Genomic DNA, 57,671 nt, shown 5'->3' on the forward strand with positions numbered 1-57,671 from the left:
GGTGACGCCGATGCGGGCGTGATGTCGGTGCGAGGGGCGAAGATTCGCGGGTGTCCGACGTGGTGACTCGCGGCGGTGGACGTTGGGTCCTGCACCTGGACCTCGACGCCTTCTTCGCCTCGGCCGAGCAACTGACCCGGCCGACCCTTCGGGGGCGACCGGTGCTCGTCGGCGGTCTCGGCGCGCGCGGCGTGGTCGCCGGGGCCAGCTACGAGGCTCGGGTCTTCGGGGCGCGGTCGGCGATGCCGATGAGCCGCGCGCGCCGGCTGGTGGGGCCCGCGGCGGTGGTGCTGCCGCCGCGGGGCGTGCTCTACCAGACCCTCAGTCACACCGTGTTCGAGGTGCTGCGCGAACAGATCCCCGTGCTCGAGACGCTGTCGCTCGACGAGGCGTTCGCCGAGCCCGCCGAACTCGCCGGCGCCGCGCACCGGGAGGTGGAAGGGTTCTGTGCGCGGCTGCGTGAACAGGTGCGGGACCGCACCGGTCTCGTCGCGTCCGTCGGCGCCGGCTCCGGCAAACAGATCGCCAAGATCGCCTCGGGCCTCGCCAAGCCCGACGGAGCGCTGGTCGTGCGGCCCGAGGAGGAGCTGACACTGCTGCACGGTCTGCCCGTGCGCAAGCTGTGGGGGATCGGTCCGGTGTCGGAGGAGCGGCTGCGCCGGCTGGGGATCGACACGATCGGGGACCTGGCGGCGCTGCCGGTCGCGGAGGCGGCGTCGATCCTGGGTGCGACGGTCGGTCCTGCGCTGCACCGGCTCGCCGGTGGGCACGACGATCGGCCGGTCCTCGAACGCGCCGACGCCAAGCAGGTCAGCGCCGAGACGACGTACCAGACCGACATCGTCACGCTCGCCGAGCTGCGACGCGCCGTCACCACCGCCGCCGACGCCGCGCACCGCCGGCTGCGGCGCGACGGTCGCGCCGCCCGGACCGTCGTGCTCAAGTTGCGCAAGGCCGACATGAGCATCCTCACCCGGTCGTCGACGTTGCCGTACGCCACCGAGGACGTGGCGACGCTCACGGCGGCGGCGCAGCGGCTCGTGCTCGATCCGCTCGAGATCGGCGCGATCCGCCTCGTCGGTGTCGGCCTCGCCGGGTTGTCCAGCATCCGGCAGGACTCGCTCTTTCCCGAGCTCGAGCAGGCCCCGGAGGGCACGGTGGAATCGTCGCCGCAGGTCCGGCCCGAGCGGGCCGCGCCGCCGGCGGGACCGCGGTGGCGTCCCGGCACGGACGTGCGGCATCCGGAATTCGGGCACGGCTGGGTGCAGGGCGCCGGACACGGCGTGGTGACGGTCCGCTTCGAGACCCGCTCGTCCGGACCGGGCCCAGCCCGCACCCTCGACGAGAACGATCCCGCCCTGTCCGAGGCCGATCCGCTCGCCGCACTCGGGTGAATGCGCGTGCCCCGCCGCTCTCAAAGTCTTCTTACTACCGCCGGGTACGCTTACGGGCGATCCGCTGTCCCGGTGGAGCATCCGCTGCTGGATGAACCGAGCACGGTATCCGTGCACGATCGAGAACGAGAAGGACGAGAACTTGAAGCTTCGCAAGATCACTGTCGCCACGGTGGCTGTGGCCGCCGCCCTCACGATGTCCGCCTGCAGCTCGGACGACGGAGGTAGCTCGACCTCGACCTCGGCGAAGACCACCACCAGCACCACGACGGCCGTCGCGCAGTACCCGCCGGTGCCGACCGTCGAGGATCTCAACGCCATGCTGGCCAAGGCGTTCGACGAGACCGTCCCGGCCGAGGAGAAGGTGAACCTCGTGCAGGGCGCCGAGCAGGATCCGGCACTGATCGACCAGGTCGCCGCCGCCGCTGAGCAGGCCGGCGCGCAGATCACCGTCCTGGACGTCAACGACAACCAGAACGGCACGGTCACCGCCGGAATCGAGACCCTGCTGGCCGGTGCGCAGCAGCCCGCCGTCGGCACCGTCGACTTCGTCGCCGAGGACGGCGTGTGGAAGCTGTCGAAGAACAACGCCTGCGCCATCGTCGCGACCGCTCAGCTGCAGTCGCCCGCCTGCGCCTGACGAAGACCGACGCGGCGGCCGGGGCGGAGATTCCGCCCCGGCCGCCGTCACGTCCGGCGGGCGCTCAGGACTGCCAGCGCACCCGGTCCACCAGGGTCTGTGCCAGGCGCGTGGTGCCCGCGGGATCGCTGTAGGCCTGTTCACCGCCGACAGTCAGATCCCCGGCGATCGGGAGCGGCCGGCCCAGGTCGATCGTCATCGTGCCCTCGCCTGTCATCTCGTACCGGTCGATGTTCAACTGGCCGGACCCGTTCGGCAGAGCCCAGGTGGACTCCCGTGGGGTCTGCGTGATGCGCAACTGCACGGTCAGCCGGTCGCCGTCCCGTTCGAGCAGGCTCGCGGTGGCGACCTGATCGAGCGCCATCCCGCTCATCACCTGCTGGTGGATCTCCCACACGGCACCCACGCCGATCTCGTCCTCGGGGAACGACACCATCCGGTACACGGCCTGGTAGAAGGCCTGTTCGACGGCCGAGCGGGCGATGTCCGCGGAGTCCGGGGTGGGGTCGAGCCGCAGCGCGCTCACCGCCCCGGACGGCGACATCGTCAGCCCCGCCTCGGATCCCTCGGCGGGACCGAGCGCCGCGGCGAGGGCCGCGTCCGGGGATGTCGCATCCGCGATCCGCAGGTCCACGAGGCTGCTCGGCGCGGTGTCCGACACGGCTTCGCCCACGGTTGCGGTGAGCGGCAACGTCAGTTCGGGGGTGGAGAAATCCTGCTCCGGCTGATCACCGATCGACTGGAAGACCTGCGAGGACGTCGTGAGCGCCACCTGCTGGGTTGTGCCGGCGGGCGGGGTGAGACGGATCCGGCTGCGCGGCTCGGCCCCCGGGTCCAGGACCACCGCGGTGACCGCGGCGACGGGCACCGTGACCTCCGTCGAGGTCGCCGTCGAGGCAGGGGCCGCGCCGTCGGCGGAGTTGCCACACCCGGCGAGAAGGGTGGTCAGGGACAGGGCCACACCGAGGGAGCGGGCCCTCGGGCGGGCGAATCTGGGCAGCACAGGCACGCACCCCAGGGTAGCCACGGCGGGCGGGGTGGCCGTCGTGCTCCTCCGATGGGGGATGATGACAAGGTGACCGACGACCCCACCGAGCACGATGCCCACCCCGACACCGTCGCGGAACCGAGTGCGTCGGCGCCGGCCGACTCCCCGGGGAAGGATGCGCCCGCGCCGGTCCGGCGACTGCGTGCGCTGCTCGCCCTCGCCGCGGTGGTCTTCGGCCTCGATCTGCTCACGAAGATCCTCGCGGTCCACTACATCGACCCGGCCGACCCGATCTCCGTCGTCGGGGACACGGTGACGTTGACGCTGGTGCGCAACCCGGGTGCCGCCTTCTCCATGGCGACCGGCATGACGTGGCTGCTGACCCTCGTCGCGGTCGCCGTCGTGGTGGGTGTGGTCCGGATCGGCCGCACGTTGCGGTCGGGGTGGTGGGCCCTGGGACTCGGACTCGTCCTCGGCGGAGCGCTGGGTAATCTGGTCGACCGGATCTTCCGGTCCCCGGGCCCGCTGCAGGGGCACGTCGTCGACTTCGTGTCCGTCGGCTGGTGGCCGGTGTTCAACGTCGCCGATTCCGCCATCGTCTGCGGCGCGATCCTGCTCGTCGCGCTGACCGTCTTCGGCATCGAACCGGACGGCTCACGCAAGACCGACTCCGCCCGCAGCAGCAGAAAGGAAGCACACCAGTGAGAGAAACCCGGGCGATGCCCGTCCCCGACGGGCTCGACGGGATGCGGGTCGACACGGGCCTGGCACGGCTGCTCGGCCTGTCGCGCACGGCGATCGCCGCCCTGACCGAGGAGGGTGCCGTCCTCGTCGACGGCGCCGCCGCGGGAAAGTCGGACCGGCTGTCCGCCGGTTCGTGGCTCGAGGTGGAACTGCCCGAGCCGCCGCGGCCGCTGACCATCGAGGCGACCCCGGTCGAGGGCATGGAGATCCTCTACGCGGACGACGACATCGTCGCGGTGGACAAGCCCGTGGGCGTCGCGGCGCACGCGAGCGTCGGCTGGACCGGACCGACCGTGATCGGCGGCCTGGCCGCAGCCGGGTTCCGGATCTCCACCTCCGGCGCCCACGAACGGCAGGGCATCGTCCACCGGCTCGACGTGGGAACCTCCGGAGTGATGGTCGTCGCGACGTCCGAGCGTGCCTACACGGTGCTCAAGCGGGCCTTCAAGCAGCGCACCATCGACAAGCGCTACCACGCCCTCGTGCAGGGACACCCCGATCCGAGCAGCGGCACGATCGACGCGCCGATCGGCCGGCACCGCAGCAGCGACTGGAAGTTCGCCGTCACCGCCGACGGCAAGCCCAGCATCACGCACTACGACACCGTGGAGGCGTTCCAGGCCGCGAGCCTGCTCGACATCCACCTCGAGACCGGCCGCACCCACCAGATCCGCGTGCACTTCTCGGCGCTGCGTCACCCCTGCTGCGGGGATCTGACCTACGGCGCCGACCCGCGCCTGGCGGAGCGGCTCGGTCTCGAACGCCAGTGGCTGCACGCCCGCTCTCTCGGGTTCGCGCACCCGGCCGACGGACGCTGGGTCGAGATCACCAGCAAGTACCCGGCCGACCTCGAGCACGCGCTCGCCGTGCTGCGCAGCGCCTGACCGTGCGGCGCGTGTCCCTGCCCTGGGCGGCGACGGCGGCACTGCTGCTGGCGGTGCTCGCGGCCGGACTGCTCACCCCGCCCCGGCCGGCGACGGTGCGCACCGACACGCTCGGTCCGGACCACGGCGAGGCGGTCGCCGGCTACCTCGCGCGCGCCCAGGCGAGCGTCGAGTCCGCCACCGGCGAACCGCGGTGGGCACTGGTCTCCTTCACTGCGCCGGTGCCGGTCGAGCAGGCGGCGGCGCTGCCGGGAGACCCCCGCATCGCGCAGGTGCTGTTCCGCGTCCCGATCGAGCGGGTGCAGACCCCGCTGGTCGCGGTCGACGTGCCCGAGCACCCGGAGGCGCTGCGGCGTGCGCCTGCCGTCGCGGCGGGCCGACTGCGCCAGGCGGCCGGCGCCGACCGGGCCGCGCGTGTCGCCGCGGTCTCGGCCGATCGCCTCGCGGACGGGTGCGCCTGCGTCGTCGGCGTCGTGGTGCGCGTCGCGCCGGCGGCGGCGACCGAGCTCGCCGCCGCCCCCGGCGTCCGCGCCGTCGAACTGCTGCCGCCGGACGCCGTCGCGGGGGCGTTCTCGGTGAACCCGCTGCTGCCCGAGCACGTCGACGTCGTCGCTCCGGGACCGGACGACGGCGAGCCCTGAGCCCGGTCGGCGGGACAGGCGCGTCGCCACTGGGTACGGTGACGCCGTGGCACGGGTTCTGGGGTACCTCGTGGTGGCGCTGCTCGCCGCGGCCGGTCTGCTGTGGCCGCTGCTCGCCGGGCTCGACACCGGCGAGGCCTCCGAGGCGGCGGATCCGGCGCGGATCACGAACTACAGCGTCGACTACGCCGTCGACGCCGACGGCGGCCTCACCGCCACCGAAACCGTCACGGTCGACTTTCCGGCCGACCGGCACGGCATCTTCCGGTACTGGGACGTCACCACGGGCGCCGACCCGCACGTGCGCCACATCCCCGAGATCGTCTTCGTCGAACGTGACGGCGAGCCCGAACCGTACGAGACGAGCTGGGAGCAGGGCCGCCGACTCGTCGTCGCGAAGATCGGCGACCCCGACGTGTACCTGGAGCCGGGCACCCACACCTATCGCCTCGCGTACACCACGGAGGGGGTCCTCGACCCGCCGGGCGCGGCCGCCGGCACGTTCGACACGGCCGCCGGGACGGCGGCCCCGGTCGGATCGGTCTTCCACTGGAGCGTGGTACCCGGCGGGTGGGAGATGGCCGTCGACCGTGCCGACATCACGGTGCGGCTGCCCGCGGCGTCGGGCGTGGTCGAATGTGCGGCGCCGGGGGCGACCTGCGTCCTCGGCGGGGCCGGCACCGACACCGTGTCCGTCGGCGTGACCGGGCTCGCACCCCGCACCGCGGTGAACGTGCGCATCGGGCTCGGGCTCGACGCCCCGGCCCGGAGCACGGTGCCCTGGTCGGTCGCCTGGGATCCGATCGTCGGCCGGTCGGCGCCGATCGTGGCCCTGGTCGCGGCGTCGAGTCTCCTCGCGTTCGCCGCCGCCGCACGATGGGCCTGGACGGCCCGCGAACCCGAGCCGGGGTTGCCGGTGCTGTACGCGCCGCCGGACGGTTTCGGACCGGTGCAGACCGTCTACGTCGCCTCCGAACGCCCCGGACCTGCACCGCTCGCGGCCACGCTGCTGTACGCCGCAGAGGAGGGGCTGGTCGAGTTGCGTCCCGCCGGGACCGGCAAGAAGTCGGACGTGTGGGAGGTCCGGGGCGTCGCCTCCGCGGACACGTGGGCGGCGACCGATCCGGTGACCCGGGCGGTCGGCGACGCGCTGCAGATCTCGTACCCGGGGGCGGTGCTGCGGGCCGACGGCTCGAAGTCGGCGGGGGAACGGCTGTCGAAGGCGACGACGGAGCTGGCGTCCCAGTGCCGGATCTGGGCCCGCAACGAGGGTCTGGTGGCCCCGTCCACGCGCGAGCGCCTCGGTAAGGCGGCGGTGGTGCTGGCGCTGGTGCTCGCGGTGGCCGGGTTCGCCGTGCCGGTGTGGCCGAGCATGTGGGGCCTGCCGGCGGCGGCGTTCGTGTTCGGGGGCTGGGAACTGCTGCGCCCGGAGGCGGGGACCCGGCGCACCGCGAAGGGCCGCGAGCTGTGGTCGCGTGCCGGCGGGTTCCGGCGCATGCTCGTGACCCCGTCGAGCGAGGACCGCTACCGGTTCTCGGCGGAACAGGACCTCTACACCCGCTACATTCCGCACGCGGTCGCCTTCGGCGTGGCCGAGAAGTGGGCGGAGAAGTACCGCACGGTCACCGGGGCGGAGCCACCGGTGCCGGCGTGGTACCCGTATCCGGTCGGAGTGCACGGATTCGCTTCCGGGGCAGGAGGATTCGACAGTTTCGAGTCGGCCCTGTCGTCGTCGATCGGCGCGTACACCGCGTCCCAGTCCTCGTCGTCGGGCGGTGGCGGCGGCGGCGGTGGTGGCGGCGGGGGCGGCGGCTCCTGGTGACCGAGTGGTGAACGAGGCACCGGCGCGCCCGCACCGGTGCCGGGCAGCGGAAGGAGGGCGGTCCCATGGTGACCGCAGTCGTGATCGTCGTCGTGCTGGTGGTGGTGCTCGTCGCCGTGTTCGTGGTCGGGTTCAACCGGCTGCGCCGCGCCGACGTGCTGGCCCAGGAGGCCCTGGGCGGCATCGACGTGCAACTGAGCCGGCGCGCCGACCTGGTGCCGAATCTCGTGTCGACGGTGCGAGGCTACGCGGCGCACGAGAAGAGCGTGTTCGAGGAGGTCACCGCCGCGCGCACCGCCACGTCGCGGGCCGCCTCCGGCGGCACGGTGGCGGAGAAGGCCCAGGCCGACGCGCGCCTCGAGAAGGCGATGTTCGACGTGCTCGCCGTCGCCGAGAACTACCCGGACCTCAAGGCCTCGGCCAACTTCCTGGACCTGCAGCGTCAGCTGGGGGAGACCGAGGACCAGCTCGCCTTCGCCCGCCAGTACTACAACGACGCCGCAGGCCGGCTCAACACGTCGCTGAAGACCATCCCGTGGATGTTCTTCGCAGGGCCGGCAGGGGTGCGCGAGCGCGAGTTCTACACCGCCCCGGCGGGCACGGAACTGCCGCCGACCGTGTCGTTCTGATCGCCCCGGCGCGCTCCGGAGCATCCGCCCGCCCTACCGTTGACTGGTGAGCAGCACCGCATCCCGCCCCGACACCGGCATCCTGTTCGGACTCGGCGCCTACCTGACGTGGGGGATGTTCCCCGCGTTCTTCGGCCTGCTCGAACCCGCCGGAGCCGTGGAGATCCTCGCCCACCGGGTGCTGTGGACGCTGCTGGCGATGCTGCTGCTGCTCGCCGTCCTCGGCCGGCTCGGCTCGCTGCGGGGACTGGGGGTGCGGGTGTGGGCGCTGGTCGCGGCGGCCTCCGCGGCCATCGCCGTCAACTGGGGCACCTACATCTACGGCGTGGTCTCGGGTCGGGTGGTCGAAACCGCACTGGGCTACTTCGTCAACCCGCTGGTCAGCGTGCTGTTCGGGGTGCTGTTCTTCCGGGAGCGGCTGCGCCGCGCGCAGATCGCGGCGCTGCTCGTGGCGACCGCCGCGGTGGCGGTGATCACCGTGGACTACGGGCGGCCGCCGATCATCGCGCTCACCCTCGCGTTCTCGTTCGCCCTGTACGGGGTGATCAAGAAGATCGTGCCGCTCGACCCGCGCACCTCGCTGACGGGGGAGGGCGTCGTCGCCGTGCCCTTCGCGGCGGGCTACCTGATCTTCCTCGCCGTCACCGGCACCGGCACGTTCCTCGGTCACGGCGCCGGGCACTCGCTGCTGCTCGTGTCGGCCGGGCTCGTCACGGCGCTGCCCCTGCTGCTGTTCGGTGCGGCCGCCCAGCGGGTTCCCCTGGTCACCCTCGGCATGCTGCAGTACCTGACGCCGAGCCTGCAGATGGCGTGGGGTGTGCTGGTCCTGCACGAGGACATGCCCGCCTCCCGCTGGATCGGGTTCGGGCTGATCTGGATCGCGCTCGCGATCTTCACCGCCGACGCCGTGGCCCGGGGTCGCCGGGCTCGCGGGACGCTCGAGCCGGTCCCCTCGAGTGCACCGCAGTAACACCGGTCACGACACGCCGTCCGGGCCGGTGTGGCGGTCCGATCCCGTCGCCGCGGGGGCCTACACTCGGGATGCTCACAGACCTTCCGGGAGAGGCACGCGTGGCTGACTCGTTCGTTCATCTGCACAACCACACCGAGTATTCGATGCTCGACGGAGCCGCGAAGGTCGGTCCCCTGTTCAAGGAGGCCGAGCGGCTGGGGATGACGGCGGTCGGGATGACCGACCACGGGAACATGTACGGCGCCAGCGAGTTCTACAACGTCGCCGAGAAGCAGGGCATCAAGCCGATCATCGGCATCGAGGCCTACATCGCGCCCGAGTCGCGGTTCAGCACCAAGCGCGTGCAGTGGGGCGACCCGAGCCAGAAATCCGACGACGTCTCCGGCTCGGGCTCGTACACGCACATGACGATGGTCGCCGAGAACGCCACCGGGCTGCGCAACCTGTTCAAGCTGTCGTCGCTCGCGTCGATCGAGGGGCAGCTCGGCAAGTGGGCCCGCATGGACGAGGATCTCATCGCCCACCACGCCGAGGGCATCATCGCCACCACCGGTTGCCCGTCCGGGGAGATCCAGACCAGGCTGCGTCTGGGCCACGAGCGCGAAGCGCTCGAGGCGGCCGCGAAGTGGCAGGAGATCTGGGGCAAGGACAACTTCTTCCTCGAACTCATGGACCACGGCCTGTCCATCGAGCGTCGGGTCCGTGAGGGCCTGCTCGACATCGGCCGCAAGCTCGACATCCCGCCGCTGGCGACCAACGACTGCCACTACGTCACCAAGGACGCCGCCGAGAACCACGAGGCGCTGCTGTGCATCCAGACCGGCAAGACGCTCTCGGATCCGACCCGCTTCAAGTTCGACGGTGACGGCTACTACCTGAAGTCCGCCGCGGAGATGCGGGCGCTGTGGGACGACGAGGTGCCGGGCGCGTGCGACAACACGCTCCTGATCGCCGAGCGGGTCCAGCCCTACAAGGAGGTGTGGACCCACCGGGACCGGATGCCGATCTTCCCCGTCCCCGAGGGGCACACGCAGGCGACGTGGCTGCGCGAGGAGGTTCTGCGCGGGCTCGACCGGCGATTCCCGGACGGCGTGCCGCAGGAGTACCTCACCCGCGCCGAGTACGAGATCGGCGTCATCAACGAGATGGGCTTCCCCGCCTACTTCCTCGTCGTCGGTGACCTGATCAGCCACGCTCGCGAGGTCGGCATCCGCGTCGGCCCCGGCCGCGGTTCGGCCGCGGGCTCCCTCGTCGCCTACGCGATGGGCATCACGAACATCGACCCGATCCCGCACGGTCTGCTGTTCGAGCGGTTCCTCAACCCCGAGCGCGTGTCCATGCCCGACATCGACATCGACTTCGACGATCGCCGCCGCGGTGAGATGGTGCGCTACGCCACCGACCGGTGGGGGGCCGACCGCGTGGCCCAGGTGATCACCTTCGGCACCATCAAGACCAAGGCCGCGATCAAGGATTCGGCCCGCGTGCAGTTCGGCCAGCCCGGATTCGCCATCGCCGATCAGATCACCAAGGCGCTGCCGCCGCCGATCATGGCCAAGGACATCCCGGTCTCGGGCATCACCGATCCGAACCACGAGCGGTACAAGGAGGCCGCCGAGGTCCGGGCGCTGATCGAATCCAACCCGGACGTGAAGAAGATCTACGACACCGCGCTCGGCCTCGAGGGCCTGATCCGCAACGCGGGCGTCCACGCGTGCGCGGTGATCATGTCCTCCGAACCGCTGATGGATGCGATCCCGCTGTGGAAGCGGGCGCAGGACGGCGCGATCATCACCGGTTGGGACTACCCGTCGTGCGAGGCCATCGGCCTGCTGAAGATGGACTTCCTCGGTCTGCGCAACCTCACCGTCATCGGCGACGCGATCGAGAACATCAAGAACAACCGCGGCATCGACCTCGACCTCGACACGCTGCCGCTCGAGGATCCGCCCACGTACGAACTACTGGCCCGCGGCGACACCCTCGGCGTGTTCCAGCTCGACGGCAGCGCGATGCGGGATCTGCTGCGCCGAATGCAGCCGACCGGGTTCGAGGACATCGTCGCCGTGCTCGCGCTGTACCGGCCCGGACCGATGGGCATGAACGCCCACAACGACTACGCCGACCGCAAGAACGGCCGGCAAGAGGTCAAGCCGATCCACCCCGAGCTCGAGGAACCGCTGAAGGACATCCTCGCCGACACCTACGGTCTGATCGTCTACCAGGAGCAGATCATGCAGATCGCTCAGAAGGTGGCCGGTTACTCGCTCGGACGAGCCGACATCCTGCGCCGCGCGATGGGCAAGAAGAAGGCCGAGGTCCTCGCCGCCGAGTTCGAGGGCTTCGAGGAGGGCATGCTCGCCAACGGTTTCTCCAAGCCGGCGATCAAGGCCCTGTGGGACACGATCCTGCCCTTCGCCGGGTACGCGTTCAACAAGTCGCATGCCGCCGGGTACGGCCTGGTCTCCTTCTGGACGGCCTACCTCAAGGCCAACTACCCGGCCGAGTACATGGCGGGCCTGCTCACGTCGGTCGGCGACGACAAGGACAAGGCCGCGGTCTACCTGTCCGACTGCCGCAAGATGGGGATCACGGTGCTGCCGCCGGACGTCAACGAGTCGCGGGTGGACTTCGCGTCGGTGGGGGAGGACATCCGATTCGGCCTCGGCGCGGTCCGCAATGTCGGCTCCAACGTCGTCGCGTCCATCATCCGCGCGCGGGAGGAGAAGGGCCGGTTCACCGACTTCTCCGACTACCTCAACAAGATCGACGCTCTCGCGTGCTCGAAGAAGGTCACCGAGTCGCTGATCAAGGCCGGCGGCTTCGACTCGCTCGGCCATCCCCGCAAGGGCCTGATGCTCGTGCACGCCGACGCGATCGACGCGGTGATGGGCACCAAGAAGGCCGAGGCGATCGGGCAGTTCGACCTGTTCGGCGGCGCGGATGCCGACGAGTCGGTGACCTCGGTGTTCAACGTGAAGATCCCCGAGGAGGAATGGGATACCAAGCACAAGCTCGCCCTCGAACGGGAGATGCTGGGACTGTACGTGTCCGGGCATCCGCTCAACGGCGTCGAGCACGTCCTCGCCCAGCAGGCCGACACCGCGATCCCGACCATCCTCGAAGGCGCGATCAAGGACGGCGCCCAGGTCACCGTGGGCGGCATCCTGGCCTCGGTGAACCGCCGCATCAACAAGAACGGCCTGACATGGGCGTCGGCTCAGCTCGAGGACCTCGCCGGCGGGATCGAGGTGCTGTTCTTCCCGCAGTCCTACTCCGTGTACGGCATGGACGTCGTCGAGGACTCCGTGGTGCTGGTCAAGGCCCGGGTGTCGGTCCGCGACGACCGGATCTCGTTGATCGCCAACGATCTTGCCGTGCCCGACCTGTCTCAGGTGGGGGTGGCCAAGCCGCTGTCGGTGTCGATGCCCACCCGGTTGTGCACCCCTGACAAGGTGGGTGCGCTCAAGAGCGTGCTCACCCGCCACCCGGGTACCTCGGATGTGCACGTGCGGTTGATCTCCGGCAGCAAGGTGACCGTGCTGAAGGTGGACGACAGCCTGCGGGTGGAGCCCTCGTCTGCGCTGATGGGGGATCTCAAAGCCCTGCTCGGGCCGGCCTGCCTGGCGACGTGACCGGCTCCCGGGACGGGGGCGGTCAGGGCTCGCGGCGGTAGTGCAGCAGGCGGGCCCACCACACGACGGTGGCGGTGCCAGCGGCGGCGAGCACGGCGGTCTGCGCGTCCGCGGTGATCGCGAACAGCGCCAGCAGCACCAGGACGGCCGCGACGAGCGCCTCGAGCTTGTACAGCGGCCATGCGGTTCCGGCCACGTCGACGGACGCGGGCCGGCGGCGGACGCGAGCGGGCGAATCCGTCGTCATCTCGACCTCCGTGCGCCTCGGGGAATCCGTTCACCAGGCTACTCGCAGACTTGTGTTCGGGCCACCGAACTTTGCCGATCGCGGGGGTGATGTCGGACCCGGGCGGACGGATCCGCCCGGTGCGCTGCGGCGGAGTGCGCGCCGGTGTTGACTGGAGCCATGCCTCTCACCGGAGAATACGAACCGAGTCCGTCCCAGTGGGCCGCCGATCAGGTGGCGCTGTACGAGGGTTCCGGCGGCACCGAGGGCACGACCCTCAACGGCCGGCCGGTGGTCGTGCTGACCAGCCGCGGAGCGAAGAGCGGCAAGCTCCGGAAGACCCCGCTGATGCGGGTCGAGCACGACGGGGCGTACGCGGTGGTCGCCTCGCTCGGTGGTGCCCCGACGCATCCGGTCTGGTACTTCAACGTCCGGGCGGATCCGCACGTCGAACTGCGTGACGGGCCGACGGTCCGGGACATGACCGCCCGCGAGGTCCACGGCAGGGAGAAGGACCTGTGGTGGCGGCGTGCGGTCGAGGCGTTCCCCGACTACGCCGAGTACCAGAAGAAGACGGATCGGGAGATCCCGGTCTTCGTCCTCGAGCCCCGGTAGCGCGCGGGGTCCGGCGGCCGCGGCAGCGGACGCAGTGGCGAAACCCGCATTGGGGGTTCCGGGTCGGTAGTGGCAGCATGGGTAGGTGACCACTACTTCGCGAACCGCTGATCCGATGCACCTGCCCGCCCTGAGCGTGGCCGACATCGAGGCCGCGGCGGAGCGAATTTCCGCGGTCGTCGCCCCCACACCGCTCGAGTACAGCGAGCGGCTCTCCGTCCTCACCGGGGCGAACGTCTATCTCAAGCGCGAGGATCTCACCCGCGTGCGCTCGTACAAGCTGCGCGGCGCCTACAACGTCATGGCGCAGCTCTCCCCGGCGGAACGCGAGGCGGGTGTGGTGACGGCCAGTGCCGGCAATCACGCACAGGGCGTGGCCTACTCGTGCCGGGCGATGGGGGTCCGGGGCCGGATCTACGTGCCCACCCGGACCCCTAAGCAGAAGCGGGACCGGATCCGCGCGCACGGCGGGGCGTTCGTCGAACTCATCCCGACGGGTGACACCTTCGACGCGGCCGCCGCGGCGGCCGCGGAGGACGTCGCGCGGACCGGCGCGACGATGGTCGCGCCGTTCGACGACGCCCGCACCGCGGCGGGTCAGGGCACCATCGCCCGGGAGATGCTCGATCAGCTGCCGGCGGCGCCGGACCTGGTGCTGGTTCCGGTCGGCGGCGGTGGCTGCCTGGCCGGCATCGCGGCGTACCTGCACGAGAAGTCGCCGCACACCTCGATCGTCGGGGTGGAACCGGCCGGGGCGGCGTCGATGACCGCTGCCCTCGTCGCGGGCGGGCCGGTGACCCTGCCGGAAGTGGATCCGTTCGTCGACGGAGCCGCCGTGAAACGGGTCGGCGACGTGCCGTACGCGGTCGTCTCCCGGCTCGGCCCCGAGATCGTCTCCCACGCGAACCTGCCGCTGGTCGCGGCGCTGCGCAACGACGGCCTGGGCACCGGGCCGTTCGGGATGACCCAGGTCGACGAGGGCGCCGTGTGCACGGCGATGCTCGACCTGTATCAGAACGAGGGCATCATCGCCGAGCCGGCGGGGGCGCTGTCCGTCGCCGCGCTCGAGGGGCTGACCGTCGCGCCGGGTGCGACGGTGGTGTGCCTGATCTCGGGGGGCAACAACGACGTCTCCCGCTACGGGGAGGTCATCGAGCGTTCTCTGGTGCACCGCGGTCTCAAGCACTACTTCCTGGTGGACTTCCCCCAGGAGCCCGGGGCGCTGCGACGGTTCCTCGACGAGGTGCTCGGTCCCGACGACGACATCACCCTGTTCGAGTACGTCAAGCGCAACAACCGGGAGTTCGGTGCGGCGCTGGTCGGCATCGAACTCGGCACGGCCGACGGTCTGGCGTCACTGCTGGCGCGGATGGACCTCTCGCCGATCGAGGCGCAGCGGCTCGAGCCGGGCTCGCCGGCCTACCGCTATCTCACCTGAGCCGGACGGGATCCCGGCGGGGGAGCGCCGTCCCCCGCCGCGGTCCGCGGCGGCCGCTCAGCGCCAGGGGGCGCAGACCAGCCAGGGGCCGAACCACCAGCACGGGGCCGGCGGACCCCACCGGTTCCGTTCCCAGCCGCGATCGTGGTCCCGGCGGTCGCGGTGGTCGCGGCGATCCCAGTCGTTGCGGTGATCGGTCTGCTCCCAAGTGATCCCGATCGGCGCCGGGGCGTCGGCGGGTGCCGCGGCCGCGACTCCGGCCGGGGCGAGAGTGAGGGTGGCGGCGAGGAGTGCGCCGACGGTGGCAGTCCGGAGTTTCATGGAAATACACCCCGAGAAGCGTGTGCGTGCAGGAAGATTCCCCGACTACTCTTGACCGTACTCGGGACGGTCGGCGACAATCAAGGGTTCTTCGTCCCCAGGAGCCGGGCGACGACGCGCCTGTGCAGTTCCGGGTCGGGCTTGGGCAGGCCGAGCATCGCGCCCAGGTAGATGCCGTCGCCGACGAGGCGCACGATCTCGGCGGTGACCGGGTCGTCGATCTCCGCGCGCAGCCCCTCGTCCCACGACCGCAGCACCTCGACGACCGCCCGGTGCACGTCGTCGTGCCGGCCGTCGGCGCTGCGCAGGGCGGCCACCGTGGACCGGAACAGGTCCATCTCCGCCGAGTCGCCGGTCTCGTCCGGGTCGGCGAGGTACCACTCCGCGACCGGGGTGCCGCCCGCGACGGCGTCGGCGAGTCGGGCGTCGCCGCGTTCGCCGAGGCGCCGCACCATGGCGGCGAGCATCGCCTCCTTGGTCGGGAAGTGGTACAGCAGACCGCCTTTCGATACCCCTGCGGCGGCCGCGACGCCCTCGAGCGTCACCTGGGCGACCCCCACGTCGACGAGGGTGCGTTCGAGGGCGTCGAGGATCCGGTCGCGTGTGTCGGAGGCCATGGCCCGATCCTACCGTCCGTTTCTGTACCGTCCGGACGGTAGGTGCTACCGTACTTTGTGTACCGGCTGGACGGTTCAGTGTGGAGGGACGAAGGATGACGAACACCGGGCAGATGCCGCCGGTCCACCCGGCGGACGCGGGAACCGGGCATGCGCAGGCCGGCGTGCGCACCTGGGCGGGCCTGGTGGTGCTCGCGGGTGCCGTGCTGCTGATCGCGGTCGATGCAACCGTTCTCGACCTCGCCCTGCCCTTCCTCAGCGCCGATCTGGCCCCGAGTGGGGTCCAGCTGCTGTGGATCATCGACGTGTATTCGTTCGCCGTGGCCGGTCTGCTGGTGACGATGGGCGTGCTCGGCGACCGCGTCGGCCGACGCCGGCTCCTGCTGATCGGTGCCGTCGGCTTCGCCGCGGCGTCGGTGCTCGCGGCGTGGGCGCCGAGTCCCGAGCTGCTGATCGTGGCGCGGGCACTACAGGGTGTCTCGGGCGCCACCCTTATGCCCGCCACCCTGGGACTCATCCGGCACATGTTCACCGATCCGCGGGAGCGGACCGTCGCCATCGGCGTGTGGGGCGCGATGGCCGGCGGCGGGGCCGCCGCCGGCCCGCTCGTCGGCGGCTGGCTGCTCGAGCACTTCTGGTGGGGGTCGGTGTTCCTGATCAACCTTCCGATCATGGCGGTCCTCGTGGTCGCCGCGCCGTTCCTCGTCCCGGAATCGCGGGATCCGCACCCGGGCCGCTTCGACCTGCCGGGGGCCGCCCTGTCCCTGCTGGCCGTGGTACCGATCGTCTACGCGGTCAAGGAGACCGCGCTGCACGGCCCCCGCGTCGCGGCGCTGGTCGCGCTGGGGGGTGGTCTGACGGCCGCCGTCGCGTTCGTTCGTCGCCAGCGGAGCGCGGCGGATCCGCTGCTCGACCTCACGCTGTTCCGGCACCGCGAGTTCTCGGCCGCCGTCGCGACGAATCTGCTGTCGATCTTCGCCCTCGCCGGGGTGTTGTTCTTCGGTTCCCAGTACCTGCAGCTGGTCCTCGGAGTCGGACCGCTGGAGGCGGGTCTGCTGATGCTCCCCGGCACCGCGACCAGCGCCCTGTCCGCACTCGGCGCGGCCTGGCTCGTGCGGCGCCTGCCGGTGGGAACCGTCCTGTCGGGTGCCCTGGCCGTCGCAGCCGTGGGCGCCGCCGTGCTGCTGGCGCTGGACACCGCGCACGGAGCCGGCGTGTTCGTCGCCGGTTTCGTCCTCATCGGCGTGGGCGTCGGCATCGCGCTGACCCTCACCACCGACCTGGTGGTCGGGGCCGCCCCGGCCGACCGGGCCGGCGCCGCGTCCGCGGTGTCGGAGACGGCCTACGAGCTCGGTGTCGCCCTCGGTGTCGCGGTCCTCGGCAGCGTCGTCACCGCCGTCTACCGGTCCCGGTTCGGCGTCCCGGGTGGGGACCACGAGTTCGATACCCTCGGCGGCGCCGTCGCCGCGGCCGGCCGCCTGCCGGCGGCCGAGGCGGAGATCCTCCTCGAGTCGGCGCGCTCCGCCTTCGTCGCCGGCACCCACGGTGCCGCGGCCGCCACCGCGGCGATTCTGGCGGCCACTGCCGTGCTCACCCTGCGGATGCTGCGCCCGCGATGACCCGTCAGGTCCGAGGTGCAGCGGCGGCGTCGAGAACGACGAACGAATGCCCCGGGACGAGGGTCGCGGAGGCGGTCCGGTTGACCACCACCGGCTCCCACCACACGAGGGGAGCCCCGCCGAAGGGCACGGTGACCGGGTCGGGTCCGAGGTTGCACGCCACGCGCAGGCTGCCGCGGTGCAGCACGATCCAGCGCTCGTCCTCGTCGTAGTCGACGTGCAGGTGCTCGAGCCACGGATCGGTCAGCTCGGCGCGTTCGCGGCGCAACGCCAGGAGCTGCCGGTAGCAGTTGAGCACCCGTGCGTGGGCGGGTTCGGTCCGTTCGGCCCAGTTCAGCGTCGACCGCCGGAACGTCTCCGGATCCTGCGGGTCGGGGACGTCCTGGGCGTCCCATCCGTGCTCGGAGAACTCGCGCCGACGTCCTTCGGCGGTGGCCCGGGCCAGCTCGGGTTCCGGGTGGGAGGTGAAGTACTGGAACGGTGAGCTCGCGTCCCACTCCTCGCCCATGAACAGCATGGGGGTGAACGGGGAGGTCAGCACCAGCGCGGCCTTGACGGCGAGCTGACCGGGGTCGAGGTAGTGGCCGGGCCGGTCGCCGACCGCCCGGTTGCCGACCTGGTCGTGGGTGCACGTGTAGGCCAGCAGGGAGCTCGCCGGGAGGCGCCCGGTGTCGAGCGGCCGCCCGTGGGTGCGCCCGCGGAAGCTCGAATAGGTGCCGGCGTGGAAGAACCCGTGCCGCAGGGTGCGGGCGAGGCAGTCGAGCGAACCGAAATCGCCGTAGTAGCCCTGCCGCTCCCCGGAGACGGCGGCGTGCACGGCGTGGTGGATGTCGTCGTCCCACTGCGCCTGCAGGCCGTAACCGCCGGCTGCGCGGGGCGAGATCATCTTCGGATCGTTCAGATCGCTCTCCGCGATCAGGCTGAGCGGACGGCCCAGATGCGCCGACATCCGGTACGTCGCGACGGCCAGCTCCTCGAGCAGATGCACGGCGGTGTGGTCGACGAGAGCGTGCACCGCGTCCAGGCGCAGCCCGTCGATGTGGAACTCCCGCATCCAGCGCAGGGCGTTGTCGAGGATGTAGCGGCGCACCTCGCCGGAGTCCGGACCGTCGAGGTTGACCGACGCACCCCAGGTGCCCTGCCCACCGGACAGGTACGGCCCGTAGCGGTCCAGGTAGTTGCCGGACGGTCCGAGATGGTTGTACACCACGTCCAGGATCACCCCGAGGCCGCGGGCGTGGGCGGCGTCGACGAAGCGCTGCAGGCCGTCCGGACCGCCGTAGGGCTCGTGCACCGCGTACCAGAGCACACCGTCGTAACCCCACCCGCGGGTGCCGTTGAAGGCGTTGACCGGCATGAGTTCGACCAGGTCGACACCGAGGTCGACGAGATCGTCGAGCCGGGCGACGGCCGCGTCGAAGGTGCCCTCCTCGGTGAAGGTGCCCACGTGCAACTCGTACACCACCCCGCCGGCGAGTTGCCGGCCGGTCCACGACGTGTCGGTCCAGGCGCGCTCGTCGAGCGTGTGCAGCTGGGACAGCCCGTGCACCCCGTCCGGTTGCCGCGGGGAGCGCGGGTCGGGCAGCACGGTCTCGTCCTCGTCGAGGAGGAAGCCGTAACGGGCACCGGGGGAGGCGTCGACCTCGGTGCGCCACCACCCCTGGTCCTCCCGGCGCATGGAGTGAACGGTGCCGTCGACGTGGAGCCGGACGGATTGCGGGGTCGGAGCCCAGACCTCGAAGGTGTGCACCCGATCAGCATGCCCGCTCGCCGCTGCCGCTGCAGACCTCCGGAATCGGCTGCAGTTCCGATGCAACCGATGCTGATAAGCTGAGTTCGATGTCCCAGCATGCCAAGAGGGCCTACAGTTCACCGCTGCGTGAGGAGGCTGCGCGCCGGACGCGAGCGACGATCGTCGACGCCGCCGCCCGGCTCTTCGTCGACCGCGGGTACGTCAGCACCACGGTCAGGCAGATCGCCGAGGCTGCCGGGGTGGCGGTGCGCACGGTCTTCACGGCGTTCCCCGGCGGCAAGTCCGAACTGTTCCGGGAGGCGCTCGACGCCGCGGTCGCGGGCGGGTCCGCGGTTGCCGTCGGCGACGAGCCCGCGCCGGGCCGGGGGCCACGTCCGGGACGGGTCGCGACCGGAACCGCGGGCTCGGACGCCGAACGCATCGTCGAGCAGGTCGTCCGCTACGGCGCCGACCTGCTCGAGCGGGCCGGCGGTCTGCTGATGACCTCGGTCGAGTCCTCGGGTGCGGACCCGGACATGCGCCGGTTCGCCGACGAGGACGCGCGCGCGACCGCGGACAACGCGCGCACCATCGCGGACGGGCTGCACCGGCACGGATTGCTGCGCGACGACGTGAGCGTGGAGCACGCGGCGCACGTGTTTTACACGCTGGGTTCTCCGCAGGTGCATGCCCTGCTGCGCCGCGACTGCGGCTGGGACGTGGACGAATACCGGGCGTGGCTCACGGCGACCCTGCGGGCGACGCTCCTGCGCTGAGCGCGGCCGCGGGCCCGGCCGCCCGCACCGCCCTCGGGGTGGTCCCGAAACGGGCCCGGAACGCCGTGCCGAACGCACTGAGCGAACCGAAGCCGGACGCGAAGGCGATACCCCCCACGGACACCGCGTTCCAGCGCGGATCCTCGAGGCGGCTGCGGGCGCGGTCCAGCCGCCGGGCGCGGAGCAGTTCCGCGGGCGTGGTGCCGGCCGTCCGCAACGCGAGCTGCAGTTGGCGCAGCGACCAGCCCAGCTCGCGGGCCATCGACGCCGGGGTCAGATCCGGGTCGTCCGAACGTTCGTCGACGTAGGCCCGGGCCGCCTCGGCCACCGCCTGCAGGCCACCGGGACGGAGGGGGCCGTGGGTATCGGCCAGGACGAGGGACACGAGCTCGATCACCCGTGCGCTGATCGCGACGAAGGCGGGGCCGGACAGCGACGTGCGTTCGCGGGCCAGCGTCCGCGTCATGGTCCCCGCCACCGCCCCGACGCCGCGGCGCAGGTCGAGCACACTCGGGCCGTCGGCGACGGCCCGATCGGGCAGGCAGCCCTCGGGGACGGTGAGCACCCACGCCCGGGCGTGGGCGCCATGGACGAGCTCGAACGGGCGGGCCATCGACACCAGGGCCGCGCGCCCGACGGGCACCGGCAGTGCGTGCCCGCCGTGGGCGACGGTGAGCGCACCGGACTTCGGCACGAACAAGCGCATGCTCCGGTCGTCGTCCCCGCGGACGTGCCGGGCGGTCCGCGCGTAGGTGATGCGATCGGACCAGAACTCGACGAGCTGGTGACCGCCGCAGCGCTGCACGTGTGTGGCCCCGACGAAGCCGGCCGGGGCACGCTCGTCCCGATCGGGGAACGAATAGTCCAGGGTGCCGTGGTTGAACCGCACGTGGTCGGTCCAGAACTCGGCGCGGTCGCGCTCCGGCACCCGGCCCGTCGTCGTGAACCGCACCTCGTACTCCGCTGCCACCGTGACCTCCTCGTCGGCCGTGCGCGCGCCGGACAGTGCTCTGCGCGGATCGGCGAGTGCTGCGTCCCGCCCGCTCCCTACGCTCGTCGGCAGTGTAGTGACGAACGCCACAGCCGGAGCGCGGTGGCCCGATCCAGGAGGTTTCCATGCTGCGAGCAGCGGTCAACGGGACGGAACTCGCCTACGTCGACGCCGGTCCGCGCGACGGAGTGCCGATCGTGTTCAGCCATTCGCTCTTCTTCGATCACACGATGTTCGACGCGCTCGCGGAGAAGTTCACCGCCGACGGGTACCGGGTCGTCGCCTACGATCATCGCGGGCAGGGCGAGAGCGCCCCGGCGCCGCGGGCGGAACTCGCGGTCGACGTCCTCGCCGAGGACGCGGCGGCCCTGATCGAACACCTCGGTCTGGCCCCGTGCCACGTCGTCGGCAACTCGCTCGGCGGGTTCGTCGCGCTGCGGCTCGCCGCGCGACGCCCCGAACTGCTCCGCACGGCCGCCGCGCTGGGTTCGTCGGCGGAGGAGGAACACAAGCTCGCCGAGTTCGCTCCGCTGGTCGAGCATCTCACCGAGCACGGCACGGCGGACGTCGTCGACACGGTCATGTACATCATGTTCGGCGATTCGAGCCTCGCTCAGGAGAGTTCGATGACGAGCACGTGGCGCGCCGCGATCGCCCGGCTCGAACCCCGCATCGGCGACGCCGCCCACGGCGTCATCCACCGCGGGCGGATCGTCGAGGAGCTGGCCGGGTGCCGCGTGCCGGTCCTCGCCGTCGCCGGGAGCGAGGACCACGCGTACCCGCCGCCGATCTCGTCGGCGAACATCGCCGACGCCGCGAGCGGCCGGCACGTCACGGTGGACGCCGCAGGGCACTCCGTGGCACTCGAACAGCCGGAGGCGGTCGCCGAGCACCTCAGGAAGCACTTCGCCGCGGCGGAGAAGGGCTGATCCGCAGGTCGGAGGGGCGCGGCAGCCGCCCGGCGACCTGAACCGTGCGGAGCTCGCGCACAGCAGCGGGAGGGCACCGGGCAGGAGCGATCGGGATGTACGGGCACGAATCCATACGAGACGGAATATCAAAATTATCCGAATAAGTGTGTCCACGTTCCTCGATCCACCGAAGCCCCGCCGAATAACCCCGCCGAGCAGCCACGCCGACCTCGGGCGGTGCGACGTGCCCCGGTGCCGAACCGGGGACGCTGACACAACCCGCCGACGGCACGGCGGGCGTGTTTCGGACCACCGCGCGGCGGATACCCGGGGCCGACAGGTTCCACCGTCCGCGCCCCCACCGGGGGTGCGGACGGCGATCGTCGCCGGCTCGACGGGTCGGTGACGGTGCGCCGGAGATGACGCTGCCGAGAAGGGGTTCCATGAGCCACGCCAGCTTCGCGTCCCGGGTCGGCGCGGCACGCGAGAGGATGTTCGATCTCGTGCTGGAGATCGCGGCGATCGTCGAGGCCGCCGACGCGCTCGACCGGGACTCCCTGCCCCTCGCCGACGAGATCGCCGTGAGCGGACTGATCGATGCCCTCACCGACGTGAGCCGGCACTTCGATGCGGCGGCGGAACCGTTCGGGGAGGCGGTGTGGTTCTCGCGGCACCTGCCCGGTCCGTTCGGTTGACGGCCACGGGTGAGGATTGCGCCGCCGGAAACCGGGTATGCGGTCGGGGCCGAGACGCTGCGCTCGGCCCTGTTTCCGTACAGCAGACACCAGGAGCGCACTTGAGCAACCAGGACCCCGGACCCCGACCCGAAGATGCGCCCGGCCTCGACGCCGGTGGGGGCGTACAGCCCGGAGACACCCCACCCGACGCCGGACAGACCTCCGGCCTGTCGCATCCCCAACCGAACCCGAGCCGGGTGATGCCCGTCTTCGCGATCGTGCTCATCGCGCTGATCGTGCTCGGAGTGGCGGCGTTCTTCGTGGCGCGCGCGTTCGCCCTGTTCGACTGAGACACCGAACGACTGGGACACCGAACGACTGGGACACCGAACGACTGAGACACCGAACGGTCGGGCTCGTCAGGGTCGTCCGAGCGCCCCGACGTAGTACCAGCGGCCACCCTCACGGAGGAACCGGCTGTGCTCGTGCAGCACGTCCTCGTGACCGCCGAAGCGGTAGTGGGCCCGGAACTCGACCGTCCCCTCCGAGTGCAGGAACCCGCCGCTCGTGCGCACCACCTCGAGCCCGGTCCACCGCTGCGCCGGATCGAGATCCAGTCGCGCCGGGCGGGTGTCGGGGTGCCACGTACGACGCAGATAGTCGTCGTCGCCCACCGCGAAGGCGGTGTACCGCGACCGCATCAGCTGCTCGGGCGTCGGCGCGTCCCCACCCGCGAGGAACGGCCCGCAGCAGTCGCCGAACGGAAGACCCCGGCCGCACGGACACGGAGCGGACGATTCGGGCCGGGGGTAGCGCGGGCGTCGAGTCACCGGCACATTATCGCCGCCGCCCGGAACCGGACGGTCGTGGCACGATCGACGCCCGGGACGAGCGCGGTCGGAGGAACGGTGAACCATGGTCGATTCTGCCGCCACACCGGCGCGGGGACAGGGCAGTCCCGGCACCGCGCTACACCACAGCTTCGCGGCCGTCCCGGTGGCCGGGCCGTACGACACCGCCGCCGACGTGCTCGACCGGATGCGGGAACACAGCTTCGACAGTGCCGCCGTCGTCGCCGTGCTCGTCGGTGAGACGCTCGCCGGTCTCGTCACGATCGAACGGCTGCTGGCGGCCCCCGGTGCCGCCCGGATGGACGACCTCATGGACCCGGATCCGCCGGTGGTGCACCCGGATACCGCGCAGGAACGCGCCGCGTGGAAAGCGGTGCAGCACGGCGAGCCGGGCCTGGCCGTCGTGGACGGCCACGGCCGGTTCCGCGGCCTCATCGCGCCGCAACAACTGCTCGCCGTGCTGCTGCACGAGCACGATCAGGACATGGCCCGGATCGGCGGCTTCGCGCACTCGGTGGAGGCGGCGCGGGCCTCGAGCGTCGAGGGAATCCGTCGCCGGCTCTGGCACCGGCTGCCGTGGCTCGTCGTCGGTCTGATCGGGGCCATGGTCTCGGCCCGCCTGATGCAGGTGTTCGAGGCCGAACTCGACGCCGACCTCGCCGTCGCGTACTTCGTGCCGGGAATCGTGTACCTGGCGGACGCCGTCGGGACGCAGACCGAGGCACTGGTCATCCGCGGATTCTCGGTAGGGGTGGGGATCCGCCGGATCGTGCGCCGGGAGGTGCTGACCGGACTGTCGGTGGGGGCGCTCCTCGGGGCGACCATGCTGCCGGCCGTGCTGCTCATGACCGGGAACCGGGATCTCGCGGTCGCCGTGGCGTCGGCCGTGCTGGCCGCGAGCACCATCGCGACGACCGTGGCGATGGTGCTGCCGTGGGCGCTGCAACGGCTGGGCAAGGACCCGGCGTTCGGGTCCGGCCCGCTCGCGACGGTGATCCAGGACCTGCTCTCCATCGTCATCTACTTCGTGGCCGTGACGCTTCTCCTCGGCTGAGGGTGGGGCGATCTCCACCCCAGGGTTCCTTGGGGCGCAGGACGATACCGGGTCACGATGAGACCACCGACCGACAACCCGTGGAGGCCCCGTGACCGCAACCTCGGAGAGGTTCACCCCGAGCCACACCGACCCGGATCGCGTGTTCGACGAGATCGACCGGATCGATGCCGAGATCGTCGCCGCCATCCGGTACCGGACCGGCCTCGTCCACCGTGCCGGCCGGCTGCGCCGCGCCGGGCACGGAACGACGTCCGTGCATGCGTGCCGCGAGATGGCGGCGCTCACCCGGTTCACCACTGCGCTGGGCCGGGACGGCACGGCGCTGGCGGCGACGCTGCTGCGGTTGGGCCGCGAACCCCTTGCCGACACCGCGACCTGCGGGCAGGATTGAGTCCGCCCCCGGAGGTTGTGATGAGCGTCGTCACCGAATCGCGTCTGACATACGTCGACAAGCAGGGGCGGCAGCATCGATTCGAGCTGTCGCCGGGCTCGCCTCGCGTCACCATCGGCCGGGCCCCGACGTCGGATGTGGCCTTCACCGGCGACAACGAGGTCTCCCGCCTGCACGCCGTCGTGGAGTGGATCGGCACCCACTGGACCATCCTCGACGACGGGCTCTCCCGAAACGGCACGTTCCTCAACGGGGAACGCATCACGGGACGCCGGCGGCTTCGGGAGGGCGACAGCATCCGGATCGGCTCGATCCGCCTGACCTTCCAGGAGATCGGCGCCGGCCCGGACGAGGCGACCCGTGTCGCGTCGGAGCTGCCGACGGTGCGATCGCTGACGCAGACACAACGCGGCATCCTGCTCGCGTTGTGCCGGCCCTACAAGCACGGCGCCGCCTTCGCCACCCCGGCATCCAACCAGGACATCGCCTCCGAACTGTTCCTCAGCGTCGATGCGGTGAAGACCCACCTGCGGGCGCTGTTCGCGAAATTCGGGGTCGAGGACCTGCCGCAGAACCAGAAGCGGGTCCGGCTCGCCGAGCTCGCCCTCCACAGCGGCGTCATCACCGAACGCGACCTCTGACCGGCGGCTCACCCGACCCGCTGCAGCAACCCGCCGAGTGCCCGCGCGACCTCCGCGGGCCGGTCGGTGATCACCGAATGGCCCGCGCCGTCGACCCGCACCAGCTCGGCGCGTGGCAGCCGCTCCGCCAGACCGGCCGACAGCTCGAACGGGGTCCACTCGTCCGCCGAGCCGCACAGCACGACCGCGGGGACGGCGGCGAGCACCGCCAACGCGGCGGACTCGTCGAGCACCGCGAACGATCGCAGGAACGCCGCCATCGTCACCACCGGCGTGTCGTTCGCCAGCACCGCCATCAGAGCCGCCAACCGGGAGCCGGGGGTTCGTCGCTGCGACGTCCGCCGCAGCGGCCGCACCGCCCGCCCACCCAGGTGCAGCGCGCGTTGCACCGCGCCGGGCGCGTGTCGCACCGCCCGGTGGAACAACGCGACCGCGGGACTGTCGAGGTAACGCCCGAGACCCGACCGCCCGAGATCACCGGCGGCGGTGCCGATGAGACAGACCCCGGCGACGCGGGTGCCGATCTCGTGCGGATGCTGACGGGCGTAGGACAGGATCGTCATGCCGCCCATCGAGTGGCCGACCAGCACCACCGGCCCGGCGGAGACCGCGCGCAGTACCGCCGCGAGATCACGCCCGAGCTGCTCGACGGTGTACGTCTCCGGCCCGGCAGTGCCGGACGCGCCGTGACCCCGGTGGTCGAAGAACACCATCCGCAGCGTGGCCCCGTACCGCCGGATCAACGAATCGCGAAGCGGCGACCAGGTTTCCGTGCGTCCGCAGTGCCCGTGGACGAACACGGCGGTGAGCGGCGCGTCGGCCGCGCCGAGCTCGTGGACCGCGAGCGGCACGCCGTCGTCGGCGATCACCGTGTGGCGGCGCACGAGACGCTCGGTGCGGAGGGTGGACATGCGGACAAGGATCCACGGACGCCGGCGCCGGGACGAGCAGCCCCGGTGGTGGTGGATTTCACCTCAGGGGGCCACTTCTGCACCCTGGGTGGTGGACAATCTCGCCATGGATGCGCAGCGGTACGTCGGCGTGGTCGGGCCCGCGGAAGCCACGGCCGAACAACGCCGGATCGCCCGTCAGGTCGGCGGGCTGCTCGCGGCGCGACGCGCCGTCGTCGTGACCGGGGGACTGGGCGGGGTGATGGCCGCGGCGTCGCGCGGCGCCGCCGAGGCCGGCGGCACCACCCTCGGCCTGCTCCCCGGCGACGACCGCGCGGAAGCCAACCCGTACCTGACCGTGTCGATTCCGACCGGGCTCGGCGAGATGCGCAACGCCCTGCTGGTACGCACGTGCGAGGCGCTGATCGCGGTCGGCGGCAGCTGGGGCACGCTCAGCGAGATCGCGCTCGCCGTCCGGACCGGGGTCCCGGTGATCTCGATCGGGGGGTGGCCGCTGCCCGCCGCCGGGGTGCTCGCCGTCACCTCCGCCGGGGACGCCGTCGAAGCCATCCACGACCTGCTGTGGCGGCGCGATCCCACCGCGGGCTGGACCGGTTGAGGACTTCCCGCACCCGAGGGTGATTCTCGACCACCCCTGCGGGTGCCACCTCCACCGCTGGGGTCGGTATCTGCATCGGGGTCTGCGGACGACCGTGGAAGCAGCACAGTCCACCGGTCGTCAGGAGTACCCCCGTGTTGCACGAAAGCCCGGTCGCCCACGCACATCTCGGTGCCCCGCAGCCCACCGGCGCGTTTCCGCTCTCGGCGGCCCAGCGCGGCATCTGGTTCGCCCAGCACCTGGCCGGCGACACGCCCGTCAACATCGCCCAGTACGTCGACATCACCGGGGATCTCGACCTCGACGCCCTCGAGACTGCCGCGCGTGCGGTCGGACGCGAGTTCGGCACCGGGTTCCTGCGCATCCTCGAGGAGGACGGTCACCCGTTCCAGACCGTCGTGCACACCGGAGAGCGCCTGACGGTGGTCGACCTGCGGGGCGAAGCCGACCCGGTCGCCGCGGCCCGCGACTGGATGGAGCGCGACTACACCGCCCCCGTCGACATGTGCACCGACCGGCTCACCGTCACCGCCGTGCTGCGCGTCGGCGACGACCGCTGGTTCTGGTACGCCCGAATCCACCACATCGCCCTCGACGGCGTCGGAGCGATGACCCTCGTCGCGCGCACCGCCGAGCGCTACACCGCCACCGTCACCGGAACCACGGTGCACGCGCCGCGCACCGCCGCGCTGCCCGACATCGTCGCCGCGGACGAGGCCTACCGGCGCTCCCCGCGGTTCGAGACCGACCGCGCGTACTGGACCGAACACCTGGCCGGCCTGAGCGATCCCGTGTCGCTGGCCGGCCGGGGTGCCCCCGCCGACGCGCATCCACTGCTGGTCGGCGCGGAACTTCCCCCCGACACCGAGCAGGCCCTGCGCGATGCCGCGGCCCGTCGCGGGTCGAGCCTCGCCCCGCTCGTGGTCGCCGCGTTCGGCACCTACCTCGCCCGGATGACCGGCCACGACGAGGTGATGCTCAGCCTGCCCGTCTCGGCCCGCACCACCGCCGTGCTGCGCCGCTCCGGCGGCATGCTCGCCAACGTCGTGCCGCTGCGGCTGCGGACCGACGCCGCCACCGTCGCCTCCGTGATCGCCGCAGCGGAACTCGAGCTGACCGGGGCGCTGCGCCGCCAGCGGTACCGGCAGGAGGACATCGCCCGCGACCTCGGTCTCACCGGCGACCACGCCGCCGGGTTCGGCCCGTCGGTCAACCTCATGCTGTTCGACCACCAGGTCCGGCTCGGCGCGCTCACCGGCCGGGTCCACGTGCTCACCTCCGGGCTCATCGAGGACCTCTTCGTCAACCTCTACCCGGGCGGGCACAGCACGCACCTCGACTTCCAGGCCAACCCGAACCTGTACACCCGGGACGAGCTCGCCGCGCACCACCGACGGTTCCTCGCGTTCCTACACCGTTTCGCCACCGCCGACCCCGGCCGGCGGCTCACCGACCTGGACCTGCTCGGCGACGACGAGCGCGCGGCCCTCGTCCCGGCCCGCGGCGCCGAGCCGGTGCCCGCCCGCACCCTCGCCGACCTGCTCACCGCCGGGGCGGCCCTCGACCCCGGTGCCGTCGCCGTGATCGACGGTCCGCGCACCGTGACCTACTCCGAACTGGACACCGCCACCGACCGGCTCGCCCGGCTGCTGCTGACCCGCGGCGCCGGGCCGGAGACCACCGTGGCGCTGGCGCTGGCGCGCTCGCTCGACTCGGTGCAGGCCGTGTGGGCGGTCGCCAAGACCGGGGCCGCGTTCGTGCCCGTCGACCCCGGCCACCCCCGCGCCCGGCTCGACCACGTCCTGCGCGACAGCGGCGCCCGCATCGGCCTGACCGTCGCCGCGCACCGGGACGGCCTGCCCGAGCACACCGACTGGATCGTGCTGGACGACCCCGCGACCGTCGCGGCGGTCGCGGACATGGACGCCGCGCCGATCACCGACCGGATCGTCCGACCCGAGCACGCCGCCTACATCGTCTACACCTCCGGGTCCACCGGCACCCCCAAGGGCGTCGTCGTCACCCACGCCGGCCTGGCGAACCTCGCCGACGACGCCCGCACGCGGCTCGCCGTCACCCCCGATTCGCGTGCCACCCACCTGTACTCGCCGGCCTTCGACTCCTCGATCGAGGAGCTGCTGGTGACCTTCGCGGCCGGCGCCACCCTGGTGGTGGTACCGCCGCAGGCCTACGGCGGCGCCGAGCTCGCCGAGGTACTGCACGCCGGACGAGTCACCCACCTCGACGCGACCCCGGCCGTGCTCGCAACCCTCGACCCCGACGAGCACCCCGAGATCGGCACGGTCGTGGTCGGTGGGGACGCCTGCCCGCCCGACCTGGCCGACCGGTGGTCCCGGGGCCGGCAGTTCCTCAACGCCTACGGCCCCACCGAGGCCACGGTCACCGCCACGTTCGCCGCCCCGCACCGTCCCGGCGCCGGCGTCGACGTCGGAGCACCGATCCGCGGCATGCGCGCCCTGGTCCTCGACCGGTGGCTGCAGCCCGTGCCGGTGGGGGTGACCGGCGAGCTGTACCTGGCCGGGCCGGGTGTCGCGCGCGGCTACCTCGGCCGCCCCGACCTGACCGCGGCCCGCTTCGTGGCCGACCCGTCGGCACCCGGCGAACGCATGTACCGCACCGGCGACCTGGTCCGCTGGCGCGGTGTGTCCTTCGGGCTGCCAGGACAACCCAAAGGACACACCGGCGGCGCAGCCGCCGCGCTCGAGTTCGCCGGCCGCACCGACCACCAGGTCAAGATCCGTGGATTCCGCGTCGAACTCGGCGAGGTCGACGCCGCGCTGCTCCGGCACGACACCGTCGCCCGAGCCGTCACCATCGGCACCTCCACGCCCGCCGGCGCGACCGTCCTCGCCGCCTACGTCGTCGGCCGTCCCGGCGCCCCCGTCGACGGTGACGCCCTGCGCGCCGCACTCGCCGCCACCCTGCCCGCCTACCTCGTGCCCGCGGTGATCACCGTACTGCCCGAGCTGCCGCTCACCCCCGTCGGCAAGATCGACCGGGCCGCGCTGCCCGCCCCCGACTTCGCCGCCACCGCGACCCCCGGGGGCCGCGCCCCCGAAGGCGCACGCGAGGAACTGATCGGCGCGCTGTTCGCCCAGGTGCTCGGGGTGGAACGGGTCTTTGCCGACGACAGCTTCTTCGCCCTCGGCGGCGACAGCATCGTCGCGATCACCCTGGTCTCCCGCGCTCGTGCCGCCGGACTGCGCTTCACCGCCCGCGACGTCTTCGAACGTCGCACCGTCGCCGCCCTGGCCGCCGTCGCGGTGGCGGACACCGGCGACGAGCCGGCCCTCGCCGAACTCCCCGGCGGCGGCACCGGCCCGGTCGAGACCACACCGATCGTCGCCGAACTGCTGACCGGCGGCGGGCCCGTCGACCGGTACGGACAGGCCGTGCTGATCCGCCTGCCCGAGCACCCCGACCCCGCGCACCTGGCCGGGGCCGTGCAGGCACTGCTCGATCGGCACGACGCGCTGCGGATGCGGTTGACCGCGGCCCGCACACTCGAGGTGCTCCCGGCCGGTGCGGTCGCCGCCGAGGCGGTGCTGCATCGCACCCCCGTCGACGAGCCACACGGCGCCGCCGAGGCCGCGCTGGAGGCCGCCGCGGACCGGCTCGACCCCGCCGCCGGGATCGTCGCCCAGTTCGCGTGGCTGGCCTCGCCCGGCGGCCGCGACGACCTGCTCGTGGCCGTCGTCCACCACCTCGCCGTGGACGCGGTGTCCTGGCGCATCCTGCTGCCCGACCTCGCCGCCGCCTACACCCACGGCGGTGCCGCGTCCGCCCTCGCCCCGGTCGGCACGTCGCTGCGCCGGTGGGCGCACGGCCTGACCGAGACCGATCGCAGCGACGAATTGCCACTGTGGGAGCGGATTCTCGCCACGCCCGATCCGGCGCTGGGGGAGCGGCCGTTCGACCCGGCGCGCGACACCGCCGCCACCTCCGCGCAGCTGCGCGTCCGCGTGCCCGCCGAGGTCACCGACGCCGTCCTGACCGCCGTACCCCAGCGGTTCCACTGCGGCCCCGTCGAGGCGCTGCTCGCCGCGCTCGGCCTGGCCGCCGAGCGGTGGCGCCGCAACCGTGGCCGCCCCGCCCCCGCGACGCTCGTCGGCGTCGAGGGCCACGGCCGGGAGGAGGCAGCGGTCCCCGGTGCGGACCTGTCCCGCACCGTCGGATGGTTCACCACCGTGCACCCGCTGGACGTGGACCTGACCGGGATCGACGTCGACGACGCCTTCGGCGGCGGCGCCGCGGCGGCCGCGGCGATCCGATCGGTCAAGGAACGACTCGCCGCCGTCCCCGACCACGGCATCGGCTACGGCCTGCTCCGGTACGTCGCCGGGATCCTGCCCGCGCATCCGGCACCGCAGATCGCCTTCAACTTCCTCGGCCGCATCGACACCACGGTCGACGCACCGTGGCTGCCGCTCGGCACCGCCGCGACCCGCGAGCCCCGCATGCCGCTGCCCGCGGTGCTCGACATCGACGCCGCCGTCGACGCCGACGGACTCGTCGGCACCTTCACCTACGCGACCGGCCTGCTCGACGAGGACGCCGTCGACGAGTTCGCACAGCTGTGGGTGGCCGCGCTCGCCGCCCTCGCCTGGCACGTCGGCGACCCGGCCGCCGGCGGCCACAGTCCCTCCGACTTCCCGCTGGTCGCCGTCCACCAGGACCGGATCGACGAGTGGGAGCGCGACCGGGGAGGCCTGGCCGACCTGTGGCCCCTGTCCCCCCTGCAGGCCGGGCTGCTGTTCCACACCGGCTACGCCGCCGCGGACGCCCCCGACGACTACACCGTGCAGACCGCGCTCGAACTCGCCGGCACCGTCGACGCCGCCCGGCTGCGCGCCGCGGCACAGTCCGTGGTCGACCGGCACGACAGCCTGCGCGCCGCCTTCCGTGACACCGCCGCCGGTCCGGTCCAGCTCGTACGGCACACCGCCGTGCTGCCCTGGCGGGAAACCGACCTCCGCGGCCGCGCCGACACCGACGGCGAACTGGCGCGCATCCTCGACACGGACCGCGCCGACCGGTTCGACCTCACCGCCGCGCCGCTGCTGCGCATCCACCTCATCCGCACCGCCGACGACCGGTACCGGCTGCTGCTGACCAACCACCACCTCGTCCTCGACGGCTGGTCCACCCCGCTGCTCGTCGCCGAACTGCTCACCGCCTACGCCGCGGGCGCGGCCGTGCCCGGCCCGGCGCCGTCGTTCCGCAACCACCTGGCCTGGCTCGCCGGCCGGGACGCCGTCGCCGCGCGGACCGCGTGGGCCCGCGCGCTGGACGGCATCGACGCCCCCACCCTCGTCGCCCCGCACGCCGACGGGGCCGACACCGGCGGCGCCGCCCACACCGTCGAGCTGAGCGCCGAGACCGCCGCCGGACTCGCCGCCGCCACCCGCGCCCACGACGTCACCCTCGCCACCGTCGTGCAGGCGGCGTGGGCGCTGACCCTGGCCGAGGTCACCGGCCGCACCGACGTGGTGTTCGGCTCCACCGTCTCCGGCCGACCGCCCGAGCTGCCGGGCGTGGACGCTGTGCTGGGTCTGTTCGTCAACACCGTGCCGGTGCGGGTGCGCCTGCAGCCCACCGACACCGGCACCGAACTGCTGCGCCGCATCCAGGCCGAACAGGCGGCGCTGCTCGAGCACCAGCACCTCGGCCTCCCCGAGATCCACCGGGCGGCCGGCGTCACCGAACTGTTCGACACCCTCGCCGTCGTCGAGTCCTACCCCCTCGACCGCGACGCTCTCTCCGCACTGGCCGACAGCGCCGGAATGCGCGTTCTCGGCGTCACCGGCGCCGAAGCCACCCCGTACCCCGTGAGCCTGATCGTCGAGCCGGGCGACCGGCCGCAGCTGAGCCTGCGGTACCGCCCCGCCGCGGTCGGCGACGTCGCCGCCCGCCACCTCGTCGAGCGCTGCGCGCAGCTGCTCGGGGCGCTCGCCCGCACCCCGGACCGCCGCATCGCCGCGCTCGGCGCCCCCGGGGTCGCGGCCCCGTTCACCCCCGGCCGGGACCGGGCCGTCACGCTCGCCGAGATCCTCACCGGCACCGCAACCCGTCACCCGGACGCGGTCGCCGTCGTCACCGATGCCGGCGAGATCACCTACCGCGACCTGAACGACCGGGCCGACGCGCTGGCGGGGCTGCTCGCGGCGCACGGCGCCGGACCCGGCACGGCCGTCGCGCTGGCGCTCACCCGCTCGTTCGAGTCGGTTCTCGCCGTGTGGGCGGTCGCGAAGACCGGGGCCGCCTTCGTTCCCGTCGACCCGCGCCATCCACAGGACCGGATCGAGCACATGCTCACCGACTCCGGCGCCCGGCTGGGCGTCACGGTCTCCGCACACGGTGCCCGGCTCACCGGTGCCGCGGCGACCTGGCTGGTCCTCGACGACCCCGCCACCACCGCCCGCCTCGCCGCGACCCGCCCCGCGGCGACGTCGCCGGCCCGGGTCGACGACCCGGCCTACCTGATCTACACCTCCGGCTCCACCGGCACCCCGAAGGCCGTCACCGTCACCCATCGCGGCCTGGGCAACCTGGTCGACGCCCAGATCGCCGTGCTGGGACTGACCCTCTCGGCCCGCGTCGCGCACGTCGCGTCACCGAGCTTCGACGCCTCCGTGTTCGAACAGCTCGCCGCGTTCGCCGTCGGCGCCGGGCTCGTCGTCGTGCCGCCGACCGTCGTCGGCGGCGACGAACTGACCGCCCGGCTCACCGCCGCCGCCGTCACCCACCTCGTCGTCACCCCCGCGGTGCTGGCCACCCTCGACCCGGCTGCGACCGCCACCGTGCAGACGGTGGGCGTCGCCGGCGAGGCCGTCCCCACCGACCTGGTGCGCCGGTGGGCGCCCGGCCGCACGATGCTCAACTTCTACGGCCCGACCGAGGCCACCATCTGGGCCACCGTCGCCGACCTCACCGCCGACGCGCCGGTCACGCTCGGCGCCGGCATCCCCGGCACCGAAACCCTCGTCCTCGACGGCTGGCTCCGGCCGGCGCCGCTCGGCACGGTCGGCGAACTGTACCTGTCCGGCCCCGGTCTGGCGCGCGGCTACCACGGTCGTGCACCCCTGACCGCGAGCCGGTTCGTCGCGCATCCCCACCGGTCCGGCGCCCGCATGTACCGCACCGGCGACCTCGTGCGCTGGACCCGCGGCGGCGACGGCCGGCCCGTCCTGGACTATCTGGGCCGCACCGACTTCCAGGTCAAGGTGCGCGGCATCCGCGTCGAGCTCGGCGAAATCGACACCGCCCTCACGGCCGACGCCGACGTCGACTTCGCGACCACGGTCGGACGCCCCGGACCCACCGGCTCCACCGTCCTCGTCTCCTACGTGCGGCCCGTGCCGGGACGCACCCTCGACCCCGACCGGCTGCGGGACCGGCTCGCCGAACAGCTCCCCGCCCATCTCGTGCCCGCCGCGATCGTCGTCCTCGACGAGGTTCCGCTCACCCCGGTCGGCAAGCTCGACCGGACGGCGCTGCCGGAGCCGGACTTCGGCCGCAGCCGCCGCCCGGCCCGCGCGCCGCGCGGACCCGTGGAGACCGCCGCCGCAGCCGCGTTCGCCGAGGTGCTCGGCCTGGCCGACCGCGGTGCCCACGGCTCGTCCTTCGACCTCGGTGCCGACGACTCGTTCTTCGACCTCGGTGCCGACGACTCGTTCTTCGACCTCGGCGGCAACTCCCTCGACGCGACCCGCGTGATCGCCCGCGTCAACGCCACCGCCGGCACCGCCCTGGCGGTACGCGACCTGTTCGAGGCGCCCACCCCGGCGGCGCTGGCCGCACGCGCCGCGGGCCGCACCGGTGCCGCCGTCGCGCTCGGGCGCCGCGAGCGGCCCGCCCGCCTGCCGCTCGGACCGGCACAGCACCGGATGTGGGTGCTCAACCAGTTCGACCCCGCCTCCGGCGTCTACAACATCCCGGTGGCGCTGCGCCTGCGCGGACCGCTCGACCGCACCGCCCTCGCGGCCGCCTTCGGCGACCTCACCGGCCGGCACGAGAGTCTGCGCACCGTCTTCCCGGCCGATGCGGACGGCCCGCACCAGGTGATCGTCGATGCGGTGCCCCCCGCCCTCGACATCGTCGACGTGCCCGCGGACGCGGTCCGTGCCGCGGTGGCGACTTTCGCCGGTGCCGGTTTCGACCTGACCGTCGAGCTGCCGGTGCGGGCCCGGGTGCTGCGTCTGGGTGCGCAGGAGCACGTGCTGGTGCTGGTGCTGCACCACATCGCCGCGGACGGGGTGTCGGTGGCGCCGCTGGCCCGGGACCTGATCGCCGCGTACGCCGCGCGTACCGCGGGGGCGGCGCCGGCGTGGGCGCCGCTGCCGGTGCAGTACGCCGACTACACGCTGTGGCAGCGCGAGACGCTCGGCGACCCCGACGACCCCGACTCGACCACCGCCCGGCAACGCGAGTTCTGGACCCGCACGCTGGCCGGCCTCCCGGACCGCATCGTGCTGCCCGCCGACCGGCCCGGACCCGCGGTGCAGTCCGGCGCGAGCGCCGACGTCGCCTTCACCGTCGCCGCCGACGTGCACGCCCGGCTGCGACGTCTCGCCCGCACCGAGAACGCCACCGTGTTCATGACCGTGCACGCCGCGCTCGTCGCGCTGCTCTCGCGTCTCGGCGCCGGCGACGACATCGCGGTGGGCACCGCGGTCGCCGGCCGCGGCGCCGCCGAACTCGACGACCTGGTCGGGATGTTCGTCAACACCGTGGTCCTGCGCACCCCGGTGCGTCCCGAGGTCACGTTCGCCGACCTGGTGGCGCAGGTGCGCGAGGCCGACCTGGCCGCGTTCGCCCACGCCGACCTGCCGTTCGACCAGGTGGTCGAGGCGGTGCGCCCGGCCCGCTCGACCGCGCACCACCCGCTGTTCCAGGTCTCCCTCGCGCTGGCCGACTTCGCGGCACCCACGCTCGAGCTCGACGGGCTCGGGATCGCCGTGGAGGACATCGCCCGGGACTCCTCGCAGTTCGATCTCGCACTCGAGCTGCGCGAACACACCGGCGACGACGGACGGCCCGCCGGGCTGGACGCCACCCTCACCTACGCGACCGACCTGTTCGACCACGACACCGCCCGCACCCTCGCCGCGCGGTTCGTGCGCCTCCTCGCCACCGTCACCACCGACCCGGCCGTCCCCGTCGGGGACGTGGAGCTGCTCGACGCCGCCGAGTCCGCCGAGCTGGCCGCCACCGCCGGCCCGGCCGGTATCGGGCCGTGGCTGCTGCCCACGCTGCTCGCGGCCGCCGCCGCCGCACACCCCGCGCGCCCGGCCGTGCGTGCCGACGGCACCACCTGGACCTACCGGGAACTCGACGACGCCGCCGGCCGGCTCGCGCACCGGCTCGTCGCCGCCGGGGTGGGGCCGGACGTGCGCGTGGCCCTCGCGCTGCCCCGCTCCGCGGAGTCGGTGCTCGCCGTGTGGGCCGTCGCCAAGGCCGGCGGTGCCTTCGTGCCCGTCGATCCGGCGTACCCGGCCGAGCGCATCGCGCACATGCTGCACGACAGCGGCACCACACTCGGACTGACCACGGCCGCGCACCGGGCCGCGCTGCCCGGCGCGCTCACCTGGCTCGAGCTCGACGACCCGGCGGTGCGGGCCGCATACGCCGACGACTCGGCCGCACCGTGGACCGATGCGGACCGGACCCGGCCGCTGCATCCCGAGCACGCCGCCTACCTGATCTACACCTCCGGCTCGACCGGCACCCCGAAGGCCGTCACCGTCACCCACCGCGGGCTGGCGAACATCGTGCGCGCCCAAGCCGACTCGCTCGACGTCGGGCCGGATGCGCGGGTCCTCGGCTTCGCCTCGCCCAGTTTCGACGCAGCGATCTTCGAACAACTGGCCGCCTTCGGCGCCGGGGGCTGCCTGGTGTCGGTCCCGCCCGGCATCGTCGGGGGCACCGAACTCGCCGCTCTCCTCGAGGCCGAGCAGGTGACGCACGCGGTCCTCACCCCGTCGGTGCTCTCGACGCTGGACTCGGCGGAGTCGACCTCGGTCCGGGTGCTCGCGGTGGCCGGCGAGGCGGTCGGTACGGACCTGGTGGAGCGGTTCGCCGGGGGCCGGACGATGCTGAACCTGTACGGGCCGACGGAGGCCACGATCTGGGCGACCGCGTCGTCGGCACTGACGGCGGGCCGGGCACTGACGATCGGATCCGCCGTGCGCGGCGTGACGCCGCTGGTGCTCGACGACCGGTTGCGGCCCGTCCCGGTCGGTGTGGCGGGGGAGTTGTACCTCGCCGGCGACGGGCTGGCGCGCGGCTACCACGGGCGGCCGGGACTGACCGCGGCCCGGTTCGTGGCGCATCCGCAGGGCGCGCGGATGTACCGCACCGGGGACGTGGTGCGGTGGGTGCACGCCGCCGGCCGGCTCGAGCTCGAGTACGTCGGCCGCAGTGACCACCAGGTCAAGATCCGCGGAATGCGGATCGAGGTGGGGGAGGTCGACGCGGCGCTGGCCGGGCTGCCGGAGGTCGACCGCGCGGTGACGGTGGGCCGGCCCGGACCGGCCGGGTCGCCGGTACTGGTGTCGTACGTGCTCGCGGCGACCGGGTGCGCCCCGACGGCCGAGGCGCTGCGGGCCCGGATGTCCGAGTTGCTGCCGGCCCATCTCGTGCCGGCGGCGCTCGTCGTGCTCGACGAGTTGCCGCTGACGCCGGTGGGCAAGCTGGACCGGGCGGCCCTGCCCGAGCCCGTGTTCGCCGCCGGCGCGGGGCGTGCCCCCCGCACACCGGCCGAGGAGGCCGTGGTCGCCGCGTTCGCCCAGGTGCTGGATCTGGACCGGGTGGGCATCGACGACTCGTTCTTCGACCTCGGCGGCAACTCGCTCGACGCCACCCGCGTCGTCGCCCGCCTGAACTCCGCCCTGGCGGTGCGCGACCTGTTCGAGGCGCCCACCCCCGCGGCGCTGGCCGTGCGCCTGCTCGAGCGTCCCGCGCCGAGGATCGCCCTCACGGCCCGGCCCCGCCCGGCCCGGGTGCCCCTCGGACCGGCGCAGCAGCGCATGTGGGTGCTCAACCAGCTCGACCCCACCTCCGCGGCGTACAACATCCCCGTCGCGTTGCGCCTGTCCGGTCCGATCGACGCCGCGGCGCTCGCCGCGGCGTGGCGGGACGTGACCGACCGGCACGAGAGCCTGCGCACCGTCTTCCCCGCCGATGCGGACGGCCCGCACCAGGTGGCCGTCGACGCCGGGAACGTGCTCGACTTCACCGAGGCACCCGCCGACGTGCATGCCGCGGTGGCGGGTTTCGTCGGTGCCGGTTTCGACCTGACCGTCGAGCTGCCGGTGCGGGCCCGGGTGCTGCGTCTGGGTGCGCAGGAGCACGTGCTGGTGCTGGTGCTGCACCACATCGCCGCGGACGGGGTGTCGGTGGCGCCGCTGGCCCGGGACCTGATCGCCGCGTACGCCGCGCGTACCGCGGGGGCGGCCCCGGGGTGGGCGCCGCTGCCGGTGCAGTACGCCGACTACACGCTGTGGCAGCGCGACATCCTCGGTGACGAGACCGATCCGCGGTCGACCGCCGCGCGTCAGCGCGACTTCTGGGTGAGCACCCTCGCCGGGCTCCCCGACCGGATCACCTTGCCCACCGACCGGCCGCGCCCGGTCGTGCAGTCCATGGCGAGCGCCGATGTGGCTCTCGCAGTCGACGCCGACGTGCACGCCCGGCTGCGGGCCGTCGCCGCCACCGAACACGCCACCGTGTTCATGACCGTGCACGCCGCGCTCGTCGCGCTGCTCTCGCGTCTCGGCGCCGGCGACGACATCGCGGTGGGCACCGCGGTCGCCGGTCGCGGTGCCGCCGAACTCGACGACCTGGTCGGGATGTTCGTCAACACCGTGGTCCTGCGCACCCCGGTGCGTCCCGAGGTCACGTTCGCCGACCTGGTGGCGCAGGTGCGCGAGGCCGACCTGGCCGCGTTCGCCCACGCCGACCTGCCGTTCGACCAGGTGGTCGAGGCGGTGCGCCCGGCCCGCTCGACCGCGCACCACCCGCTGTTCCAGGTTTCCCTCGCGCTGGCGAACTTCGAGGAGCCGGAGCTCGAGGTCGCGGGCCTGCGCATCGCACTGCAGGACGTCGCCCACGAGTCCTCACCGTTCGACCTGAGTCTGACACTGCGCGAACGCACGACCGCGAACGGCGAACCCGCCGGAATCGAGGTGAGCCTCGGCTACGCCACCGACCTGTTCGACGACGCCACCGCCCGGACCCTCGCCGCCCGCTTCGGCCGGCTGCTGACGGCGGTCGCCGAGAACCCGCACGCCACGATCGGCGACGTCGACCTGCTCGATCCGCGGGAGGCCGACGAACTGCGGGCCGGCACGGGCCCGGAGCCCGTCGCCCCGGTGACCCTGCCGGAACTGCTGCACGCCGCGGCGACGGCGCGACCCGAGGCCGTCGCCGTGGTCACCGACGACCGGCAGGTCACCTATCGCGAACTCGACGCCCGCGCGGCGCTGCTCGCCGACGCCCTCGCTGCGCGGGGTGCCGGCCCCGGCACCCTCGTCGCGCTGGCACTGACCCGATCGTTCGACTCGGTGCTCGCGGTGTGGGCGGTCGCCCGAACGGGCGCGGCGTTCGTGCCCGTCGACCCCCGGCACCCGCAGGAACGGATCGAGTACATGCTCGCCGATTCCGGTGCCGTCCTGGGGGTGACCGTGACCGAGCACCACGACCGCCTGCCCGCCTCGCTCGGGTGGCTGGTGCTCGACGGCCCGGCTGCCGACACGCGTCTCGCGCTCGTCCCGCAGCGGCCGCGGGCCACGGCCGTGCACGTCGACGACCCCGCCTACCTGATCTACACCTCAGGTTCGACCGGCGCTCCCAAGGCGGTCACCGTCACCCACCGCGGACTGGGCAATCTCGTCGCCGCGCAGCGGGAGACCCTGGCGCTGACCCCGCAGGCCCGGGTCGCGCACATCGCGTCGCCGAGTTTCGACGCCGCGGTGTTCGAGCAACTCGCCGCGTTCGCCGTCGGCGCCCGGCTCGTGGTCGTCCCGCCCACCGTCGTCGGCGGCACCGAACTCGCCGACCGGCTCCGCGCGGCCCGGGTCAGCCATCTCGTCGTCACCCCCGCCGCGCTGTCGACGCTCGACCCGGCCGCCCTGACCTCGGTCGAGGTGCTGGCCGTGGCCGGGGAGGCGACCGGACCGGAACTCGTGGACCGGTTCGGCGAGGGCCGGACGATGCTGAACCTGTACGGACCGACGGAGGCCACGATCTGGGCGACGGCCGGCCCGCTGGTGCCGGGCCGGGCGGTGACGATCGGATCGGCCGTGCGCGGCGTGACGCCGCTGGTGCTCGACGCCCGCCTGCGGCCGGTACCCGCCGGCGTGACGGGCGAACTCTACCTGGCCGGGGCCGGGCTGGCGCGGGGCTACCACGGGCGGGTGGGGCTGACCGCGAGCCGCTTCGTCGCCCGTCCCGATCAGCCGGGGGAGCGGATGTACCGCACCGGGGACCTCGTGCGGTGGGTGCGGGCCGGGGGCCGGCTCGAGCTCGAATACCTCGGGCGCGGTGACCACCAGGTCAAGGTCCGCGGGATGCGCGTCGAGGTCGGGGAGATCGACGCGGCGCTCACGGCCCTGCCCGAGGTCGACTTCGCGGTCACCGTCGGGCGGCCCGGACCGTCCGGCGCCCAGGTGCTCGTCTCCTACGTGCTCCCGGCGCCGGGGCACCGCCTCGAACCGGCCCGGGTACAGCGCCGGACGGCGCAGCGGCTGCCCGGACACCTGGTGCCGGCGGCGATCGTCGTGCTCGACGAGTTGCCGCTGACCCCGGTCGGCAAGCTGGATCGCGCGGCGCTGCCGGAGCCGGTGTTCGCGGCCGGCTCGGGACGCGCCCCGCGCACCCCGGCGGAGGAGGCGGTCGTCGCGGTGTTCGCGCAGGTGCTCGGCCTCGCGCACGTCGGGATCGACGACTCGTTCTTCGACCTGGGTGGGACCTCCCTCGATGCCACCCGTGCCTGCGATCGGCTCGGCGCCGAACTCGGGACCGCCGTGCCGGTGATCGCGTTGTTCTCGGCGCCCACCCCGGCGGGCCTGGCCGCCCGCATCGAGGCCGAGGACACCGGCGGGCAGCCGGACTCGCCGTTCGCGGTGCGGCTGCCGCTGCGCACCGACGGCGACGGAGCCCCGCTGTTCTGCGTGCATCCGGCGTCCGGACTGGCGTGGGGCTACGCCGGGCTCGCCGCGCACCTCGCCCCCGGACGGCCGGTGTACGGACTGCAGTCCCCGCACCTCGACGGCCGCGAGGACGCCCCGGCGACGATCGCCGCGTACGCCGAGCGGTATGTCGACGAGATCCGTGCGGTCCAGCCCACCGGCCCGTACCACCTGCTCGGCTGGTCGCTCGGCGGATTCATCGCCCACGCCGTCGCGGCGCGGCTGCGCGACGCCGGCGAGGAGGTGGCGCTGCTCGCGCTGCTCGACGCGGACCTGATCGCCCGCGACGTCGCCGCGCCGGAACCGCTGACCGCCGGCGAACTCGTCGCCGCCCTCGGCTCGTCCCTGGGGCTGCCCGACGTCGATCCGGACCTGACGGCTGCCGAGGCCGCCGCGCTGATCCGGACCCACACCGGGGCTCCCGTCGACGCCGGCCACCTCGACCGGATGGTCGCCGACTACAACGGTTCGGCGGCGCTGCTCGCCGGCTACCGGCCACCGCTCTACGACGGCGACCTCGTCTTCGTCACCGCGACGGCCGACAAGCCGCATCACGCCGGGGGTTTCGCCGGCTGGCGACCCTACGTCACCGGCGCGATGCACAACCACCTGCTCGATGTCGCCCACGACCGGATGACCGCACCCGACGCGGTACCCGCCCTGGCCGCGGTGCTCGATCGGCATCTCGGCGACGACCGGTACCTCGCCGCGTCCTGACCGCGCAATCCACCCCCCTTTTCTTCCGAACGGAGCACCATGTCCCCCTCGACCCCCGCCGTCCTCGTCGATGCCGTCACCAAGAGCTTCGGGCCGGTCCCGGCCCTGTGCGGCGTGAGCTTCGCCGCCCAGCCCGGTGAGGTCCTCGGCGTCCTCGGCCCCAACGGCGCCGGCAAGACCACCACCGTGAACATCCTGTCCACCCTGCTGCGGCCGGATTCCGGACGTGCCGTCGTGGCCGGGCACGACGTCGTCACCGACCCGGCCGGGGTGCGCCGGGCGGTGATGCTCACCGGTCAGTACGCCGCCCTCGACGACATGCTCACCGGCTTCGAGAACCTCGTCCTGTTCGCCCGTCTGCTCGGGCTGCGGCGCCGCGCGGCCCGAGCCCGCGCGCGGGAACTGCTCGCCGAGTTCGACCTCGAGGATGCCGCCGACCGGCGGGTCGGCAAGTACTCCGGCGGCATGCGCCGCCGCATCGACATCGCGTGCGGGCTCGTCGTCCCGCCCCGGGTGGTGTTCCTCGACGAGCCGACCACCGGCCTCGATCCGCGCAGCCGCCAACGGGTCTGGGATCTGATCGCCGGCTTCAAGGCGCAGGGCGTCACCACGCTGCTCACCACGCAGTACCTCGAGGAGGCCGACCTGCTCGCCGACCGGATCGTCGTCATCGACCGGGGCACGGTCGTCGCCGAGGGCACCCCCGCCCAGCTGAAGCAGCGCGTCGGCGCCACCTTCTGCGAAGTCGTCCCGGTGCGGGCGGCCGACGTGCCCGCCGTGGCGCACGTGCTCCGCCGGTTCGCCCCGGCGGCGGTGGTCGAGGTCGCCGCCGACCGCGTCACGATCCCGGCCCCGCACGGCGCGGGCACCCTGGCGCAGGTCGCGACGGCCGTCGCCGCCCACGGCGTCGCCGTCTCCGACATCGCGCTGCGGCGGCCGTCGCTGGACGAGGTCTTCCTCGCCCTCACCGCCGCCCGGCCGCGATTCGAGGTGGTGGCATGACCACGACGACCGCCGCACCGTCGCCCCTCTACCAGTGGTGGGTGCTGTCCGCGCGCACCCTGATCCCCGCCGTCCGCGGCGGCGAACTCGTCACCGCGCTCGTCGCGCCGCTCGTGTTCACCGTCGGGTTCTACGTGCCGCTGCAACGGGTGATCGCCCTGTTCACCGGCGGGGCCGTCGACTACGGGCAGTTCCTGATGCCGCTGATCGCGCTGCAGGCCGTGGCCTTCACCGCGATCTCCGCCGCGTTCCTGGCCGCGACCGACGCGGTGCACGGCATCGACCGCCGGTTCGCGACGATGCCGATCGCGGCGGCCGTGCCGCTCGCCGCACGCCTGTCCGCGAGCACCGTCAAGTGCGCGCTGTCGCTGGCGGCGGCGATCGGTTGCGGGTACGTGATCGGCTTCCGATTCGCCGGGGCCACCGCGGCCGTCGGGTTCTGCGTACTCGCGCTCACCATCGGCACGGTCCTCACGCTGGGGGCCGATGTGCTCGGCACCGTGTTCCGCAGCCCGGAGGCCACCACGCAGGCACTGATGCTGCCGCAGCTCGTGCTCGGAATGCTCTCCTGCGGCTTCGTTCCGATCGACCAGTTCCCGGCCTGGATCCAGCCGTTCGTCCGCAACCAGCCCGTCTCCCAGTTCGCGTCGAGCCTGCGCGGGCTTGCCGACGGCACCGGCGCCACCCTGACGCCGACGCTGCTGTGGCTCGGCGGGATCCTCCTGGTCGTCGTCCCCCTGGCCACCCGCACGAACCGGAGGCAGCGATGAGCACCACCGTGACCACACCCGAGAATTCGGTTCCCGCTCTCGTGCGGCACACCGGCCTGCAGGCCGGGCGCCTGCTGACCCGCTGGCGCCGGGATCCGATGACGGTGCTGCAGAGCCTCGCCTACCCGGTGCTGCTGTTGCTCATGCTCGAGGCGGTGCTCGGCCGGCAGGTCTCGGCGTTCGCCGGGCAGGACGCGCTGTACGGGACGGTGCCGATGGTCGTCGTGATGAGCGCGCTGCTCGGCTCGCTGGCCGGCGCCGTCACGCTCGGCCGCGAGTGCGAGGCCGGGCTGCCCGCGCGGCTGTGGGTGCTGCCCGTCCACCGGGCTTCGGCGCTGGCGTCGAGATTCCTCGCCGAGGCGGTGCGCATCACCGTGACCACCGTCGTCGTCGTCGCCGCCGGGGTCGTGCTCGGTTTCCGCTTCCACCGCGGCCCGCTCGCCGCGATCGGTTTCCTGGCCGTACCGGTGCTGTTCGGGCTGGCGTTTGCCGCGCTGGTCACCGCGGCCGCATTCATGGCCGCGAAAACGGTGGTCATCGAAGCGATCTCGTTGCTGTGCACGCTGATGCTGTTCTTCAATCCGGGGTTCGTGCCGATCGGTGCGTACCCGGACGTGCTCGCGCCGGTGATCCGCAACCAGCCCATGACCAGTGCCGTCGAGACGATGCAGGCGCTGGCCCTGGGCGGCGCCGTCCAGGGCCCGCTGGTGCGCACCGTGGCCTGGTCGGTGGCCCTGGTCGCGGTGTGCGCCGTGCCGGTGATCCGCGGATACCGGCGGGCCCTGTGACCGGATCCGCCGCCGGTGATCCCGGCAGGGTGGCGAATCCGCCACCCGGGGTGGCTGGTTCGCGGCCCCCGGGTACGGGAGGATCGATCCAGTGAACACGCCGAATCCCGAAGGGAGGCAAAATGACCGCCGTTGCCGAACCAGGCACCACCGACTCCGAACTGCCCCGTCTGCGCGCCGACATCGACAGTCTCGACACCGAGATCCTCGCCGTGGTGCGGCGCCGTGTCGCGCTCGAGCGACGGATCGGGCAGCTCCGGGTCGGGACGGGGGCGCCCCGCGTCACCCACGCCCACGACATGAGCATGATCCGTCGCTACGCCGCCGAGCTCGGGGAGGACGGCACGGCCCTGGCCCTGGTCCTGCTGCGCCTGCGTTAGCGGTGCGGAGCGCGCCCGACGGTGCCGGGCGACACCCCTCGTTCCGGGTGTCGACACGGACCTCATCCGGTCGGTCGTCGGCGGGGCGGTCCCGGGTCCACACCCACTGTCCGCGGGGCCGCCCGCACCACCGGACCTTCGCCGCATCATCGAGCATCCGGACAACCCCTCCCGGCGTCGCCGGGAGGGGTTGTCCACCCCCGGGCGCAGTCCTAGTCGCGGGCCAGCACGGCTACGGGAAGGTCCGCGAACACCTCCCCCGGCGACACCGTTGCCGACAGCCGCCGCCCGGTGAGCCGGTCCACCCAGCGGCCCGGCGGCAGGTCGAGCGTCGTGTCGCCCCATCCGGTCTCCTCCAGGGTGACCGTGTGCCGCGAGGCGAGCGCCACCACGTCGACGTCGTCGGCCGCCGGGCCGCGCCCGAACCCGATGAGGTGAGCGGCGGCCGGACCCGACGCGGACAGCGGGACGTAGGCGCCACCGACGAAGCTCGCCGGCCGTTCGCGGCGCAGCCGCAGCGCCGACCGCACGACCGCGAGCTTCGCGGTACCGGCGTCGTCCACGGCCGGCGGCGGGTCCTGCTCGAGCAGCCGGCGCCTCGCGGCGAAGTCCACCGGCCGCCGGTTGTCCGGGTCCACGAGCGAGTCCTCCCACAACTCGGTGCCCTGGTACACGTCGGGGATGCCGGGTCCGAGCAGCTGCAGCAGCTTCTGCCCGAGCGAGTCCGCGGAGAAATGCGGGGCCAGCGACGCGACGAACTCGGTCAGCGACGCGCCGACAGGCCCGTCGCACACCGCGTCGAGCCAGGCCGCCACCGCGCCCTCGAACTCCTCGTCCACCTCCGTCCAGGTGGTGCGCACGCCGTTCTCCCGCAGGGCTTTCCGGGCGTACTCGTGCAGCCGGGACCGCAGCTCCTCCGTCACTCGACCGTCACGCGGCCAGGCCCCGAAGATGTTCTGCCACAAGAACAGTCCCGAGGCGGCGTCCGGGGGCGGTGTGACGGATTCCCATTCGGACAGGCACGCCGCCCACAGTTGCGGCACCTGCGAGAGCACCCCGATACGGGCGCGGACGTCCTCGCCGCGCTTGGTGTCGTGGGTGGACAGCGACGTCATCGCACGCGGCCACCACCGCGCCCGTTCCGACCAGGCGAGGTGGAATTCGGCGACGGGCAGCCCGAACCGGCCCGGGTGGCCGCCGACCTCCTGGAGGGAGACCAGCCGCGCCGCGCGGTAGAACAGGCAGTCCTCGACCGCCTTGGCGGTCGCGGCGCCGCACACCTGCCCGAACCGGGCCGCCGCCTCTGCGCCCCGGGCCAGGGCCCGCGACAGCACCTCGAGCGCGGGTTCGAGCGCGGGTTCGGCGCGGGCGCACTCACCCAGGATGCGGGGCAGCATCCCGGCCAGGGGCGCGTAGTCGGACCGGTACACGGGCAGCTCCGCCACCACCGCGATCACCGCGTCGCGCAGGTGCTCGTCCGGACAGGTCGCATCGGCGGCGTCCCGGCGGACCGCCCGCACCAGCCGGCGCACCTCCGGTGCCAGACCCGCCTGCAGCACCGTGCTCTTGAGCTGTCTCTCCTGCGCGTGCAGCCACTGCGCGTCGCCGGGCGCGCCGGTGCGGTCACGCGAGAGCGCGTCGAGGTCCTTCTCACCGCGCGGATCGAGGAACACCGCACCGACCTCGCCGAGCGCGTCGTAGCCGGTGGTGCCGTCGACCGGCAGGGTCGGGTCGAGCGGTTCGCCGTCGCCGAGGATCTTCTCGACGACCAGCCAGCGGTCCGGGCCGACGAGTTCGCGCAACCGCTGCAGGTAGCCGGTCGGGTCCGCCAGTCCGTCCGGATGGTCCACGCGGACGCCGTCGGTGAGGTCGTCGTCCATCCACGACGCCACCTGGGCGTGCACCGCGTCGAACACCGCCGGATCCTCCACCCGCACCGCGGCGAGATCGTCGACGGTGAAGAACCGGCGGTATCCGATCAGGCCGCTGTCCCACGGCACCAGCCGGTACGCCTGCCGCGCATGCACCTCCGCTCCGGTTCCCGCGTCGGTGCCCGGGGCGATCGGGAAGCGCCGCTCGTAGTAGGCCAGCGTCGGCTCGTCACCGGTACGGTCCACGGTCAGATCCTCGACGTCGGTCGCCGACCCCAGTACGGGCAGGGCGATCCGGCCGTCGCAGCCGTTGTCCGCGTCCCAGTCGACGTCGAAGTACGTCGCGTACGGCGAGGTGCGGCCGTGCCGCAGCACGTCCCACCACCACGGGTTCTCCCGCGGATCGCCGACGCCGACGTGGTTGGGGACGATGTCGATCAGCAGACCCATCCCGCGGGAGCGGACCTCGCGGGCCAGGGCCGCGAGACCCTCGCGGCCGCCGAGCGCCGCCGACACCGTCGTCGGATCCACCACGTCGTACCCGTGGGTCGAGCCGGCCGCGGCGCTGAGCACGGGGGACAGGTACACGTGGGAGACGCCGAGCGCGTCGAGGTAGTCCACGAGCGCGATCGCGTCCGCGAAGGTCGTCCCGTCGCCGGTGAGCTGCAGCCGATACGTCGACGACACCGGGCGCGGGCTCATGCGGTCCTCCGCATCACCAGCAGCGAACGGGCCTGCACCCGCACGGACTCCCCGGCGGTCACCACCTGCTCGCGCAGCCCGTCCGGCACGTCCGTGTCCAGCGCCACCGACCATTCCTCGGCGTGCGGACCGTCGGGGGTGACGAAATCGATCGGCTCGTCGTGCGCGTTGAAGCACAGCAGGAACGAATCGTCGACGACCCGTTCGCCGCGCTGGTTCGGCTCGTGGATGCCCTCGCCGTTGAGGAACACCGACAGCGACTTGCCGAACCCGCTGTCCCAGTCCTCCGGCGTCATCTCCTCGCCCGCCGGGGTGCGCCAGGCGATGTCACGGGACTGCTCGCCGCTGCGGATCGGGCGGCCCTCGAAGAACCGCCGTCGCCGGAACACCGGGTGCGACCGGCGCAGCGCGATCACGTTGCGGGTGAACTCGAGCAGGTCCGCGTTCGTCTCCGCCAGCGACCAGTCCATCCAGGACAACTCGTTGTCCTGGCAGTAGACGTTGTTGTTGCCCTGCTGCGTGCGCCCGAACTCGTCGCCGTGCGCGAGCATGGGGGTGCCCTGGGACAGCATCAGCGTGGCCAGGATGTTGCGGCTCTGCCGCTGCCGCAGCGCGAGCACGTCCGCGTCGTCGGTCGGGCCCTCCACGCCGCAGTTCCACGAGCGGTTGTGTGACTCGCCGTCCATGTTGTTCTCGCCGTTGGCGTCGTTGTGCTTCTCGTTGTAGGAGACCAGGTCGGCGAGGGTGAAGCCGTCGTGGGCGGTGACGAAGTTGATCGACGCGCTCGGCCGGCGGCCGGTGGCCTCGTACAGGTCCGACGAGCCGGTGAGCCGGGAGGCGAACTCGCCGAGCGTGGCCGGTTCCCCGCGCCAGTAGTCCCGGACCGTGTCGCGGTACTTGCCGTTCCACTCGGTCCACAGGCCGGGGAAGTTGCCCACCTGGTAGCCGCCCTCACCGACGTCCCACGGCTCGGCGATCAGCTTGACCTGCGAGACGATCGGATCCTGCTGCACGAGGTCGAAGAACGCGGACAGCCGGTCCACGTCGTGCAGCTCGCGGGCCAGGGTGGAGGCCAGGTCGAAGCGGAATCCGTCGACGTGCATCTCGGTCACCCAGTAGCGCAGCGAATCCATGATCAGCTGCAGGGTGTGCGGATGGCGGGCGTTGAGGCTGTTGCCGGTGCCGGTGTAGTCCATGTAGTAGGACTTGTCGTCGTCGACCAGCCGGTAGTAGGCGGCGTTGTCGATGCCGCGGAAACAGATCGTCGGCCCCATGTGGTTGCCCTCCGCGGTGTGGTTGTACACCACGTCGAGGATCACCTCGATGCCCGCCTCGTGGTAGGCGCGCACCATCGCCTTGAACTCGGCGACGACGCCGCTCGGGTTGCTGGCCGACGAGTAGTCCAGGTGCGGAGCCAGGAAGCCGAAGGTGTTGTAGCCCCAGTAGTTCCGCAGGCCCCGGTCCAGCAGCACCTGATCCTGCATGAACTGGTGCACGGGCATCAGTTCGATCGCGGTGACCCCGAGACTCTGCAGGTGCTCGATGATCACCGGGTGGGCCAGCCCCGCGTAGGTGCCGCGCAACTGCTCCGGCACGCCCGGATGGGTCGCGGTCATGCCCTTCACGTGGGCCTCGTAGATGACGGTCTCGTAGTAGGGCCGGCGCGGATGCCGATCGGAGACCCAGTCGAAGAACGGGTTGATCACCACGGTCGTCATCGTGTGTCCGAGCGAATCCAATTGGGGGAAATCGGGATTCGACGGTTCTTTGGGCTCGGTGGCGGACTCGGCCGGCGTGTCGTTCTCGTCGCCCGACTCCGCGGTGGCCGCACCTGGAGCGTCCGCACCGGAGGCGTCCTCCGCGGCCGCGTCCGACTGCTCCGGTTCCGACGGGGCCTCCTCGGCCTCGGACCCCGTCATGGCGTACGAGAACAGCGACGCATCGCCGTCGAACGCGCCGTCGAAGGCCTTGCCGTACGGGTCGAGCAGCAACTTGCTCGGATCGCAGCGCAGACCCTGCCCCGGATCGTAGGGGCCGTGGACGCGGTAGCCGTAGCGTTGGCCGGGGGTCACCGTGGGGAGGTAGACGTGCCAGACGTTGCCGTCGACCTCCTCGATCGGCACGCGGGTCTCGGTGCCGTCCTTGGCGATCAGGCACAGTTCGACCTTCTCGGCGACCTCGGAGAAGAGGGCGAAGTTCGTCCCCGCCCCGTCGTAGGTCGCGCCGAGCGGATAGGCGTTCCCCGGCCACACCGGGATCTCGGCCGGGAGGGCCTCGGTGGACGTGCTCGGCTCGGTGGGTTCCATGACGGCAACCCTAGCGGGATCCTCGGTCGTGTACGGACCGAGTGAGCCGGTCCGGCGCAGGTGCCGACCGGCCGCGCGGCGCGGACGCCTACAGTCGGACCCCGTGACCGTTCGCCGCCTGAATCCCGACGAGGTCGCCACGCTCGACGCGGCGCACCTGTGGCATCCCTACGGGGCCGTTCCCGCATCGACCGTGCCGCTCGTGGTCGACGAGGCCCACGGCACCCGGCTGCGGCTGGCCGACGGCCGGGAACTCGTCGACGGCATGAGCTCGTGGTGGGCCGCCGTGCACGGATACCGCCACCCCGCCCTCGACGCGGCGGTCACGCGCCAACTGGGGCGGATGAGCCACGTGATGTTCGGCGGGCTCACCCACGAGCCGGCCGCGCGGCTCGCGGAGCTGCTCGTGCGGATCACCCCCGACGGCCTGGACAAGGTCTTCCTCGCCGATTCCGGGTCGGTGTCGGTGGAGGTCGCGGTCAAGCTCGCCCTGCAGTACCAGCGCGCGGTGGGCCGGCCGGGACGGCACCGGCTCATGACCTGGCGGGGCGGCTACCACGGTGACACGTTCGCGCCGATGAGCGTGTGCGACCCCGACGGCGGCATGCACTCGATGTGGACCGGCGTACTGCAGCGGCAGGTGTTCGCGCCGGCGCCGCCGCGCGAGTTCGACCCGGCGTACGTCGCCGAGTTCGAGGCCACGCTCGAGGCCCACACGGACGAGCTGGCCGCCGTGATCGTCGAGCCGGTGGTCCAGGGCGCGGGTGGCATGCGCTTCCACGACCCCCGCTACCTGACCGAGCTGCGCCGGATGTGCGACACCCATGGCCTGCTGTTGATCTTCGACGAGATCGCCACCGGGTTCGGTCGCACCGGGGAGCTGTTCGCCGCCGATCACGCGGCCGTCGCGCCGGACGTCATGTGCGTGGGCAAGGCGCTGACCGGCGGATATCTGACGCTGGCGGCGGTGCTGTGCACGTCGGCCGTCGCCGAGGCGGTCAGCGCGGGCGAGGGCGGCGGCATCATGCACGGCCCGACGTTCATGGGCAATCCGCTCGCGTGCGCGGTGGCCGTCGCTGCCGTGGAGCTGCTGCTCTCGCGCGACTGGCGCGGCGAGGTCGCCGCGCTCGGCGCCGGCCTCGAAGCGGGTCTGGCGCCGGCGCGGGAGCTGCCGGGCGTGGTGGACGCGCGGGTGCTCGGCGGCATCGGCGTGCTCGAACTGGACCGGCCCGTGGACATGCGCGCCGCGACGGCGGCCGCCGTCGCGTCCGGCGTGTGGCTGCGTCCGTTCCGCAACCTGATCTACGCGATGCCGCCGTACATCTGCACGGCCGACGACGTGCGGATGATCGCCGCGGGGATGTGCGCCGCCGCCCGGACCTGACCCCGCCGTGGGGTGCCGGACGAGCCGGGCACGCCGCCCGCATTCCGACTTGAACGGTGTTCAGGTATGGTCTGCGGGCATGACCGCCTTCGCCAGCCTGGATTGGCTCGACGACGTCGCCGACGCCCGGCGCGCGGCGGGCCTGCGCCGCACCCTGCATCCGCGCACCCCGGCGCCGGGCATCGTCGACCTCGCCTCCAACGACTACCTCGGTCTCGTCCGGCACCCCGAGGTCCTCGCCGCCGCGACCGCCGCGCTGCGCCGCTGGGGCGGTGGCGCCACCGGGTCCCGCCTCGTCACCGGCACCACGAGCGAGCACGAACTGCTCGAGCGTGAACTCGCGGAGTTCACCGGCGCCGAGTCCGGTCTCGTGTTCGCCAGCGGGTACGCCGCCAACCTCGGCGCCGTCACCGCCCTCGCCGACCGCGACACCCTGATCGTCTCCGACGCGGGCTGCCACGCGTCCCTGGTCGACGCGTGCCGGCTCTCCCGCGCACGGGTGCAGATCGCCCCGCACGCCGACGTCGACTTCGTGCGGACGGCGCTCGCGACCCGCACCGAGCGGCGTGCCCTCGTGCTCACCGACTCCGTCTTCAGCGCCGACGGGGACCTCGCGCCGCTGCAGCAACTGCATGCGGCGTGCCGGGCACACGACGCGCTGCTGCTCGTCGACGAGGCCCACGGGGTGGGGGTCCGGGGCGGGGGCGGTCGCGGACTCGTCCACGAGGCGGGTCTCGCCGGTGAGCCGGACGTCGTGGTCACTGCCACGCTCTCGAAGTCCCTCGCGTCGCAGGGCGGCGTGGTGCTCGCCGACGCCCGCGTCCGGGCCCACCTGATCGATGCCGCCCGCACCTTCATCTTCGACACCGGTCTCGCGCCCGCCGCCGTCGGCGCCGCCCGTGGTGCGCTGCGCGTGTTGCGTGACGAGCCGCACCGGGCCCGAGCCGTGCTCGAGCGGGCCGCCGACCTGGCCCGGATCGCCGGGGTCGCCGCCCCCACGTCGGCGGTGGTGTCGGTGGTGCTCGGGGACCCGCAGGTCGCGTTCGACGCCGCGCAGGCGTGCCGCAGCCGGGGGGTCCACGTCGGATGCTTCCGGCCGCCGTCCGTTCCCGAGGGCACGTCCCGGCTGCGGCTGACGGCCCGCGCGAACCTGGACGCCGACGAACTCGCCCACATCGACGACGTCCTCACCGATGTGCTGTCCGGGGCACGGTCATGACGGTCCTGTGTGTGACCGGCACGTCCACCGACGTGGGCAAGACCGTCGTCACGGCGGCCTACGCCGCCGTGGCGGTGGCGGCGGGGCTGCGGGTCGCCGTGTGCAAACCGGCACAGACCGGGGTGGCCGACGAGGCTCCCGGCGACCTCGCCGAGATCGCCCGGCTCACCGGGGGACGCGTGCACACCGTGGAACTGGCCCGCTACCCGGAGCCCCTGGCGCCGGACACCGCGGCGCGCCGCAGCGGCCGGCCCCTGCTGCACCTGCCCGTCGTCGTCGCCGCCGTACGCGAGCTCGCCGGCGCGCACGACCTGGTGCTCGTCGAGGGCGCCGGTGGGCTGCTCGTCCGGCTGGGCAGGGACGGATTCACCCTCGTCGACGTCGCCGCCGCGGTGAGCGCCCCGGCCGTGGTGGTGGCAGCCCCCGCCCTGGGGACCCTGAACCACAGCGCACTGACCGTCGCCGCGTTGCGGGCCGGCGGGGTCGAGTGCGCGGGCGTGGTGATCGGTGCGTGGCCGGAGCACCCGGGTCTGGCCGAGCGGTGCAATCTGCAGGATCTGCCCGGGGTCACCGGTGTGCCCCTCCTCGGGCGCCTCCCGGCGGGCAGCGGCGCCCTCGACGCGGTGTCCTTCGCCGACCAGGCCGCCCGCTGGCTGCCTGCCGACCGGCTCGGCCTGCCGGTTCGGCCCTGACACCTGTCCCCGCGGCGCCCGGCCGGGCGCACCGCCACGCTTCCCGCAGGTGAACGAATGTGCGAGGACGACGAGTTCGGGTAGGGTATCCGGTGCGGTTGAGACACCAGCCGTAGTGCCAGTGAGGACGCGTCCCGACGACGCGTCCCTACGTCAGTGCTACGCAGTGTTCGCCGCGTCCGGCGTCGACCGCTGCGTATCCCCGACCGAGGCAGACCGGAAGTCGGTGTAGGAGACAGCGCAAGCGATGAGGGTGCTCGATCACCAGCAGTGCGAGACGGCCCGCAGGCGGGCGGTCTCGCACTCCCACATTCTCGACGGCCCGTTCGGCCGGATCGCCGCGTCCTGGTTCGGGGCGCCGGTGCCGATCGTCGACGCCGACCGCATCCGGCTCGAGGCCGCCCACGGGCTGGGCGGGGCGCGGCAGATCCGCCGCGCTCCCGGCTCGTGCGCCGCACCGATCCTCTCCGACCGCCCGGTGGCCGACGCCCGCCTCGTCGCCGAACTTTCGGAATCGATTCTTGCACGGGCGCAGGACGACATCGCCCTGCTCACCGCAGGTATACCCCGTTGACTCCGACCCCCGGGATCGGACCCGCTATCGCACAGGAGGACAGTGTCTTGCATGATGGACAGATGAACGAAGCGACTTCCGAACAGCCGATCATGGCCGTTTCCCAGGCGTGGAGCGGCGACATCGCGGTGCTGTCGGTGGCCGGTGACGTGGATCTGGTCAGCGCCCCGCAGCTCGAGGAGGAAGCTGTCGCCACCCTCGGCAACGACAAGTGCCGGGGCCTGATCGTGGACCTCGGTGCAGTCAACTTCCTCGCGTCGGTCGGCATCGCCGTGCTGGTCGACCTGTCGAAGAAGACCGCCGGCACGACCCCCTACGCCGTCGTCGCGCAGGGTTCGGCCACCGCCCGGCCGCTGTCGCTGCTCGGCCTGGACGAGGTGTTCCCGATCCACAGCCGCCTGGACGAGGCGCTGGCCGCTCTGCAGGCCGACAAGGCCGGCACGGAGGCATGAACCGCCGCGGAGGCACGAGTCGGTCGGGTCGCGCCGGCTCGACCGGACCGGTGTGTCCGGGGTGGAAATCCGGCGGGGACCCGTCGACGACGAGGGAACGAGGATGCAGGCGCGAGGCGTAGCACCGGCCTTTCTGACGACGGGACTGTACTTCCGCGGCGTACGGGCCGAGGCCTCGCAGGTGACGATGCTGCGGCAGGCGCTCGACCGCTGGCTCAGCGGCTTGCGGCTCGCCGAGGTCGGCGGCCAGGACGTGCTGCTGGCCAGCTACGAGGCGCTCGCGAACGCCGTCGAGCACGCGTACACCGCGGATGACGGTGACGGCACGGTCGACCTCGAAGCGAAGTACTCGCCGCAGGACCGGTGTGTGGAGGTCGTCGTCACCGACCACGGGCACTGGCGGGGTTCGGCCACGCCGGCGGCCGATAGCTCCCGGGGGCACGGCCTGGCGCTGATCCGGAATCTGGCCTCGGATACCGACCTGGCCGTCAACCCCGACGGCACACAGGTGGCGATGCGCTGGCAGTTGCCGGGGGAGACCTCGGCGGCCACCGGCTGACGCGAGTCGCCCGGGCGGCACGCTGCCCACGAACGGATTCCGGCCCCGGCGCTTCGCGCGCCGGGGCCGGAATGCACTCCGGGAGAAGTCAGGCAGGCTGCGGGTGTCGGCGAAGGGCGGCGTCGCCGCCCGAGGCGAACACCGAGGTGCATACGGTCCCGAGGGGGACCGGGACGTCCCGGGCCGGCGAGGTCCCCGCACCGACCGGCAGGTCGTGCTCGGCGAGTGCCTCGAGGATCCGTGCGGGGGCGTCGTGCACGCAGACGCACGGAACGCCTGCGGCGCGCACGGACTGCATCGTCATCGCCTCGGCCGCGGAGCACGCGCCGTCGAGCACCTCCTCGGCGACGATCGCGCACACCACCCGGCCTCCGGCGAAGGTATCGGTGAGTCCGAATCCGTGCTCACGTGCCCACGTCCGCAACTCGGCCCCACGGGCGCCGTCGAGCACCCGGGAGCAGTCGCCGACGATCAGCAGTTCGCCGGCCGATCCCCCCTCGATCGATCCTGAAGTCATCTGATCCCCTGCTTTCCGCATCGACGTCCTCGACCTCATGCGCGCCCGGTGCCCGCCGACTGCTCGTCGGTGCGTGGTTCGGCGAACATCGCCTCGATACGGCGCTTGATCTCCTCGGTGCTCATGGCCGAGCCGGCAGTGGCCGAGGCGCGGCGGGAGGCGGCGGAGGCGAACAAGGTGGTCTGCATGACGTTTCTCTGTCCTAACTCTCTTCAGCGCGTGCTGCTTTCACAGTGGCATCCAAGTCTTCCCGGAGCACAGGTTTTCGAAACCTGTAGCAGAGATTTCACATTTCCTGGTCCGTTCTGTCCGGATCCGGCTCGGCATCCCGTTCGGTCACGGCCCGTGCGCGTCGATACCCGGATTCGCCTGCGAGGCCGCGCGAATGTCGTACTGTGATAGCTGTCACACAGAGTCGGCAGGTGTCGACGTGCCGACCGACCTCTCGGAGGTACGAATGTCCACCACCGAAATGCAGGAACTGCACCGCACCATCGGTCACCTGCGGCACTGCCTGACCTCGCTCCGGTCGCGGTACGGCGACGCCGCCGCCGTACGTCGTCTGGTCAACGACGTGGACCGGCTCGACATCGACGCGCAGGACCTGGCGGCCTCCCCGCCGCGGGAGGCGTCCCGGCCGGTCGGCGAGCGGATCCCGATCCCCGACACCCCGTACGACGAGATCTTCCGCGGCGTCGACTGCGACGACGAGGGGCTCGGCGGCCTGCACGGCTCGCGGTGAGCGCGCCCGCGGCAGGCACCGGCGTGCGCTCCGCGACGCGGGCCCGGATCGCGGCGCGCACGCTACGCACCGACCGGTGGTGGCAGCCGCCCCTGCTCACCACACTCGGGCTGGCCGTCTTCGTCGTCTACGCGACGATCCGGTCGTTCGTGCGCACTGCGTACTGGGTGGAGGAGTACCACTACCTCACGCCGTTCTACTCCCCGTGCGTCAGCGCGTCGTGCGTGCCCGGTGCCCGGCACTTCGGCACGTGGGTGGGTGAACTGCCCATGTGGATCCCCCTGGCGTTCCTGTCGCTGCCGTTCCTGCTCGGGTTCCGGCTGACGTGCTACTACTACCGCAAGGCCTACTACCGCTCGATCTGGCTGGCGCCGCCGGCCTGCGCCGTCGCCGAGCCGCACGCCCGGTACACGGGGGAGACGCGGTTGCCGCTGCTGATCCAGAACTCGCACCGCTACTTCTTCTACGTCGCGCTCGTCATCTCGGCGATCAACACCTACGACGCGATCCTCGCGTTCCACGGTGCCGGGGGCGGGTTCGGGTTCGGGCTCGGCAACATCGTCCTGGTGGTGAACGTCGTGCTGCTGTGGGCATACACCGTCTCGTGCCACTCGTGCCGGCACGTCACCGGCGGCCGGCTCAAACACTTCTCGAAACACCCGCTGCGCTACCGGGTCTGGACGTTCGTTTCCAGGCTCAACACCCGGCACATGCAGCTGGCGTGGACCACGCTGGGCACCCTGATGATCACGGATTTCTACATCATGCTCGTGGCGAGCGGCACGGTTTCGGACCTGCGGTTCGTCGGCTGAGCCACGACGCCGGCCCGGGCGCCTGCCGCGGGCGGTTCGGCAGCAGAGGAGGACTGGATGGCGGACGTCGAACGGCACAGCTACGACGTGGTGGTCATCGGCGCGGGCGGGGCGGGGCTGCGTGCCGTCATCGAGGCGCGTCAGCGCGGACTGCGGGTCGCAGTCGTGTGCAAGTCGCTGTTCGGCAAGGCACACACCGTCATGGCGGAAGGCGGGTGCGCCGCCGCGATGGGCAACGCCAACCCGCACGACTCGTGGCAGGTGCACTTCCAGGACACCATGCGCGGAGGGAAGTTCCTCAACAACTGGCGCATGGCCGAGTTGCATGCGCGCGAGGCCCCCGACCGGGTGTGGGAACTCGAGACCTACGGTGCGTTGTTCGACCGCACCCCCGACGGCCGGATCAGCCAGCGCAACTTCGGCGGTCACACCTACCCCCGGCTCGCGCACGTCGGCGACCGTACCGGGCTCGAACTGATCCGCACGATGCAGCAGAAGATCGTGTCGCTCCAGCAGGAGGACTACGCCGCCACCGGCGACTACGACGCGCGGGTGCGGGTGTTCGCCGAGTGCACCGTCACCGAACTGCTGAAGGACGGCGAGGGCCGCATCGCCGGTGCGTTCGGGTACTGGCGCGAGTCCGGCCGGTTCGTGCTGTTCGAGGCCCCCGCCGTCGTCCTCGCCACCGGCGGGATCGGCAAGTCCTGGAAGGTCACGTCGAATTCGTGGGAGTACACCGGTGACGGTCATGCGCTCGCGCTGCGGGCCGGGGCCGCCCTGATCAACATGGAGTTCGTCCAGTTCCACCCCACCGGGATGGTGTGGCCGCCCAGCGTCAAGGGCATCCTCGTCACCGAGGGGGTACGCGGTGACGGTGGGGTGCTGAAGAACTCCGAGAACGAACGGTTCATGTTCTCCTACATTCCGCCGGTGTTCAAAGGTCAGTACGCCGAGACGGAGGAGGAGGCCGACCGCTGGTACACCGACCAGGAGAACAATCGCCGCACCCCGGACCTGCTGCCGCGCGACGAGGTGGCCCGCGCCATCAATTCCGAGGTCAAGGCCGGTCGTGGCACCCCGCACGGCGGGGTGTTCCTCGACATCGCCTCACGCATGCCCGCCGAGGAGATCGTCCGGCGGCTGCCGTCGATGCACCACCAGTTCAAGGAACTCGCCGACGTCGACATCACCGCCGAGGCGATGGAGGTCGGCCCCACCTGCCACTACGTGATGGGCGGGATCGAGGTCGATC

At 72.7% G+C, this 57,671-nt stretch carries 46 protein-coding genes (1 of these 46 running past the window's edge); 34 read left to right on the top strand and 12 right to left on the bottom strand.

Annotated elements, in window-relative coordinates; genetic code table 11:
• The first annotated feature begins 50 nt into the window (after positions 1–50).
• Both RR3_RS08750 and RR3_RS08755 read left to right on the top strand, forming a co-directional pair.
• The gene (locus RR3_RS08750; RefSeq protein ID WP_010594398.1) at positions 51–1,394 is read left to right on the top strand and encodes a DNA polymerase IV; all 1,344 of its coding nucleotides are present in this window, start codon (positions 51–53) and stop codon (positions 1,392–1,394) included.
• A gap of 142 nt (positions 1,395–1,536) precedes the next feature.
• Positions 1,537–2,034, top strand: a complete 498-nt coding sequence (locus RR3_RS08755; protein WP_026138151.1) for a WKL family lipoprotein — start codon at positions 1,537–1,539, stop codon at positions 2,032–2,034.
• A gap of 64 nt (positions 2,035–2,098) precedes the next feature.
• On the opposite strand, the gene RR3_RS08760 is transcribed toward RR3_RS08755, so the two are convergent.
• Positions 2,099–3,043 (bottom strand): hypothetical protein, encoded by a 945-nt coding sequence (locus RR3_RS08760; protein WP_371851031.1) that lies wholly within the window; start codon positions 3,041–3,043, stop codon positions 2,099–2,101.
• Positions 3,044–3,109: 66 nt separating this feature from the next.
• On the opposite strand from RR3_RS08760, the gene lspA reads away from it, so the two are divergent.
• From lspA to dnaE, 7 genes are all read left to right on the top strand, one after another.
• Positions 3,110–3,727, top strand: coding sequence for a signal peptidase II (gene lspA, locus RR3_RS08770; RefSeq protein ID WP_010594402.1), 618 nt, complete (start codon positions 3,110–3,112; stop codon positions 3,725–3,727).
• 14 nt (positions 3,728–3,741) lie between these two features.
• A complete protein-coding gene (locus tag RR3_RS08775) occupies positions 3,742–4,650 on the top strand; it encodes an RluA family pseudouridine synthase (protein ID WP_017682382.1) in 909 nt (302 codons plus the stop codon).
• Between the two features lie 11 nt (positions 4,651–4,661).
• Positions 4,662–5,291 (top strand): hypothetical protein, encoded by a 630-nt coding sequence (locus tag RR3_RS08780; protein WP_082061290.1) that lies wholly within the window; start codon positions 4,662–4,664, stop codon positions 5,289–5,291.
• 46 nt (positions 5,292–5,337) lie between these two features.
• A complete protein-coding gene (locus RR3_RS08785) occupies positions 5,338–7,113 on the top strand; it encodes a DUF2207 domain-containing protein (protein WP_064066605.1) in 1,776 nt (591 codons plus the stop codon).
• Between the two features lie 65 nt (positions 7,114–7,178).
• Positions 7,179–7,742, top strand: a complete 564-nt coding sequence (locus RR3_RS08790; protein ID WP_010594407.1) for a LemA family protein — start codon at positions 7,179–7,181, stop codon at positions 7,740–7,742.
• A 46-nt stretch (positions 7,743–7,788) separates the two neighbouring features.
• Positions 7,789–8,712, top strand: coding sequence for an EamA family transporter RarD (gene rarD / locus RR3_RS08795; protein WP_017682028.1), 924 nt, complete (start codon positions 7,789–7,791; stop codon positions 8,710–8,712).
• A 101-nt stretch (positions 8,713–8,813) separates the two neighbouring features.
• Positions 8,814–12,350 carry a DNA polymerase III subunit alpha gene (gene dnaE, locus RR3_RS08800; RefSeq protein WP_010594408.1) on the top strand — a complete coding sequence of 1,179 codons (3,537 nt, stop codon included), beginning with the start codon at positions 8,814–8,816 and terminating at the stop codon, positions 12,348–12,350.
• Between the two features lie 22 nt (positions 12,351–12,372).
• Here the strand turns inward: dnaE and RR3_RS08805 are convergent, their stop codons facing one another.
• Positions 12,373–12,597, bottom strand: a complete 225-nt coding sequence (locus tag RR3_RS08805; protein ID WP_010594409.1) for a hypothetical protein — start codon at positions 12,595–12,597, stop codon at positions 12,373–12,375.
• Between the two features lie 159 nt (positions 12,598–12,756).
• On the opposite strand from RR3_RS08805, the gene RR3_RS08810 reads away from it, so the two are divergent.
• Both RR3_RS08810 and ilvA read left to right on the top strand, forming a co-directional pair.
• On the top strand, positions 12,757–13,191 hold the full coding sequence (locus tag RR3_RS08810; protein ID WP_064066604.1) for a nitroreductase family deazaflavin-dependent oxidoreductase: 435 nt from the start codon (positions 12,757–12,759) through the stop codon (positions 13,189–13,191).
• Positions 13,192–13,306: 115 nt separating this feature from the next.
• On the top strand, positions 13,307–14,629 hold the full coding sequence (gene ilvA / locus RR3_RS08815) for a threonine ammonia-lyase IlvA (protein ID WP_010594411.1): 1,323 nt from the start codon (positions 13,307–13,309) through the stop codon (positions 14,627–14,629).
• Between the two features lie 57 nt (positions 14,630–14,686).
• Here the strand turns inward: ilvA and RR3_RS08820 are convergent, their stop codons facing one another.
• Together RR3_RS08820 and RR3_RS08825 are read right to left on the bottom strand one after the other, a co-directional pair.
• Positions 14,687–14,950: a hypothetical protein gene (locus RR3_RS08820; protein WP_010594412.1), complete on the bottom strand. Its 264-nt coding sequence runs from the start codon at positions 14,948–14,950 to the stop codon at positions 14,687–14,689.
• Positions 14,951–15,030: 80 nt separating this feature from the next.
• Positions 15,031–15,567, bottom strand: coding sequence for a TetR/AcrR family transcriptional regulator (locus tag RR3_RS08825; RefSeq protein WP_003938240.1), 537 nt, complete (start codon positions 15,565–15,567; stop codon positions 15,031–15,033).
• Positions 15,568–15,662: 95 nt separating this feature from the next.
• On the opposite strand from RR3_RS08825, the gene RR3_RS08830 reads away from it, so the two are divergent.
• Complete coding sequence (locus RR3_RS08830; protein ID WP_064066603.1) at positions 15,663–17,186, top strand: MFS transporter; 1,524 nt, start codon at positions 15,663–15,665, stop codon at positions 17,184–17,186.
• 4 nt (positions 17,187–17,190) lie between these two features.
• Here the strand turns inward: RR3_RS08830 and treZ are convergent, their stop codons facing one another.
• Positions 17,191–18,936, bottom strand: coding sequence for a malto-oligosyltrehalose trehalohydrolase (treZ, locus tag RR3_RS08835; protein ID WP_064066602.1), 1,746 nt, complete (start codon positions 18,934–18,936; stop codon positions 17,191–17,193).
• 89 nt (positions 18,937–19,025) lie between these two features.
• Here treZ and RR3_RS08840 point away from each other — a divergent pair, with 89 nt between their 5' ends.
• Positions 19,026–19,694, top strand: a complete 669-nt coding sequence (locus RR3_RS08840) for a TetR/AcrR family transcriptional regulator (protein ID WP_010594416.1) — start codon at positions 19,026–19,028, stop codon at positions 19,692–19,694.
• On the opposite strand, the gene RR3_RS08845 is transcribed toward RR3_RS08840, so the two are convergent.
• A complete protein-coding gene (locus RR3_RS08845; protein ID WP_010594417.1) occupies positions 19,660–20,664 on the bottom strand; it encodes a helix-turn-helix domain-containing protein in 1,005 nt (334 codons plus the stop codon). The genes RR3_RS08840 and RR3_RS08845 overlap by 35 nt on opposite strands.
• A gap of 146 nt (positions 20,665–20,810) precedes the next feature.
• Between RR3_RS08845 and RR3_RS08850 the strand changes: the two genes are divergently transcribed.
• From RR3_RS08850 to RR3_RS08860, 3 genes are all read left to right on the top strand, one after another.
• Complete coding sequence (locus RR3_RS08850) at positions 20,811–21,614, top strand: alpha/beta fold hydrolase (RefSeq protein ID WP_010594418.1); 804 nt, start codon at positions 20,811–20,813, stop codon at positions 21,612–21,614.
• Between the two features lie 425 nt (positions 21,615–22,039).
• Positions 22,040–22,291 (top strand): hypothetical protein, encoded by a 252-nt coding sequence (locus RR3_RS08855; RefSeq protein ID WP_010594419.1) that lies wholly within the window; start codon positions 22,040–22,042, stop codon positions 22,289–22,291.
• A 101-nt stretch (positions 22,292–22,392) separates the two neighbouring features.
• On the top strand, positions 22,393–22,623 hold the full coding sequence (locus RR3_RS08860) for a DUF6480 family protein (RefSeq protein ID WP_010594420.1): 231 nt from the start codon (positions 22,393–22,395) through the stop codon (positions 22,621–22,623).
• A 69-nt stretch (positions 22,624–22,692) separates the two neighbouring features.
• Here the strand turns inward: RR3_RS08860 and RR3_RS08865 are convergent, their stop codons facing one another.
• On the bottom strand, positions 22,693–23,103 hold the full coding sequence (locus RR3_RS08865; RefSeq protein ID WP_108754919.1) for a YchJ family protein: 411 nt from the start codon (positions 23,101–23,103) through the stop codon (positions 22,693–22,695).
• A gap of 85 nt (positions 23,104–23,188) precedes the next feature.
• Between RR3_RS08865 and RR3_RS08870 the strand changes: the two genes are divergently transcribed.
• The 3 genes from RR3_RS08870 to RR3_RS08880 all read left to right on the top strand — a co-directional run bounded on the left by RR3_RS08870 (position 23,189) and on the right by RR3_RS08880 (position 25,213).
• Positions 23,189–24,178, top strand: a complete 990-nt coding sequence (locus RR3_RS08870) for a magnesium transporter (protein WP_010594422.1) — start codon at positions 23,189–23,191, stop codon at positions 24,176–24,178.
• A 91-nt stretch (positions 24,179–24,269) separates the two neighbouring features.
• Entirely contained in the window at positions 24,270–24,572 is a 303-nt protein-coding gene (locus RR3_RS08875) for a chorismate mutase (protein WP_010594423.1), read from the top strand.
• Between the two features lie 20 nt (positions 24,573–24,592).
• Positions 24,593–25,213 (top strand): FHA domain-containing protein, encoded by a 621-nt coding sequence (locus RR3_RS08880; protein WP_010594424.1) that lies wholly within the window; start codon positions 24,593–24,595, stop codon positions 25,211–25,213.
• An 8-nt stretch (positions 25,214–25,221) separates the two neighbouring features.
• Here RR3_RS08880 and RR3_RS08885 read toward each other — a convergent pair whose 3' ends face one another.
• A complete protein-coding gene (locus RR3_RS08885; RefSeq protein WP_017682019.1) occupies positions 25,222–26,124 on the bottom strand; it encodes an alpha/beta fold hydrolase in 903 nt (300 codons plus the stop codon).
• Between the two features lie 106 nt (positions 26,125–26,230).
• Between RR3_RS08885 and RR3_RS08890 the strand changes: the two genes are divergently transcribed.
• The 6 genes from RR3_RS08890 to RR3_RS08915 all read left to right on the top strand — a co-directional run bounded on the left by RR3_RS08890 (position 26,231) and on the right by RR3_RS08915 (position 44,589).
• A complete protein-coding gene (locus tag RR3_RS08890) occupies positions 26,231–26,722 on the top strand; it encodes a TIGR00725 family protein (RefSeq protein ID WP_003938253.1) in 492 nt (163 codons plus the stop codon).
• A 134-nt stretch (positions 26,723–26,856) separates the two neighbouring features.
• Positions 26,857–41,649, top strand: a complete 14,793-nt coding sequence (locus tag RR3_RS08895; RefSeq protein ID WP_304363082.1) for a non-ribosomal peptide synthetase — start codon at positions 26,857–26,859, stop codon at positions 41,647–41,649.
• A 39-nt stretch (positions 41,650–41,688) separates the two neighbouring features.
• Complete coding sequence (locus tag RR3_RS08900) at positions 41,689–42,651, top strand: daunorubicin/doxorubicin resistance ABC transporter ATP-binding protein DrrA (protein ID WP_048771011.1); 963 nt, start codon at positions 41,689–41,691, stop codon at positions 42,649–42,651.
• The gene (locus RR3_RS08905) at positions 42,648–43,421 is read left to right on the top strand and encodes an ABC-2 transporter permease (protein ID WP_064066002.1); all 774 of its coding nucleotides are present in this window, start codon (positions 42,648–42,650) and stop codon (positions 43,419–43,421) included. Before RR3_RS08900 ends, RR3_RS08905 begins: the two co-directional genes overlap by 4 nt.
• Positions 43,418–44,209 carry an ABC transporter permease gene (locus tag RR3_RS08910; protein ID WP_064066003.1) on the top strand — a complete coding sequence of 264 codons (792 nt, stop codon included), beginning with the start codon at positions 43,418–43,420 and terminating at the stop codon, positions 44,207–44,209. The genes RR3_RS08905 and RR3_RS08910 overlap by 4 nt, the downstream gene beginning before the upstream one ends.
• A 122-nt stretch (positions 44,210–44,331) precedes the next feature.
• On the top strand, positions 44,332–44,589 hold the full coding sequence (locus RR3_RS08915; protein ID WP_010595229.1) for a chorismate mutase: 258 nt from the start codon (positions 44,332–44,334) through the stop codon (positions 44,587–44,589).
• 212 nt (positions 44,590–44,801) lie between these two features.
• Here RR3_RS08915 and treY read toward each other — a convergent pair whose 3' ends face one another.
• Positions 44,802–47,162 (bottom strand): malto-oligosyltrehalose synthase, encoded by a 2,361-nt coding sequence (treY, locus tag RR3_RS08920; protein WP_064066004.1) that lies wholly within the window; start codon positions 47,160–47,162, stop codon positions 44,802–44,804.
• Positions 47,159–49,468: a glycogen debranching protein GlgX gene (gene glgX / locus RR3_RS08925; RefSeq protein ID WP_010595232.1), complete on the bottom strand. Its 2,310-nt coding sequence runs from the start codon at positions 49,466–49,468 to the stop codon at positions 47,159–47,161. The genes treY and glgX overlap by 4 nt, the downstream gene beginning before the upstream one ends.
• Before the next feature lie 103 nt (positions 49,469–49,571).
• On the opposite strand from glgX, the gene RR3_RS08930 reads away from it, so the two are divergent.
• From RR3_RS08930 to RR3_RS08955, 6 genes are all read left to right on the top strand, one after another.
• Positions 49,572–50,852, top strand: a complete 1,281-nt coding sequence (locus RR3_RS08930; protein ID WP_017681408.1) for an adenosylmethionine--8-amino-7-oxononanoate transaminase — start codon at positions 49,572–49,574, stop codon at positions 50,850–50,852.
• A 79-nt stretch (positions 50,853–50,931) separates the two neighbouring features.
• Positions 50,932–52,071, top strand: coding sequence for an 8-amino-7-oxononanoate synthase (locus tag RR3_RS08935; RefSeq protein ID WP_017681409.1), 1,140 nt, complete (start codon positions 50,932–50,934; stop codon positions 52,069–52,071).
• Positions 52,068–52,763, top strand: coding sequence for a dethiobiotin synthase (gene bioD, locus RR3_RS08940; RefSeq protein WP_064066005.1), 696 nt, complete (start codon positions 52,068–52,070; stop codon positions 52,761–52,763). The genes RR3_RS08935 and bioD overlap by 4 nt, the downstream gene beginning before the upstream one ends.
• 247 nt (positions 52,764–53,010) lie before the next feature.
• Positions 53,011–53,337, top strand: coding sequence for a hypothetical protein (locus RR3_RS08945; protein WP_010595237.1), 327 nt, complete (start codon positions 53,011–53,013; stop codon positions 53,335–53,337).
• A 62-nt stretch (positions 53,338–53,399) separates the two neighbouring features.
• A complete protein-coding gene (locus tag RR3_RS08950) occupies positions 53,400–53,789 on the top strand; it encodes an STAS domain-containing protein (RefSeq protein WP_003935836.1) in 390 nt (129 codons plus the stop codon).
• Positions 53,790–53,892: 103 nt separating this feature from the next.
• Positions 53,893–54,348, top strand: a complete 456-nt coding sequence (locus RR3_RS08955) for an ATP-binding protein (protein WP_051059605.1) — start codon at positions 53,893–53,895, stop codon at positions 54,346–54,348.
• A gap of 88 nt (positions 54,349–54,436) precedes the next feature.
• Here RR3_RS08955 and RR3_RS08960 read toward each other — a convergent pair whose 3' ends face one another.
• Both RR3_RS08960 and RR3_RS24875 read right to left on the bottom strand, forming a co-directional pair.
• Positions 54,437–54,865, bottom strand: coding sequence for a hypothetical protein (locus RR3_RS08960; RefSeq protein ID WP_010595239.1), 429 nt, complete (start codon positions 54,863–54,865; stop codon positions 54,437–54,439).
• 35 nt (positions 54,866–54,900) lie between these two features.
• A complete protein-coding gene (locus RR3_RS24875) occupies positions 54,901–55,053 on the bottom strand; it encodes a hypothetical protein (protein WP_017681412.1) in 153 nt (50 codons plus the stop codon).
• 269 nt (positions 55,054–55,322) lie between these two features.
• On the opposite strand from RR3_RS24875, the gene RR3_RS08965 reads away from it, so the two are divergent.
• The 3 genes in view from RR3_RS08965 to RR3_RS08975 are tightly spaced (at most 57 nt apart) and all read left to right on the top strand, a layout consistent with a single transcriptional unit that may run on beyond the window.
• Positions 55,323–55,607, top strand: a complete 285-nt coding sequence (locus tag RR3_RS08965; RefSeq protein ID WP_003935832.1) for an Rv0250c family protein — start codon at positions 55,323–55,325, stop codon at positions 55,605–55,607.
• Positions 55,604–56,419 (top strand): succinate dehydrogenase subunit SdhC, encoded by an 816-nt coding sequence (gene sdhC / locus RR3_RS08970; RefSeq protein WP_010595241.1) that lies wholly within the window; start codon positions 55,604–55,606, stop codon positions 56,417–56,419. The genes RR3_RS08965 and sdhC overlap by 4 nt, the downstream gene beginning before the upstream one ends.
• A 57-nt stretch (positions 56,420–56,476) precedes the next feature.
• Positions 56,477–57,671: the 5' portion of a fumarate reductase/succinate dehydrogenase flavoprotein subunit gene (locus tag RR3_RS08975; RefSeq protein WP_017681413.1), read on the top strand. 722 nt of this gene lie beyond the right edge of the window; 1,195 of the gene's 1,917 nt are visible here — the first part of the coding sequence; the start codon lies at positions 56,477–56,479; the stop codon falls past the right edge of the window.

Origin of the sequence: Rhodococcus ruber NBRC 15591 (assembly GCF_001894945.1) — a bacterium.
GTDB classification, from domain to species: Bacteria; Actinomycetota; Actinomycetes; order Mycobacteriales; family Mycobacteriaceae; genus Rhodococcus; species Rhodococcus ruber.

What these genes read in the sequence shown, in the direction of transcription:
- RR3_RS08965 (WP_003935832.1), top strand. Translation starts at nt 55,323, where the DNA reads ATGTCCACCACCGAAATGCAGGAACTGCACCGCACCATCGGTCACCTG.
- RR3_RS08775 (WP_017682382.1), top strand. Translation starts at nt 3,742, where the DNA reads ATGCCCGTCCCCGACGGGCTCGACGGGATGCGGGTCGACACGGGCCTG.
- RR3_RS08790 (WP_010594407.1), top strand. Translation starts at nt 7,179, where the DNA reads ATGGTGACCGCAGTCGTGATCGTCGTCGTGCTGGTGGTGGTGCTCGTC.
- RR3_RS08945 (WP_010595237.1), top strand. Translation starts at nt 53,011, where the DNA reads ATGAGGGTGCTCGATCACCAGCAGTGCGAGACGGCCCGCAGGCGGGCG.
- bioD (WP_064066005.1), top strand. Translation starts at nt 52,068, where the DNA reads ATGACGGTCCTGTGTGTGACCGGCACGTCCACCGACGTGGGCAAGACC.
- RR3_RS08855 (WP_010594419.1), top strand. Translation starts at nt 22,040, where the DNA reads ATGAGCCACGCCAGCTTCGCGTCCCGGGTCGGCGCGGCACGCGAGAGG.
- RR3_RS24875 (WP_017681412.1), bottom strand. Translation starts at nt 55,053, where the DNA reads ATGCAGACCACCTTGTTCGCCTCCGCCGCCTCCCGCCGCGCCTCGGCC.
- RR3_RS08955 (WP_051059605.1), top strand. Translation starts at nt 53,893, where the DNA reads ATGCAGGCGCGAGGCGTAGCACCGGCCTTTCTGACGACGGGACTGTAC.
- RR3_RS08905 (WP_064066002.1), top strand. Translation starts at nt 42,648, where the DNA reads ATGACCACGACGACCGCCGCACCGTCGCCCCTCTACCAGTGGTGGGTG.
- RR3_RS08915 (WP_010595229.1), top strand. Translation starts at nt 44,332, where the DNA reads ATGACCGCCGTTGCCGAACCAGGCACCACCGACTCCGAACTGCCCCGT.
- RR3_RS08850 (WP_010594418.1), top strand. Translation starts at nt 20,811, where the DNA reads ATGCTGCGAGCAGCGGTCAACGGGACGGAACTCGCCTACGTCGACGCC.
- RR3_RS08885 (WP_017682019.1), bottom strand. Translation starts at nt 26,124, where the DNA reads ATGTCCACCCTCCGCACCGAGCGTCTCGTGCGCCGCCACACGGTGATC.
- RR3_RS08910 (WP_064066003.1), top strand. Translation starts at nt 43,418, where the DNA reads ATGAGCACCACCGTGACCACACCCGAGAATTCGGTTCCCGCTCTCGTG.
- ilvA (WP_010594411.1), top strand. Translation starts at nt 13,307, where the DNA reads ATGCACCTGCCCGCCCTGAGCGTGGCCGACATCGAGGCCGCGGCGGAG.
- RR3_RS08840 (WP_010594416.1), top strand. Translation starts at nt 19,026, where the DNA reads ATGTCCCAGCATGCCAAGAGGGCCTACAGTTCACCGCTGCGTGAGGAG.
- treY (WP_064066004.1), bottom strand. Translation starts at nt 47,162, where the DNA reads ATGAGCCCGCGCCCGGTGTCGTCGACGTATCGGCTGCAGCTCACCGGC.
- RR3_RS08900 (WP_048771011.1), top strand. Translation starts at nt 41,689, where the DNA reads ATGTCCCCCTCGACCCCCGCCGTCCTCGTCGATGCCGTCACCAAGAGC.
- RR3_RS08820 (WP_010594412.1), bottom strand. Translation starts at nt 14,950, where the DNA reads ATGAAACTCCGGACTGCCACCGTCGGCGCACTCCTCGCCGCCACCCTC.
- RR3_RS08960 (WP_010595239.1), bottom strand. Translation starts at nt 54,865, where the DNA reads ATGACTTCAGGATCGATCGAGGGGGGATCGGCCGGCGAACTGCTGATC.
- RR3_RS08935 (WP_017681409.1), top strand. Translation starts at nt 50,932, where the DNA reads ATGACCGCCTTCGCCAGCCTGGATTGGCTCGACGACGTCGCCGACGCC.
- RR3_RS08805 (WP_010594409.1), bottom strand. Translation starts at nt 12,597, where the DNA reads ATGACGACGGATTCGCCCGCTCGCGTCCGCCGCCGGCCCGCGTCCGTC.
- RR3_RS08880 (WP_010594424.1), top strand. Translation starts at nt 24,593, where the DNA reads ATGAGCGTCGTCACCGAATCGCGTCTGACATACGTCGACAAGCAGGGG.
- RR3_RS08890 (WP_003938253.1), top strand. Translation starts at nt 26,231, where the DNA reads ATGGATGCGCAGCGGTACGTCGGCGTGGTCGGGCCCGCGGAAGCCACG.
- RR3_RS08830 (WP_064066603.1), top strand. Translation starts at nt 15,663, where the DNA reads ATGACGAACACCGGGCAGATGCCGCCGGTCCACCCGGCGGACGCGGGA.
- glgX (WP_010595232.1), bottom strand. Translation starts at nt 49,468, where the DNA reads ATGGAACCCACCGAGCCGAGCACGTCCACCGAGGCCCTCCCGGCCGAG.
- RR3_RS08825 (WP_003938240.1), bottom strand. Translation starts at nt 15,567, where the DNA reads ATGGCCTCCGACACACGCGACCGGATCCTCGACGCCCTCGAACGCACC.
- RR3_RS08870 (WP_010594422.1), top strand. Translation starts at nt 23,189, where the DNA reads ATGGTCGATTCTGCCGCCACACCGGCGCGGGGACAGGGCAGTCCCGGC.
- RR3_RS08950 (WP_003935836.1), top strand. Translation starts at nt 53,400, where the DNA reads ATGAACGAAGCGACTTCCGAACAGCCGATCATGGCCGTTTCCCAGGCG.
- RR3_RS08810 (WP_064066604.1), top strand. Translation starts at nt 12,757, where the DNA reads ATGCCTCTCACCGGAGAATACGAACCGAGTCCGTCCCAGTGGGCCGCC.